The sequence below is a fragment of the Caballeronia sp. NCF2 genome (genome assembly GCF_023631205.1).
GTDB lineage: Bacteria > Pseudomonadota > Gammaproteobacteria > Burkholderiales > Burkholderiaceae > Caballeronia > Caballeronia zhejiangensis.
The window spans coordinates 1-54487 of sequence record NZ_JALQDN010000080.1 but is presented as its reverse complement, the minus strand read 5'-3'; the positions used below and the strand labels follow the sequence as shown (position 1 = coordinate 54487).

Annotated in this window: 57 protein-coding genes and 3 pseudogenes; 32 read left to right on the top strand and 28 right to left on the bottom strand. The window is 60.5% G+C overall.

Annotation, left to right across the window (positions count from 1 at the left end; genetic code table 11):
• Positions 1–79: 79 nt before the first annotated feature.
• The 4 genes from NCS02_RS31255 (at position 80) to NCS02_RS31240 (ending at position 3820) form a co-directional block, all read left to right on the top strand.
• The gene (locus tag NCS02_RS31255) at positions 80–316 is read left to right on the top strand and encodes a hypothetical protein (RefSeq protein WP_250508062.1); all 237 of its coding nucleotides are present in this window, start codon (positions 80–82) and stop codon (positions 314–316) included.
• Positions 317–382: 66 nt separating this feature from the next.
• Complete coding sequence (locus NCS02_RS31250) at positions 383–586, top strand: hypothetical protein (RefSeq protein ID WP_250523519.1); 204 nt, start codon at positions 383–385, stop codon at positions 584–586.
• Positions 583–2532, top strand: coding sequence for a DNA ligase D (gene ligD, locus NCS02_RS31245; protein WP_250508061.1), 1950 nt, complete (start codon positions 583–585; stop codon positions 2530–2532). The genes NCS02_RS31250 and ligD overlap by 4 nt, the downstream gene beginning before the upstream one ends.
• Positions 2533–3571: 1039 nt before the next feature.
• Entirely contained in the window at positions 3572–3820 is a 249-nt protein-coding gene (locus tag NCS02_RS31240; RefSeq protein ID WP_250508060.1) for a DUF378 domain-containing protein, read from the top strand.
• A gap of 316 nt (positions 3821–4136) precedes the next feature.
• Here NCS02_RS31240 and NCS02_RS31235 read toward each other — a convergent pair whose 3' ends face one another.
• From NCS02_RS31235 to ku, 5 genes are all read right to left on the bottom strand, one after another.
• Positions 4137–4655, bottom strand: coding sequence for a hypothetical protein (locus NCS02_RS31235; RefSeq protein ID WP_250508059.1), 519 nt, complete (start codon positions 4653–4655; stop codon positions 4137–4139).
• A 4-nt stretch (positions 4656–4659) separates the two neighbouring features.
• Positions 4660–4971, bottom strand: a complete 312-nt coding sequence (locus NCS02_RS31230) for a DUF4148 domain-containing protein (RefSeq protein WP_250508058.1) — start codon at positions 4969–4971, stop codon at positions 4660–4662.
• Positions 4972–5252: 281 nt separating this feature from the next.
• Positions 5253–6557, bottom strand: coding sequence for a cation:proton antiporter (locus NCS02_RS31225; RefSeq protein WP_250508057.1), 1305 nt, complete (start codon positions 6555–6557; stop codon positions 5253–5255).
• Positions 6558–6566: 9 nt separating this feature from the next.
• Positions 6567–7391: a tetratricopeptide repeat protein gene (locus NCS02_RS31220; protein WP_250508056.1), complete on the bottom strand. Its 825-nt coding sequence runs from the start codon at positions 7389–7391 to the stop codon at positions 6567–6569.
• A 1-nt stretch (position 7392) separates the two neighbouring features.
• Positions 7393–8349, bottom strand: a complete 957-nt coding sequence (gene ku / locus NCS02_RS31215) for a non-homologous end joining protein Ku (protein ID WP_250508055.1) — start codon at positions 8347–8349, stop codon at positions 7393–7395.
• 197 nt (positions 8350–8546) lie between these two features.
• On the opposite strand from ku, the gene NCS02_RS31210 reads away from it, so the two are divergent.
• Both NCS02_RS31210 and NCS02_RS31205 read left to right on the top strand, forming a co-directional pair.
• Positions 8547–9257: an SOS response-associated peptidase gene (locus NCS02_RS31210; protein ID WP_250508069.1), complete on the top strand. Its 711-nt coding sequence runs from the start codon at positions 8547–8549 to the stop codon at positions 9255–9257.
• A 96-nt stretch (positions 9258–9353) separates the two neighbouring features.
• Positions 9354–9512, top strand: a complete 159-nt coding sequence (locus NCS02_RS31205) for a hypothetical protein (protein ID WP_159462575.1) — start codon at positions 9354–9356, stop codon at positions 9510–9512.
• Positions 9513–9517: 5 nt separating this feature from the next.
• Here the strand turns inward: NCS02_RS31205 and NCS02_RS31200 are convergent, their stop codons facing one another.
• The 5 genes from NCS02_RS31200 to NCS02_RS31180 all read right to left on the bottom strand — a co-directional run bounded on the left by NCS02_RS31200 (position 9518) and on the right by NCS02_RS31180 (position 14021).
• The gene (locus NCS02_RS31200; RefSeq protein WP_250508054.1) at positions 9518–10000 is read right to left on the bottom strand and encodes a hypothetical protein; all 483 of its coding nucleotides are present in this window, start codon (positions 9998–10000) and stop codon (positions 9518–9520) included.
• A 323-nt stretch (positions 10001–10323) separates the two neighbouring features.
• On the bottom strand, positions 10324–10518 hold the full coding sequence (locus NCS02_RS31195; RefSeq protein ID WP_239295530.1) for a YqaE/Pmp3 family membrane protein: 195 nt from the start codon (positions 10516–10518) through the stop codon (positions 10324–10326).
• Positions 10519–10619: 101 nt separating this feature from the next.
• Complete coding sequence (locus NCS02_RS31190) at positions 10620–11441, bottom strand: CsgG/HfaB family protein (protein ID WP_250520350.1); 822 nt, start codon at positions 11439–11441, stop codon at positions 10620–10622.
• Between the two features lie 335 nt (positions 11442–11776).
• On the bottom strand, positions 11777–12730 hold the full coding sequence (locus NCS02_RS31185; RefSeq protein ID WP_250508053.1) for a hypothetical protein: 954 nt from the start codon (positions 12728–12730) through the stop codon (positions 11777–11779).
• 214 nt (positions 12731–12944) lie between these two features.
• A complete protein-coding gene (locus tag NCS02_RS31180) occupies positions 12945–14021 on the bottom strand; it encodes a CAP domain-containing protein (RefSeq protein ID WP_250508052.1) in 1077 nt (358 codons plus the stop codon).
• 430 nt (positions 14022–14451) lie between these two features.
• On the opposite strand from NCS02_RS31180, the gene NCS02_RS31175 reads away from it, so the two are divergent.
• The 9 genes from NCS02_RS31175 to NCS02_RS31135 all read left to right on the top strand — a co-directional run bounded on the left by NCS02_RS31175 (position 14452) and on the right by NCS02_RS31135 (position 18440).
• On the top strand, positions 14452–14670 hold the full coding sequence (locus NCS02_RS31175) for a hypothetical protein (RefSeq protein ID WP_250508051.1): 219 nt from the start codon (positions 14452–14454) through the stop codon (positions 14668–14670).
• Positions 14671–14720: 50 nt separating this feature from the next.
• Positions 14721–15068, top strand: coding sequence for a hypothetical protein (locus NCS02_RS31170; protein WP_239295526.1), 348 nt, complete (start codon positions 14721–14723; stop codon positions 15066–15068).
• A 140-nt stretch (positions 15069–15208) separates the two neighbouring features.
• On the top strand, positions 15209–15616 hold the full coding sequence (locus NCS02_RS31165) for a hypothetical protein (protein ID WP_250520349.1): 408 nt from the start codon (positions 15209–15211) through the stop codon (positions 15614–15616).
• Positions 15617–15827: 211 nt separating this feature from the next.
• Positions 15828–16064 carry a type II toxin-antitoxin system VapB family antitoxin gene (gene vapB, locus NCS02_RS31160; protein WP_239295524.1) on the top strand — a complete coding sequence of 79 codons (237 nt, stop codon included), beginning with the start codon at positions 15828–15830 and terminating at the stop codon, positions 16062–16064.
• Positions 16064–16465 carry a type II toxin-antitoxin system VapC family toxin gene (locus NCS02_RS31155; protein WP_250508049.1) on the top strand — a complete coding sequence of 134 codons (402 nt, stop codon included), beginning with the start codon at positions 16064–16066 and terminating at the stop codon, positions 16463–16465. Before vapB ends, NCS02_RS31155 begins: the two co-directional genes overlap by 1 nt.
• Positions 16466–16481: 16 nt before the next feature.
• Complete coding sequence (locus tag NCS02_RS31150) at positions 16482–16658, top strand: hypothetical protein (protein WP_250508048.1); 177 nt, start codon at positions 16482–16484, stop codon at positions 16656–16658.
• A 32-nt stretch (positions 16659–16690) separates the two neighbouring features.
• Entirely contained in the window at positions 16691–16909 is a 219-nt protein-coding gene (locus NCS02_RS31145; RefSeq protein WP_053572583.1) for a hypothetical protein, read from the top strand.
• A 14-nt stretch (positions 16910–16923) separates the two neighbouring features.
• The gene (locus NCS02_RS31140) at positions 16924–17214 is read left to right on the top strand and encodes a DUF2471 family protein (RefSeq protein WP_250508047.1); all 291 of its coding nucleotides are present in this window, start codon (positions 16924–16926) and stop codon (positions 17212–17214) included.
• Positions 17215–17351: 137 nt separating this feature from the next.
• A complete protein-coding gene (locus tag NCS02_RS31135; protein WP_250508046.1) occupies positions 17352–18440 on the top strand; it encodes a hypothetical protein in 1089 nt (362 codons plus the stop codon).
• Between the two features lie 178 nt (positions 18441–18618).
• On the opposite strand, the gene NCS02_RS31130 is transcribed toward NCS02_RS31135, so the two are convergent.
• Complete coding sequence (locus NCS02_RS31130) at positions 18619–19779, bottom strand: alpha/beta fold hydrolase (RefSeq protein ID WP_250479234.1); 1161 nt, start codon at positions 19777–19779, stop codon at positions 18619–18621.
• 109 nt (positions 19780–19888) lie between these two features.
• Between NCS02_RS31130 and NCS02_RS31125 the strand changes: the two genes are divergently transcribed.
• From NCS02_RS31125 to NCS02_RS31115, 3 genes and pseudogenes are all read left to right on the top strand, one after another.
• A complete protein-coding gene (locus NCS02_RS31125) occupies positions 19889–20794 on the top strand; it encodes a LysR family transcriptional regulator (protein ID WP_244808581.1) in 906 nt (301 codons plus the stop codon).
• Positions 20795–20962: 168 nt separating this feature from the next.
• Positions 20963–21304, top strand: a pseudogene (locus tag NCS02_RS31120) (GNAT family N-acetyltransferase); the annotation flags it as partial.
• The gene (locus tag NCS02_RS31115) at positions 21301–21921 is read left to right on the top strand and encodes an FMN-dependent NADH-azoreductase (protein ID WP_244808582.1); all 621 of its coding nucleotides are present in this window, start codon (positions 21301–21303) and stop codon (positions 21919–21921) included. The pseudogene NCS02_RS31120 and the gene NCS02_RS31115, both read left to right, overlap by 4 nt.
• Here the strand turns inward: NCS02_RS31115 and pdxR are convergent.
• Positions 21918–23384, bottom strand: coding sequence for a MocR-like pyridoxine biosynthesis transcription factor PdxR (pdxR, locus tag NCS02_RS31110; RefSeq protein WP_250523518.1), 1467 nt, complete (start codon positions 23382–23384; stop codon positions 21918–21920). The genes NCS02_RS31115 and pdxR overlap by 4 nt on opposite strands.
• Positions 23385–23486: 102 nt before the next feature.
• On the opposite strand from pdxR, the gene NCS02_RS31105 reads away from it, so the two are divergent.
• The 3 genes from NCS02_RS31105 (at position 23487) to NCS02_RS31095 (ending at position 25832) form a co-directional block, all read left to right on the top strand.
• Entirely contained in the window at positions 23487–24254 is a 768-nt protein-coding gene (locus tag NCS02_RS31105) for an SDR family oxidoreductase (protein WP_250523517.1), read from the top strand.
• A gap of 194 nt (positions 24255–24448) precedes the next feature.
• Positions 24449–24895, top strand: coding sequence for a carboxymuconolactone decarboxylase family protein (locus tag NCS02_RS31100; RefSeq protein ID WP_244808585.1), 447 nt, complete (start codon positions 24449–24451; stop codon positions 24893–24895).
• A gap of 343 nt (positions 24896–25238) precedes the next feature.
• On the top strand, positions 25239–25832 hold the full coding sequence (locus tag NCS02_RS31095) for a TetR/AcrR family transcriptional regulator (RefSeq protein WP_244808586.1): 594 nt from the start codon (positions 25239–25241) through the stop codon (positions 25830–25832).
• Here NCS02_RS31095 and NCS02_RS31090 read toward each other — a convergent pair.
• Both NCS02_RS31090 and NCS02_RS31085 read right to left on the bottom strand, forming a co-directional pair.
• A complete protein-coding gene (locus NCS02_RS31090; RefSeq protein WP_250479233.1) occupies positions 25829–26719 on the bottom strand; it encodes an NAD(P)H-binding protein in 891 nt (296 codons plus the stop codon). The genes NCS02_RS31095 and NCS02_RS31090 overlap by 4 nt on opposite strands.
• A gap of 775 nt (positions 26720–27494) precedes the next feature.
• A complete protein-coding gene (locus NCS02_RS31085; protein WP_250508043.1) occupies positions 27495–28142 on the bottom strand; it encodes a TetR/AcrR family transcriptional regulator in 648 nt (215 codons plus the stop codon).
• A 163-nt stretch (positions 28143–28305) separates the two neighbouring features.
• Here NCS02_RS31085 and NCS02_RS31080 point away from each other — a divergent pair, with 163 nt between their 5' ends.
• The 5 genes and pseudogenes from NCS02_RS31080 (at position 28306) to NCS02_RS31060 (ending at position 31085) form a co-directional block, all read left to right on the top strand.
• Positions 28306–28764: a hypothetical protein gene (locus NCS02_RS31080; protein WP_250508042.1), complete on the top strand. Its 459-nt coding sequence runs from the start codon at positions 28306–28308 to the stop codon at positions 28762–28764.
• 140 nt (positions 28765–28904) lie between these two features.
• Positions 28905–29231 carry a hypothetical protein gene (locus NCS02_RS31075; protein WP_250520346.1) on the top strand — a complete coding sequence of 109 codons (327 nt, stop codon included), beginning with the start codon at positions 28905–28907 and terminating at the stop codon, positions 29229–29231.
• 20 nt (positions 29232–29251) lie between these two features.
• Positions 29252–29389, top strand: a complete 138-nt coding sequence (locus NCS02_RS31070; protein ID WP_250508040.1) for a hypothetical protein — start codon at positions 29252–29254, stop codon at positions 29387–29389.
• A 30-nt stretch (positions 29390–29419) separates the two neighbouring features.
• A complete protein-coding gene (locus NCS02_RS31065) occupies positions 29420–29653 on the top strand; it encodes a hypothetical protein (RefSeq protein ID WP_250508039.1) in 234 nt (77 codons plus the stop codon).
• A gap of 81 nt (positions 29654–29734) precedes the next feature.
• Positions 29735–31085: pseudogene (locus NCS02_RS31060) on the top strand (UvrD-helicase domain-containing protein).
• A 4-nt stretch (positions 31086–31089) separates the two neighbouring features.
• Here the strand turns inward: NCS02_RS31060 and flhC are convergent.
• Together flhC and NCS02_RS31050 are read right to left on the bottom strand one after the other, a co-directional pair.
• Positions 31090–31674: a flagellar transcriptional regulator FlhC gene (gene flhC, locus NCS02_RS31055; RefSeq protein WP_250508038.1), complete on the bottom strand. Its 585-nt coding sequence runs from the start codon at positions 31672–31674 to the stop codon at positions 31090–31092.
• Between the two features lie 2 nt (positions 31675–31676).
• Positions 31677–31973: a flagellar transcriptional regulator FlhD gene (locus NCS02_RS31050; RefSeq protein WP_250508037.1), complete on the bottom strand. Its 297-nt coding sequence runs from the start codon at positions 31971–31973 to the stop codon at positions 31677–31679.
• 440 nt (positions 31974–32413) lie between these two features.
• Here NCS02_RS31050 and imuA point away from each other — a divergent pair, with 440 nt between their 5' ends.
• The 3 genes from imuA to NCS02_RS31035 are packed head-to-tail and all read left to right on the top strand — an operon-like array spanning position 32414 to position 37665.
• Positions 32414–33121 (top strand): translesion DNA synthesis-associated protein ImuA, encoded by a 708-nt coding sequence (gene imuA, locus NCS02_RS31045; RefSeq protein ID WP_250508036.1) that lies wholly within the window; start codon positions 32414–32416, stop codon positions 33119–33121.
• Positions 33045–34517, top strand: a complete 1473-nt coding sequence (locus NCS02_RS31040; RefSeq protein ID WP_250508035.1) for a Y-family DNA polymerase — start codon at positions 33045–33047, stop codon at positions 34515–34517. The genes imuA and NCS02_RS31040 overlap by 77 nt, the downstream gene beginning before the upstream one ends.
• Positions 34518–34521: 4 nt before the next feature.
• Positions 34522–37665, top strand: coding sequence for an error-prone DNA polymerase (locus NCS02_RS31035; protein ID WP_250508034.1), 3144 nt, complete (start codon positions 34522–34524; stop codon positions 37663–37665).
• A gap of 150 nt (positions 37666–37815) precedes the next feature.
• On the opposite strand, the gene NCS02_RS31030 is transcribed toward NCS02_RS31035, so the two are convergent.
• Entirely contained in the window at positions 37816–40065 is a 2250-nt protein-coding gene (locus tag NCS02_RS31030) for a hybrid sensor histidine kinase/response regulator family protein (RefSeq protein ID WP_239294602.1), read from the bottom strand.
• A 339-nt stretch (positions 40066–40404) separates the two neighbouring features.
• The gene (locus tag NCS02_RS31025; protein ID WP_250508032.1) at positions 40405–40716 is read right to left on the bottom strand and encodes a hypothetical protein; all 312 of its coding nucleotides are present in this window, start codon (positions 40714–40716) and stop codon (positions 40405–40407) included.
• Between the two features lie 296 nt (positions 40717–41012).
• Between NCS02_RS31025 and NCS02_RS31020 the strand changes: the two genes are divergently transcribed.
• A complete protein-coding gene (locus NCS02_RS31020) occupies positions 41013–41474 on the top strand; it encodes a hypothetical protein (RefSeq protein WP_250508031.1) in 462 nt (153 codons plus the stop codon).
• Positions 41475–41583: 109 nt separating this feature from the next.
• Here NCS02_RS31020 and NCS02_RS31015 read toward each other — a convergent pair whose 3' ends face one another.
• From NCS02_RS31015 to NCS02_RS30980, 8 genes and pseudogenes are all read right to left on the bottom strand, one after another.
• Positions 41584–42516 (bottom strand): tyrosine-type recombinase/integrase, encoded by a 933-nt coding sequence (locus tag NCS02_RS31015; protein WP_250508030.1) that lies wholly within the window; start codon positions 42514–42516, stop codon positions 41584–41586.
• A 47-nt stretch (positions 42517–42563) separates the two neighbouring features.
• Positions 42564–43262, bottom strand: coding sequence for a nucleoside 2-deoxyribosyltransferase (locus tag NCS02_RS31010; protein ID WP_250508029.1), 699 nt, complete (start codon positions 43260–43262; stop codon positions 42564–42566).
• 134 nt (positions 43263–43396) lie between these two features.
• Entirely contained in the window at positions 43397–43588 is a 192-nt protein-coding gene (locus NCS02_RS31005; RefSeq protein WP_250520352.1) for a hypothetical protein, read from the bottom strand.
• 34 nt (positions 43589–43622) lie between these two features.
• Entirely contained in the window at positions 43623–43925 is a 303-nt protein-coding gene (locus NCS02_RS31000) for a hypothetical protein (protein WP_250508028.1), read from the bottom strand.
• 102 nt (positions 43926–44027) lie between these two features.
• Entirely contained in the window at positions 44028–44531 is a 504-nt protein-coding gene (locus NCS02_RS30995) for a hypothetical protein (RefSeq protein ID WP_250508027.1), read from the bottom strand.
• A 20-nt stretch (positions 44532–44551) separates the two neighbouring features.
• Entirely contained in the window at positions 44552–44773 is a 222-nt protein-coding gene (locus tag NCS02_RS30990) for a DUF3717 domain-containing protein (protein WP_250508026.1), read from the bottom strand.
• Between the two features lie 135 nt (positions 44774–44908).
• Positions 44909–45436, bottom strand: coding sequence for a hypothetical protein (locus tag NCS02_RS30985; protein WP_250508025.1), 528 nt, complete (start codon positions 45434–45436; stop codon positions 44909–44911).
• Between the two features lie 282 nt (positions 45437–45718).
• A pseudogene (locus NCS02_RS30980) lies at positions 45719–48653 on the bottom strand (Tn3 family transposase).
• Between the two features lie 520 nt (positions 48654–49173).
• On the opposite strand from NCS02_RS30980, the gene NCS02_RS30975 reads away from it, so the two are divergent.
• Complete coding sequence (locus tag NCS02_RS30975) at positions 49174–49455, top strand: hypothetical protein (RefSeq protein WP_250508024.1); 282 nt, start codon at positions 49174–49176, stop codon at positions 49453–49455.
• Between the two features lie 308 nt (positions 49456–49763).
• Here NCS02_RS30975 and NCS02_RS30970 read toward each other — a convergent pair whose 3' ends face one another.
• On the bottom strand, positions 49764–50186 hold the full coding sequence (locus tag NCS02_RS30970) for a PIN domain-containing protein (RefSeq protein WP_250508023.1): 423 nt from the start codon (positions 50184–50186) through the stop codon (positions 49764–49766).
• Positions 50186–50425 carry an AbrB/MazE/SpoVT family DNA-binding domain-containing protein gene (locus NCS02_RS30965; protein ID WP_250508022.1) on the bottom strand — a complete coding sequence of 80 codons (240 nt, stop codon included), beginning with the start codon at positions 50423–50425 and terminating at the stop codon, positions 50186–50188. Before NCS02_RS30965 ends, NCS02_RS30970 begins: the two co-directional genes overlap by 1 nt.
• A gap of 1157 nt (positions 50426–51582) precedes the next feature.
• On the opposite strand from NCS02_RS30965, the gene NCS02_RS36510 reads away from it, so the two are divergent.
• Positions 51583–54465, top strand: a complete 2883-nt coding sequence (locus tag NCS02_RS36510; protein ID WP_250508021.1) for a CheR family methyltransferase — start codon at positions 51583–51585, stop codon at positions 54463–54465.
• Positions 54466–54487: the final 22 nt, after the last annotated feature.

The window sequence follows — 54487 nt, the reverse complement described above, 5'->3', positions numbered from 1 at the left end:
CGCGCTATCGTGAGCACTGCCAGCGGGGACTACGACGGCCTTATTGGAAAAACCTACACAGACAACGGTGACGTCCCCTATGCGCGAAGACGTAGAAACGATGAAGGTCGAGCACGGTGATTGGACCATCGACTCGCGGTCACAACAAATGGGCCACGATTGGCATTCGTGGTGCGAGATTGAACGCCGGCCAACGGACGACGGGGTCGATGGGAAAATTTTCCATTTCTTCGATATCGGCTACTTCGACACGCAGCGGGCGGCTTACGAACGTGCCGTCTCACGGGCGAAGGCGTGGATAGAGGACAACTTCTGATGCGGGCGGGCTGCGGCGCGCAAGGAGTTTGCGGTCCACTTGCCACTTAACCTTCGGGGTGCCGATATGACGGTCAGTGATAAACGGGTGGATGAGGTCGTCGTGCGGCCAGACGAGCACGCGGGATGGCGTGTTGAGGTCCCGGACAAAGACCGACCGCAAGGCGTCTTTGTGACGATCGTGGCCGACAGTGAGGGCGCACTCAAGATCGCCGCGGATATGTATCCGACAGCGAAGATCCAAGTTGTCGACAGTCCTCCAGAGACATGAAAACGCGCTCGAGGGGCGCCACGGGCCGCGGCCGCGCTGAGCCGCTTCCGGAATCGATCTCTCCGCAACTCGCCACGCTCGCTAGCCGACCGCCTGCGAGCGGCGACTGGCTATGGGAGATAAAGTTCGACGGCTACCGGGTGATGTGCCGGATAGAGAGCGGGCAGGCGAAATTGACCACGCGTGGCGGACACGACTGGACCGAGAAGATGGGCACGCTCGCGACTGCCGTCGAGCAAATGCCGGTCGACAATGCGTGGTTGGACGGAGAGGTGGTGGTGCTCACCGAGACCGGTATTCCCGATTTCAACGCGTTGCAGAACGCGTTCGACCGACGCAGCACGGCGCAACTGACCTTCTTCGCGTTCGATATCCCCTTTCTCAACGGACGTGACTTGCGCGAGGCGCCGCTCTCCCAGCGCAGAGAGCTACTCGGCGAGTTGATCGCCACGACGTCGAGCGAGCGCGTGCGCTTCAGTGAGTCATTCACAGAGGATCCGGAATCGCTGCTCGCTTCGGCGTGCCGAATGCGCCTGGAAGGGATCATCGGCAAGCGTGCGGATGCGCCGTACCGCTCCGGCCGCTCAACCGACTGGATCAAACTCAAATGTCTGCAGCGCCAGGAGTTTGTCGTCGGCGGATACACAGTACTCACGGGCGCAAAGAGCGGGATGAGATCGCTAATGCTCGGCGTGCACGAGCGAGACGGCAGCCTACGGTTCGCCGGCACCGTGAAGGCGGAACTTAGACCGCGCCCGCTTGCTGAACTCGAGAAGAAAGCGGTTGCGCTGATTCGCCGTAAGCCGCCTTTTTACAACCCGCCTCCGCGCGAGAAAGATCGCAACTTCGTGTGGCTGGAGCCTCAACTCGTCGTTGAAGCGTCGTTTCTCGAATGGACGCCGTCGGGCGAGGTTCGTCATCCCGTATTTCAAGGCATGCGGGACGACAAGCCCGCTGCGGCCGTGACGGAAGAGGCGGTCGTCGACGTGGATGAACCAGAGAGCTTGCCTCAGGCGACAGGAACGACGCGCGTGTCGCCCGGCCGCGCGGGAGCGCTCGTTATCGCAGGTTTGAAGGTCTCCAACGCCGAGCGCATCATCGATGACGTCACGCGCATGAAGAAAATCGACCTTCTTCGCTACTACGATGAGATCGCCGAGTTCGCGTTGCCTTACCTGAAGGATCGGCCTGTGTCGCTGGTACGCGCACCCGAAGGCATTCACGGGGAGTTGTTCTTCCAGAAGCACGAGGAGCGTTCGAAGATTCCGGGGATCACACGACTGCCATCTGAGATCCACCCCGGCCACCCGCCGCTGCTGGTCGTCGACAATCACGAAGCGCTCATCGGTCTCGCACAGATGAACGTGGTCGAGCTGCATAGCTGGAACGCTGTTCAGCCGGACCTGGATCACCCCGATCGCTTCATCCTCGACCTCGACCCGGATCCCGAGTTGTCATGGCAGATGATGATCGATGCGGCGACGCTCTCGAAGGTGTTGCTTGATGAGATCGGACTGAAGAGCTTCATCAAGACGAGCGGCGGCAAGGGCTTTCATATCGTCGTGCCGCTCACGCGCAGGCAGCAGTGGAACGAAGTGAAAGACTTCTCGCACGCGGTCGCTCGCTACATGGCGCGGCTGATGCCCGAGCGCTTCTCGGCCGTCCTCGGACCCAAGAACCGGGTGAAGAAAATCTTCATCGACTACCTGCGCAACAGCAAAGGGGCGAGCACGGTCGCCGTGTTCTCAGCGCGGGCCCGAACCGGCATGGGGGTGTCGATGCCTATTGCGTGGGACGAGTTGAGCGATATTGGCCGCGCCGATCAGTGGTCGATCAAAACTGCCGCACAGCGCATGCATTCGCTGCGTAGCGATCCCTGGGACGGATTCCACCGGACGCGGCAAGGCATCACCGTGGCGGTGCGAAGGGCGGTCGGCCTGCGCTGACGCTCGCGGACTGAGATCTAGCTTTGCTTCTTGGTCTTGTGGTGACGCTTAATAGGGGGCGTCGAGTGCTTGCCGGTCGGCGCGGGCGTGCCTGTCTCGCCGTTCCCGTTGGGCGTGGCGATGCCGACACTTCCTCGACCTGCCCCATTTCCGCCGGGGACGCCGCCGGCGTTGCCTTGGGCGAGGGCGCCCGTCGAAAGGCCCCACGCAAGGGCCGTCGTCACAATGCATTTCGCTGCTGTATTCATCCTGTTCCTCAGTCTGTGGTTCACGCGTGGGCCGATAAGGTCGTTCGATCCCGCCGGGCGCGCTCATCGCAATCGCTGGTCCCGGTGGGACGCCCGCATCTTCGCGCAGCATTAGAGACGATCAACATGACACGCTTGCGACGACGGCATGACGTATGCGAGACCGTCCGAGTCGCGCGAGCCAGGGGGTTCGCAAGATATCGTTATCGGAGGCAACGATGAAAAGCATGACCGCAAAAGTTTTAGCTTCGGCGCTCGCGATGGCGCTGTCGGTGGGCGCGTACGCGCAGGGTGGCGGGGCCGGTGGTGGCGGCGCAGGAGGTGGCGGCGCTGGTGGCGGCAGCTCAGGCGGCGGGATGGCGGCTGGGGCCGGCGGTGCGACCGGTATGGGCGCTGGCGCGGGCGGTGGTGGTGCTGGCAACCCGGGCGGTGCAGCAGGCGGTAACGCAGCCGCCGCCGGCGGCATGACACAGAGCACCGGCACCGGCGCTATGACAAACGGCTCGTCAAACCGGTCAAACGGTAGTGCAACGCATAAGGGTACTGGCTCGCACGACGCCAAGGGTACTGGCGCGACCGGTTCAACGCAAAACAGCCAATAGTTGAAGTGTCGCATGGGCCCCGTCCGATGACCGGCTGGGGTTCCTTTTTTAGCGGCGAGGATAGCGCGTCGCTAACCGCGCCGTCCAATGCAGGGCGGCCCTGATGCATGAGTTGTCGCAAGGGCACAGTCGTTGCTCCCACAAGGTTATTGCAACGATCGTTGCAACCGACAATCAGGGAGCATAGTCATGCCAACAGTAACTTCGCAGGGCACCGTCGTAAAACGCACTCCGGTGGATTGGGTTGCGGGCGCACTGGTCATTATCGGCGCGTTGAACTGGGGCCTTGTCGGTGCGGCTCAGTTCGATCTGGTCGCCGCAATCTTCGGGGCGGGCACGGTTGCCGCAAGGATCGTATATGTGCTCGTGGGGCTCGCCGGGGTCTACATGCTGGTTCGCGCATTTGTGCCTTCCCGCGGACACCAGCTTGCATCCTGACTAGATGCATTAGTTGGCGCCCCGCCTAGGGCTTGCCTGACCGGGACGTCGACAACAATCTGGGGGCGCGGGCGCGCATTGTCGAGTTCGTCTTTTGGCAGGCAAACGCCTACGACATCACCATCGGCACAACAACGGCCGACGACCGCGTGCCCCGCCGTTGGAAGGGGCGATTGCGACTGGCCTTGCGCCCGAGAAATTCAATCTGGTTTATGGAGGCGAAACGCAAGAGCACATTGGCGTCTGCAAACGCATGCTCACGGAAAAACCCAGCACGAGTCCCCGATACAGTAACGTAGCAGCACGCCGATGCTGGTCACCCCAGACGTCCTGCGGAAAATACAACGACGCCTTCCTGGTTCAGTGCGGCATCGCTCGGCTCAACAATTGAGCACTCGAGTTCGGGATAAGAGAGCCTGCGATAAATGCTGGTTTCCATCAGTTCACCGCGGAACCGCCGGTAGAGCAGGCGGCCAGCGAAGTAGTAGTGGGGGTCGAGCACAGACGGCGGGCTTGCTGGGACGGTTCCGTGAAATGTCGTTCGGGTGTCCGCCGCAAAGGTCGTCCAGAGCTCGCTTCTCGCCGGCAGCATGGTGCCGGGCTTCACCGCGTCGGTGACGGCGTATCCCCAGCCCGCTTTCGGCAGCGCGTGCCGTGCGCCGATGTAGGTCCGCTTGATTTCAAACGCGCTACTGACGACCTCCAAACCCCAGTCGCATCGATTCTCCAAGACGAACGTCACCCTCGCCGGGGAACCTGGGATGATGCGGGCCTTGCTGATCGCAATTGACAGTTGCCGCGCGTGCGTCGGTGGGGTCGACTCGTCGTCGGTCACCGGTTCACTGAATTCTTGTTGGCACGCATTCGTGCTGGTACCAGTAGTCAACGAGTCGCTGCGCCGCCTGCAGGTCCTCGGGATAGTATGGGTCGTACCCAAAGGGCGATGGGTCGTATCCGGCTTTTCGCAACGCCGCTAACTCTGACTGGTGCTCCGCCATCGTGGGGCTTGCGTTCGTCCTCAGCGCCGTCAGGTCATGGCACTCGCGGTCAGTCAGGTACCTGCCTGGCGGCGGCATCTCCCCGACGGCGCAACCGCCGAGCAGAGATGCTGACGCGAAGGCGATCAGCCAGCGTTTGCGGGTTGTGCCCATAATCCGAAATTCAATTAGTCGCCGCTACCAAGCTCGCTGTGCTTGTGTGAATGCGTGGCTGCATGGACGAGTTCGTAGTGAGCGCCCTTGCCGCTTCGGGTCGGCGGGAAATGCTCGCCCTCGACGCACGTCACCTCGAAGCCGGAGCCGCCGTCGCCTTCCTTCACAACCTAGTAGATGCCCGACGTCTGAACTTTCTCGCCCGGCTTGTGCTGCTCTGCCATGGGTTCCTCCGCGCTTTCGTTCATAACGTGGAAAGAGCAAAGATTGTTCCGGCCCGTTTACTTCCGGCTGAGATAGCGATTGAGGAGGGGCGTGGCGCTGGCGCCGTGGATGAACACCGACGAGACGATTGCAGTGAGCAGGATTGGCAGGAGCGGCCCAACGCGGTCGTGCCCGGCCTGTTCGAGGGAGAACAGCAAGTAGTAGAACGCGCCGACGCCACGCAGGCCCAACCATCCAGTTAGAACCCGCTGATGGCGGTCCATCGACGAGCCAATCAGGGAGAGGGTGCTGCCGAGCGGCCGGGCCACAACAAACAGGAAAAGAACCGGCCAGACAACGGACCAATGAATGAGATCCCGCCAATGCGCAGATAGCACGCTGCCGATGATGACCATCAGGCCCAGTTCGACAAAGTGTTCAATCTCGACCGAGAAGCCCATCATGTTTTCCGCGATATACGCATGAGCCAATTCCGGATCTTTGGCGGCTTCCTCCCGCTCGCCCCGCTCGACTGATTCCAACACCTCGCTTGGCGGTTTGTCACCCGTGGCCTTCATTTCCTGCCGCCGCAGCGCGACGCCGGCGGCGAAGACTGCAATGAAAGCGTAGCCGTCGACGATCAGGGTCGCACCGTAGGCTAAGGCAACAAGCCCAAGTGCAAGAAAGCCTTCGAGACCCAGCGCATGGTCGTACTTCGTGCGCAGTTTCGTCACCAGCACGACCACACCGGTGCCCAACGCCCAGCCGAAAAAGAGTGCGCTGGCCAGGCCCCACGCGATCGCAAGGGCGAACGTCCACGGATTGTCGCTGCCAAGACTGCTGACTCCGCAGATTGCGAGAGCAATGTAGACCATTGGAGAGGCCGCACCGTCGTTGAGTCCGCCCTCCGACGACAATGCGAAGCGCAGCGGCTCATCGTCGCCTGCTTCTTCGACCCGCAATTCGTTGGCCAATACTGGGTCCGTGGGCGCGAGCGCGGACGCCAGCAGCAACGCCGGGCCTGCGGCGAGCCCGAGACCCCACCGCGCGGCGGCGAACATGACCGCGATGGTAATGAGCATGGCCGGCCCGGCGAGGCGTAAAGTCAGTCGCCAAAGCGGCCGGGAAAGCTCGACGCGCAGGTACATCCCGATGGCGAATAAAGACACCACAAGTCCTGCTTCGGTAAGCGTACGAAGCAGGCGCACGTCGCGCTCGACGTCGATCGTCAACAGTCCAGCACACGCCGGACCGAGGAGGAAGCCGACGATGAGGTACACCATTGCGCCGGTCATCGGCAGCCGCTCAACCAGTTTGCGGCCGAGCGCCATCAGCACCATCAACGCCCCAACGATCAGGAACCAAACGGCTTCGATCGTCATCAGCGTCTCCTAGAGCTTCTGCAGTCTGCGGAACTGGTTGAAGTGGCGGATCGCGAGAGTAGCTTCGCCCAGTTCTTCATGGATGCGCGCGGCGTTGAAATGGGCATCCGCGAAGTCGGGGTCCTGTTCAATGCAACGCTCATAGAGCTGCAGTGCCTCACGGAACCGGCCGGAATCTTCGAGCGCCACCCCAATGTTGAAAAGCAGCACCGGGTCGTTCGTCCGGTATCGCAGCGCGTCACGGTACACCGCTATCGCCTCGTCGAACCGCTCGCTGTCCATCAGGATGCCGCCGAGGTTTAGCGATGCGTCGGTATAGTCGGGCGCGCGTTCTAGCGCTTTCCGATAGGCCGCTTCTGCGGCGTCGAGGTCGTCGTCCTCTAAAGCGCGCGCCTGCCGAAACAGGTGGACGGCTTCTTCACGCGCCCGCTGCTCGCGCGGCGCTTGAATGGAAGCGACGTTTCCCGACGCCTGTGGCTGCTCGAAATCCAGCAGTAATTGGCCGGTTTCCGCATCCCACTGGCGGCTCGCCTCATCACGCACCGCAACCCGATCGCCGACTGCAGCAATGCGCACGCCAGTGAGCGATCCTTCATGCGCCCAGCTCTTCTGGAGGTGATCGAGTGCGCGGACGATCTTCATGGGCGAGACACCCGCGACTCGGAGTGCGTGCGCGGTCCTGAGCATGACGATGTCCTGGAAGGTGAAGCGCCGCTCGCCTCTTCCGCCGCTCACCGGGGACACGAAACCCGCCGTGATCAGCCGTTCAACCACGCTGCGCGACACACCGAGCATGCGCTGCACATCGCGAAGGCTGTATCCGTCGTCTTGCATATCACCGTTTCGTGCCCGTCTTGCGCGCCGGTGCCGGTTGGTCCTCCGTGGCCGCACGGCGCACGGCACGGCGCTTGGACGCCGAGGTAGCTTCGGCTGCTTCTTCCGCTGGCGCCGCGGTGCGCGCGCTCTTGCGTGACGCTCGCGGTGCGGCTGGCTGTTCGGCTGGCCGTTCGACAGACGGCTTTTTCTTCAAACTCGCCCGGAGTGCTTCGACGAGATCGATCACTTGCGCGCCGGGTTGTTCGATGGCGGGCGCGGCGGTGATCTTGTTGCCCGCGATCTTCTTGTCGATCTCGGCGAGGATGCGCTCCTTTTCTTCGTCCTTGTACGCGGCGGCGTCGTAGCTGTCGACGCGGTACTGCTCGATCAGTTGCTCGGCGAGTTGTAGTTCCGTCGGCTGAATATCTGTCTCTTCAATGCCGATATCGGCCTGCGAGCGAACCTCATCGGCGTAGAGCAGCGTTTGGAGGATCAAGCCGTCGTTGCCGGCGCGCACCTGCACCATGTGCTGCTTGCCCTTCCACGTCCAACGGGCGACGGCGCACGTGCCGCTGTCTTTCATGGCTTCCTGGAGCAGCCGGTACGGTTTGCCGCCGCGCTTGTCGGGGGCCAGGTAGTACGGCTTGTCGAGGTAAATTGGGTCGATCGCATCGGTCGGGACAAACGAGACAATGTCGATTGTGTGGCTCGCGCTCGCTTCCAGCGCTTCCAATTCCGACTTCTCGAAGATCACGTACTTCTCTTTCTCGAACTCGTAGCCCTTGACCATGTCGGCGCGTTCGACGACTTTTCCGTCGTGGGGGCAGACATACTGCTGCTTGAGCCGGGTGCCGCACTCTTTGTGCATCAGGTTGAAGCCAACGCCAGACTTGCTCTCGGTGGCCGTGTAGACCTTCACCGGCACGGAGACGAGACCGAAACTCAGCGTCATTGAAGCGATCGAGCGGGCAGCCATACGAACCTCTCGCAGGTTATCTGGCCGGCCACATCTCGCCGCGAGTGTGCGGCGCAACGGCTAGGCGGCATGGCCAACGGCACGATTCGTGCAAAATAGGTGCCACGGCCCGAGGCAGGCCCGGGACCCGATAGATCGTTGGGCGGCGTCAGATGGCGCTCCGGCAACCCGCCCGTTTCGGCAAAAGAGAGGGAAAAGTGTGCACCAGCTACGAGTCTAATCCGAAAGACCGCTTCGACGTCTTCAGCCTGTTCCCGGTGCCAAACTTCGACTACAAGCCGGAAATCTACAAGGACTATGTCGCGCCGATCTTCCGGCGCATCGACGGTGAGTATTTGACTGACCCGGCCACGTTCGGCATGGTCCCGCGCAAATTCATCCCGCAGGGGGTGAAAGCGTTCGACACGATGAACGCGCGGTCGGAGTCGGTTGGGCAGAAGACGAGTTTTCGCACGGCGTGGAACAAGCTGCAACTCGCCCTGATCCCCTGCCGCCGGTTCTACGAGCCAGACTACGAGACGGGCAAGGCAGTGCGCTGGCGCATCGGCATGGCCGATGGCGCTCCGCTCGCGATCGCTGGGTTGTGGCGGGAATGGAAAGATCCTGCCGACGGTTCAACGAGCCTGTCGATGACCATGTTGACGGTCAACGCCGAAGAGCACCCGTTGATGAAGCGTTTCCACAGGCCCGGATCGGAGAAAAGATCGGTGGTCATCATCCCGCAGACCGGATACGAGGACTGGTTGTCTTGCAAAAGCACGGACGAAGCGCGGTCCTTCCTGCAGCTTTATCCGGCCGACGCGATGCACGCGGAGCCCTTTCCTCTGCCGCCACGAACGGCAAAGCCGAAGGCAACGCCTAACGTTGACTTGGCGCAAGCATCTCTTCTTGCGGACGACGGCGGCTGATCGAGGGCAGAGATACCGGTCTGGACAACAGGAGAAAGGCTATGCCTACTTATCGCGGCATATGTTCGGCCGGAAGCCGGTTCTAACGGCGTCGGCATGCTGCTGACGACGCAAGAGCATTCCACTTTGACCGACGACGAACTGATGGTGGTCGCCCGTCAGGTGGCGGCCGCCAACGACGTGGAAGGGGGAAATTGTCATCGGCGGCTGGAGGGAGTAATGCAACAGAGGCGTCGCATCGTCGATTGCACGTGAAGCAGTTAGGCGGGCGTGCGTTTGACGGTGATGCGGTACTCTGCGCCGCGGCTGTCGGTCGCAATGGCGGTCGCAGCGTTGAGCGGGACCGTTGTGTCAACGTGCTGCTGCCAGCCCGAATCATCTAAATCAATGACGACATGCGCCGTATTGTCGGAATTGAGCGCAACGACATTAGCCACTAGCGTGAATTGGCGGTGTCCGTCGCTGCTCTGCTGGATTCTCCAACGGCCGATCAAATCCTTAGTGGCATATGACGCTTCGAGAGCTTTGGCCTCGTTGTATTTTTCGACATTGACAGTGGCCAGAGGCGCGATCGCATCCTGCCACTTGGCGTTGGCGCAAATGACTGATCGATGCGATGCGGCATCGCCGAGCGCGCCATTGTTCTCGTCGGGGCATTTTGCGCCCATGACCTGCTGAGCATGCGCGGTTCCGAGCGTCGCAAGAATCGCCCATACTGATGCAAGTAGTTTTGCTTTGTTCATTTCGATTTATTTCCCGTAAATGAGATCCCCGGCTCTGCGGCCGCGACCAACGCACTTGCGGATGTCGATGTCGAGGCCACACCAACCGACGCGGGCCGCTCGCAGCATCGTTTGCTAGTCGAATTCCGGGTCAACGATGTAGCCGCCACCGCGGCCAGCAACTGCGATCGGGCGCGCTCGAAGCGAATACTTGAATGTCTGCCACGTAATCCTTCGACGTAGCAGAAGTCGCCCGACGTTGAATGCGTAACGGACGATCACGCTCATCCCAGAATGGCGACCGACGTGAAGCTCCTGCCCCGGCGACGGCCCCATGTCGTTTCTCAGGCCCGGCTGCCGAGCGCGCGCTCGATCTTACGATCGGTCTTGTACTGGCCGAGTGCAAAAACGGACCAGATAGCGGCGGGGATCCAGCCGATCAGCGTGATCTGCAGAAGCAGGCAGATGATTCCGGCGATCGGACGGCCGATCGTGAAAAACTGGAGCCACGGGATGATGATGGCGAGAAAGAGGCGCATGTTGAATTCCTTGATGGTTCGATGAGACCGCCGGTATAACGGCTCAACTAAGCAAATCCTTAACGGGGCGGGAGTGCGTCTTGCCTTCCGCCCCAACTTGATCAGTTGACGACAAGAGCGCCGCCGTTCCCCAGGCCGCCCTTGACGTTCTGCGCGCGGTACTGTCGAACTGCGCCAACGAGGTTGTTGAGCGAGTCGGTGAATGCGGCTACGACGACTTTGCCCTGCGCGGTCCGTGCGTAGGCACCGCCGCCCGCAGCGCCTGCGCCGCCCAAGCCGCCGGCGAACACGCCGGAGAGCATGCCGAAGTCGACGTTGCGCGCCGAACCTTCGGCGGCCGCCAGTTGCACGCTGGAGCGGTTGTCGACGAGCGTCAGCATGGTCGACGCTTCCTGCGCCTTCATCGTGCCAGCGGCACCGGCAAGCACACCGCCTACCACGGGCACGAATGCGAGGAGCCCCGCTGCGCCGCCGCCCGCGTCGCGGTTGCTGAACGTCACGCTCGGGCTGATCGTGTAGTCGGCCGCGACCATCTGGCCTTTGTGCATCTTGGAGGTCTTGCGCAGTTCGCCCGATGCGTTCAGGGCGCGCTCGCCCATAGCCGTGCCGAGCGCGCGGCCGCGATCGACGATCACGAAGCAGTTGCTTTGCTGGACGAGCAGTTTCAGGACAGGCACCGTCGATCCGAGCTGGTATTGACCAGTGAGAAGGCCGTACCACGGGGCTTCCGTATCCTCGACGATGGCCACGGTGCCGAGCGGCGCCGGGCAGTGCTGCAGGCCTGCATTGGCGTTCTGCGACGCTTCGCCGGCAGCGGAACCGGTCGCCGCCGTCTTGGCGGATTGCGCGCCCGGCTGCATCTGTGAGCAAGCGGACAGCGCGAAAACGGACAGGGCGGCGATGCCGATCATTGTGAGCTTCATGGTTCCTCGTTGTAGTCGTGAATTCTTGATTTATGGCGCAACGGCCGATTGAGCCAGCAGCGGTTGCGCGGCCACCGCGCAGACGCTTTCATGAGCGAAAACAAGGCTACCGGCCGTGGGCGCGTCTTGGATTCGGAAAGACGCATGTTTTTGCGCGTCTTTCCGTTTCTGCGGTGTCTAACGCCAGCGGCGCTCGAGCGGGGTCACTCGCCACCACACGCCGTCAAGGCTCGACGCTTGAGCACGAACGCGACGCATCGCCCCGCGCTTCACCATCATCCCGCCGTCGTTGACGAACCCCATGCCTTTCAATGCCTCAGTGATGTATCGCTTTCTCAGCGTCGCGTAGATGCGAGTAATGACGACTTGCCGTCCGGAGAAGCCGCCACCTTCGGCGGGCAGTCGAAGCTGGTTCGGTCCCCTCGGATCACTTCGACATCTGCGCGGTTCGCCCGCACGAGAACGTCGCGCGACCCGTCTGTTTCGTCGAAGAGCCGTATGTACGAGCTTCCGCCGACCCCATGCCACACGGCGCGGGCGTCGCGCGTACCCCACTTATCGGTGGTCGGAAGCTTGCAGAACTGCACCTTCACACCGCTCGCCGTTGCGATCGCAACCAACTGCGTATGCTCAGCATCGGAAAAGATCACAACTTGGCCGGGCGCTGAGCGCACGCCGAGGTTCACCATCGACAAATTCAGGAGAGCGGGGCGGGTGGCGACGAGCGCGCCAAAAATGGCCACCGCCAAGAAGACCACCGTGAGACGAATATCGCGCTGCTGCACTTTGGACGGAACGATCAGCACGATGATTGCGGTGATGGCGCCTACAGCAGCAAAGAACATAAGGGTCGCGTGCATGCGGGCGTCGGGGGACTGGTCTCTGACAAAAACGAGCAGATAGGCAAGGGGGAGCGCCACGAGAAACGACATAAAAACCATCGATCCGCTATCGGCTGCGCGATGCAGCGAAGCCGCCGGCGGCTCCCCGCGCCGCTTGAGGCGGAAGTTGTTGGCGACAACGAGAAGCTTGAGCGCCCACAACGTCGAGAAGGCCCCGAAGCCGACGCCGATCAATGCTATGCAGGTGAATGAGAACGCGGCGGACGCCAAGAAGAACGCATCGCCCAGCGACAAACCCTCGGGCACGATGCTTTCGAAGTAGCAGTAGGCGACCAAGATCAGACCGCCTAAAAGGAGGACCGCTTTCCATGCGGCGGTGAATGCAGCTTGAATGACGTCGATGAGCGACTTGATCGCGTCGACGGGCTCTTTCTTCTTTGGTTCCATGCAAGACCTCGTTTAGGTAACGATAGCGACGCGAAACAGTCGCGTCATGAACAAGGCTAGAGAGCCACGCTCAAAGTCAAGGAAGTGACTTCCCAATTCTCAGGGAAGCCGCTGAGAGCACCCCTCCTGGCCCAGACGAAAAAGCAGAGGTGGTGCCTCCGCTCTTTTTTGGAATCAACTCAGTTTGGTTGCTGTTGCGGCCTGCTTCTTCGCGTCATTCAGGCACAACGTGGAACTGCTTCTCGTTGCCCATGAATTTGGCCGACGCATCGGCTTCCGTTGTGAATGACCAGGTGACGTCGATAGGATGCGTGTCGCCGTGCAGCGCTTTAAGCACGCCGGTCACATGAACCGAGTACGCTGTGCTGCCCTTGAGTGCGGTGTAAGGGATGCACATGGCACCGTTCGTTATCTCTGTGTTGCCCTCCGGCGTAGGTTGGAAACACGGGACGTAGTTACCGCCGCTATCAGTGATTTTGATGCTGACTGAGCTCAGGTGCCCTGTTAGCTTTGCCTGAATCGTCACGGGGTAGCCGACGTAGGTGTTCTGGTACTGCGGCTGACTGGCGAACGGATTCGGGTTTTCGGCCGCGAACCACCTAGCCGGCACACCCGTTTGACCGGAGTACGGATATGCGACGAGCTGTGTATCGCCAACGGCCGAGGCGAATCCGCCGAAGTCAATGTTGACCGCTTCCCACGTTGCACTCGTCGATGCGCCAACACCTAGCGATGCGTAGCCCTCAAGCATCAAAAAGCGGTGGAATGGTGCATCGAATAGCGATGTGACGCCGGTCAACGATGTCGAAAAAGCCCGAATGTCTCCGGCTATCGTAACTTCACCGAACACGGCATCTGAGCGAGTAAACGGCGACTGCCCCGTGTAGCCTGGAAGCCCTTGCGTTTCGTTATGCCCGGTTGCCTGGTTCAGTACCAAGTAGTTGGCGTGGTTCAGCGACGACGTAACCAGCTTCTCATCAACGGTGAGTTGGTTGAGACCGACGTTGTGGCGTACCGCGCTCATAAACGCGACGCTGTCCGCCGTCGGGTCCCCCGTGGGAGAGACACTCTGCGGCGCAGATGCGGGCGGGAGCAGCGTCACCTTCTGCGACGCGGCCGGAGAGCCAGTCTGATCGCTCGCGTTTGTGGAACCACTGCCGGCTTGGTTGCTTGTGCTGTTCGAGTCGGAGGAACCGCCGCCGCCGCACGCAGCGAGTACGGCGATGGTCAGCACGGTCAACGCAGTGACGCGGACGGACGGCAATACAAAATACAATCGTTTCAAAATCAAGCCTCGTTAGTTCGTGGACGCCTCCACGGCGCTCTGATCATTTCTTCTCTTCACCGATCCGGTCGCAAGCGCGCGGATCGTTGACAAACCAGTGTTGTCCGAAAAGCCGCTTGTCAAGGCGGTGGAGTCCCGCCCAACGCATGGTCGCGTTGGGGACTATTGCGAATTCGGCATACCAGCCCGGACCACCATGAGCATGGTGAACAGAACGCCGGTTCCTGAGCGGGCGAAAGCTACGATTTTTCGAGCGCCTTTCGCCCGTAACTGACGATGGCCGGCGATGTATCGTTCGCAAGGTTGAGCGCGGCCGCTGAACGGAGCAGAACCGCTAAACCCCGGCGTCAAGCGACCGATAGAAGGGTTGGCGGGGCGTTGGCACGTCGAAGTCGCGGTTCAGGCCGCGAATGAAAGCAAAAAACTGGTGAGGTAGATGAAAATGGTTGGAAACAAAGTTGTCGCAATCGCTTTGATGGTGGCTGTCGGCGCGACCGGTATTAGCGCAGCGACGGCTTTAACGTCGCTCTCTGCGAATTCGAATGCGACGTTGGCTGCGACGATCATTGCAGGGACGACTAAACAGGTGGTGCATGGTGCTAGCAATGAGGCGAAGGCTTCTGTAGAAAATGTCCGGGAGCGCCGCAGCACTTAGAGCGTCCGCTGCCAGATAGACGCCGCTGATGACCCACAAACAACACGAATATGAGCGCCCTAGCCGAATCCGCGTCAATCAAAGCGATGGCCGAGAAGATCGAGCGTCTTGAGAAAGAGCTTGCGACCTGGCAGTCAGCGTCGCACCTTCCTTCACAGTTGGGAGACTTTGCGCGCATTCTGCGCAGTCATGGCATCGCCACCGTTTTTCACGCCGGAAAGATCGATCCCATAGACGGTGGGACCGCGGCCGAAAGCCTGCGGGCGGCAGTGGAACAGTTTGGCCGCCGCGAGCGCCTTACGCCGCAGTGCCAGGCGAGACTGATCGCGGAGATTTCCGGATCCCTGTTCGACGCTACCGACGGCCTCGACGCAGTTAAGAAAACCAAGTTGGCTTAAAAGTTCTGCGACAGTTCCGAAACCATCGACATAGCTTCGCGTGGGTAAAATTGGACGCGTCTACCTTTCGCGCCGAGGTCCGCGCATCCGACTCTATGGCTTTCTCGCATCGACGGTCGACGTATCTCCGACTTGGCGCAGTGGAAGCCTACGCGCGCCACAAGCGGCGCGTCATGAAAATCGCGGACAGTCCGGTCCTGTTCACCGTGCAGGCGGCTGACCCGATGATCCTCCCCGAGTCGCTGTTCGCGCTGAAAGAGGGCGACTGCCTTTCTCCGAGCGACCTCGAGCCCGTTGTCCCCGGTCTCGCCGACACGCCAAGTTCCTTCGGACCGGCGACGGCGGCGAACCCCCTGCACACGCTCACGGCCCTTACCGACGGCATCCTCGTCGTTCTTGAGCTGGCGCAGGAGGCGGAAAGGGATTCCGCGCGAGCGGAGACGAAACTACGCGGAACCCTAGCGCGGTTCATCGTGACGATGCTTTGGCCGCCGGGATCCGAGGTCGACGAAGCGGAGCATGCCTTGGCAAGCCGACCGTTCGGATAGGAGGCGAGCTTCGACGCCGCGAAGATCTTCTTCTCGTTGAGCCGTTCACGCAGCAACGCAAGAGGATGCCAGTCTGAGGCCAGTCGAGCGAATAGTCGCAAACGCCTGCGCCTCATTGCTCCGGCCCGGCTAGTCGCGTACACACGCGTATTTACATTTGAGTGCCGATCGCTTATAGTACATCCATTGTACACACGCGACGAGGAGCGAAATGCAAACGACGCGAGTTTTCAGGAACGGCAATTCCCAGGCCGTCCGCATTCCTGCTGACCTCGCCTATGAGCGCAGCGACCTTGAGCTTGAGATTGAACGCGTGGGCGATGAAATCCGCATCCGACCGGCGCGCCGACCGCTCGCCGGGGTGTTGAAGAAATTCGCCAAATTCAGCCCCGACTTTATGGCCGAGGGACGAGGCGACCAGGAACAAGCAGAACGCGAGGGCCTGTAATGCCGCGCTTCATGCTCGACACCAATATGTGCATCTACCTGATGAAGAACCAGCCCGAGCGGGTGGCGAAACGCTTCGCGGAGTGCTTTGTCGGTGACGTGGTCATGTCAGCTATCACGTATGCAGAGTTGGAATACGGTGTCGCCGTTTGTGCAAATCCGGCGAAAGAGCGGCGCACCCTCGCCACGTTGATCGAGGACATTCCGGTTGCTCCGTTCGATGCTGCGGCGGCGGTGGCCTACGGCCCGATTCGTGAGGCTACTCGGGAGCGCAAGAAGGACCACCTAGATAAGCTGATCGCCGCACATGCAGTTGCGCTCGACGTTGCCCTGGTCACGAACAACACAAAAGACTTTGCCAGTTACCCGGGCGTCAAGCTTGAGAACTGGCTGAGCGATTGAACACGGAAAACGAACCATGTCCAATTTGACTCCGGCGCTTGCTCTGCGGGCAGCGATTAATGTTTTGCCCGATTCTGCTGAGTCACGCAAGATGCCCAACGGCGAGCCGCTAACGGATACCGTGGTGCGGCTCCATTTGGACGCGGCGGACATGCTCGAAGAATCCTTGTCGGACCTTCGCGACCACGAGTGAAGAAAACGACGCATCGCAAAGGAGATGAGACGATGGCTACCATCGAACTTCGAATCAACGATCGTGAACTTGAAGCCGAGCTTACCGCTGGATTGAGGGTAATCGTTCGCGAGCGCGATGTGGCTGAGGTCGCTTACTCGTTGAGTGAAGCGTTCGCCGCGCTGCTTCCGCAAGGTCCGGAGTATGTGCTTCGGTCAACGGTCGACGAGGCTATCAGGGCACTGCTACGAAAACACGCACTGCCCAATTAGGAAACGGAGAACAAATGGACGCACTCTATGCCGCCGATGCGGCTCTGAAAGCCGCCGTGCCTGAGGCCGTGCAACGCAATCGGCAGGCCGGAGCGCTGACGTGGGCGCTAATACATAAAATTGAGTCGGAGGTTCTCAGTGAGGTTGCATCCACCGGCGAACACAGCGCGCGGATGCTCGGCATGTTGCGGGCCTCTCCCGCGATAGGCTATCCAAATGACGAACGGCCGGTTTCGTTCGAAGGCCACGATGTGGTCCCTACGGTCTTCGGCGCTATCTACGCCGAATGGAATCGCATCAACTGACAAGGGCGTCTCGAAAATCCACCTGAATGTACCTGACCAGTGTGGCCGGCGCACTCGGCGTCGGCGACTCGACCGGGGTCCGGCGGGAAGAATGCGAGCCTGTGACGATAAGCGTCCCTCGGCTATAGGACACCAGCATGAGCAAAGAGTACGAGCTACAAACGGACGTATTGGGCACGATCGTCGCAGCAACGCCGGTCACCAAAAAGCACGCCGATTTGTTGGCGACGTTCGCGACACGCACCGACTACCGGTCTCTGCGTTACGTCATGACGCGCGATACCTACGGTTCATCACCGGCTCGAATCATTGATGCCGAGGGCCGCGAAATTTCACCTGACTATCGAACGTGGATTGAGGCGCAGTTGGCCGCGCACGGCGGTTCTGCGCGCCAGGTCTGGCTAACGCACAAGGATGCGGGATACCTGTTCACTGAAAACCAGCGATTGCTGCATTACTTCGTTCATGACCGTGGTGGCCAACAGGACAATTTCGTTCAGGTCGCGGTTTGGGAGGAGCAAGAGTTCGTTGAGCGCGAGCTTTTTCCTCGTACGGACCGCGAGGGATTACGCGACGCCGCAGATCTGCGGCATGGTTCCAGCAGCATGGGGACAGAGGAGCGCTTCGAACGGTGCGAACTCGGCGTGCCACGCTATCGGCTTCAAGAAGTAATCGACATGCATCGGTTCGCGGCGCTCGCGGAGGATCTTTATCTCGCTCGCCATCGCGCGGACGGCGATCGACGTGTGATCGAGACAGACTGCAATACCGGTGAGCAGCGCAGTCTGACCATCCGAGAGCTCACGCCCGGCTACGACCAGATGCGATGGTCAGGTCGCCGTTTCTTCGATGACTGGGCGGACTCAAGCGCCGGCCGCAGCGGGGAGCGCGCCTGCCAACGCTGGACATTCGCTACCCACGACTACGTTGACCAGCAGGGCGACAGAGAACTGAGCTTCGTCCCTCAGTGGGCGCATACCCGCAAGGTCGCCGAGTTGAAGAGCACGCGGAACCTCGACGTGTACGGCCTGTATGGAAAGCTCACGCAGTTCGACGAACGAATCGGAATGCCCTTCGCGTGGTACTTCTACGGGCTGCACGGCAACCTGGTGAAAAGCGGGCAGATGGAGCGCGTGTTAGAGGCAGCGGAAGCCGGGTTGATCGTCTTGCCCGAACACGACTATCGTGTCCTACGACGTTGGGGCGATGCGTCCTATGCTTTCTGACGTAGAGGGATCCAAGGGTCTTAGCCTCGACCGAGATCGGCCAGTTTCGGCCACTCGCGCAAACTTTCGCATGGACATGCCAACGGCAGCTTGCTGTCAAACTTCGGACCGTCGCACGCCTACTTGGGCGGGTCTTTTCCGCCCCAGCGGAACTGAAAGCAGGGCCGGAAACACGCCATCAAAACACCCCAGATGGATTCGAGATTCTGAGCCGCCAGCCACCATCGGGAGCCTTCTCCATGACCTGGGTCGCAGTCCCCTGTTCTATGTGCTTCTGGCCGTCCGATAGCGTGATGCTGAGGGTCCAGTCCAGTAGAACGAGTGCGATCTCGCCGCTAGACAGTACAAGGCGCACGGTATTCCGAATATGCGGTCGCGTCGCCAGCAACTCGGCAAGCGACCGACGTAGGTCGCCTGGGCTTTTCACGAGGTCACCGTTCGTCATTCGCATAGTCGCGTTATTGCTGAATACGCGGAGCAATGCGTCCAGATCGTTTGCGTTCATCGCTGTATCGAAGGCGGTCGGGACGTCCGCAGGGGCGTTGCACACGACAGACTTGCCTTCAATCGCGGCGACAAAACTTGCGATGCGTTGCGCAACCTCCGCTGGCGCTTCGAGTGGCGACAGGTGCCCGATGCCAGGAAGGATGTGCATCGCCGCATGCGGGATGCGAGGCAACAGTTCAGCCTGCAACGTCGCGACCCGGTCAACCTGATCCCGCTCTCCTGAGATGACGATGGTCGGCACGACGATGGACGCCACCGCTGCGGAGATATCTTCGCGCATCGCGATCTCCGGCCACGCAGCCTTCGCTTGCGGTGCGGCCTTGAGACTGTCCTGGATGACCTGTTCGCGGCACGCGGCATCGAGTGGTCTCGCGGTGAGGACGTTGTCGATCACGAATTCGACCGACTCGCGTGACTGGTAAGCGCCCGACAATGTCGCGCGTTCCTCCTCGGAGAGAAGCAAGGGCGAGGGCGGCGACGGCGCGACCAGCACCAGACCCTCAAGTCCCTCCGGCCGCCGCGAAGCAATGAGTTGCGCGACCTTGCCGCCCATCGAATGACCGACAAGCACGAAGCGCTTCAAACCCAGCGCCTCGATCACGCCCTCGGCGTCGTTCGCCAGATCCTCAATACCGTAGCCATGCGCGGGTGCATCGGAGCTGCCCCAGCCGCGATGGTCCGTGGCCACGATGCGGTATCGCTCCGGCAGCGCCTGCACCACCTTGTTCCATGTGCGCGACGATCCGCCGTAGTAGTGCAGGAAAACGAGCGCAAGCTCCCCGCTGCCTCGCTGCGTGACATGGATCCGTGTACCGTTCGTTTCGATGTCCATTTCGTGCTCCTCGTTGGTTGGAAGGACCATCGTAGAGCCGTTCAAGTGATTTGATAATTGCTCAAATGTTGGCGACAGTCGATAATACTGCTATCGAATCAGGTGCCATATGGATCGACTGACGAGTCTTGCTGTGTTCGTTGCGGCCGTGGAAGAAGGCAGTTTCGCGGCGGCCGCGCGGCGTTTCGGGCTTTCGCCTGCGATGGCGGGCAAGCATGTAAGTGAGATCGAGGCACGGCTGAATGCGCGACTGCTGCAGCGCACGACGCGGCGCCTTAGCCTGACGGACACGGGCCAGGCTTATTTCGAGCGCTGCAAGCAGATTCTCGAGACATACGACGAAGCCAACCGCGAGGCCAGCGATTCACACCGCACGGCCCGGGGCGTCCTGCGTGTCGCAGCGCCCGTTACCTTCGGTGCGATGCATCTTGGACAAGTCGTTGCGCGCTACGTCGAAGACCATCCGCAGGTGAATGTCGAGGTCGTGCTCGGAGATCGTTATGTCGATCTGCTCGACGCGGGCATCGACATCGCTATCCGGATCGGGCGGCTGGAGGACCCGGCGCTGGTAACACGCCGGATTGCTTCTTGCCGGATGGTCATATGCGCATCGCGGGCGTACCTCGAGCGGCATGGAACACCGCGAAAGCCGCGCGATCTGCTTCAGGCGCCGAGACTCGCGTTCAGCGAAGCGGTATCCGGCGGGGACTGGACGTTGGTCGATGCGAAAGGCCGTGCACATGTTATCGAAGGACCCGTGCGGGTGTCGGCCAACAACATGCAGATGCTGCTGTCGGCCGCGCTCGCCGGCGCCGGTATTGCGTACGGCCCGACATTCGTCTTTGGGAAGCATCTGCGAAATGGAGAACTCGTCGCACTGCTGCCGGCATACCGCGCCACCGAGCTGGTAGTGCAGGCGGTCTATCCGAGCGCTCGCCGGATACCGTTCAAAGTGCACCGGTTCGTCGATTACCTTGCCGAAGCGTTCAGCAACGATCCGCCCTGGGATGGTTGAGCGCGAGAAAACCGCCGTAAACGAAATTTGAAGTTAGGCGTTTCTCGAACCAGATCTTCGCGCTTCACACACCATCGTGCAGTTTGGTACGCCGTCGCCATCGGTGCACCCTGGATGCCCCGTCCACCGCTCGGACGAGGGATGCGAACAGGTAATTCTCTCTGACCTCGCAACGGTGAAGAACACTATCGCCTGTTGGCCGCTTGCGACCCATCAGGCGCCATCCTCGGCCTCGCCGGCTATCGTCTGCAGATGAACACGCTGTACGTTCGTTTCCTCTATGTTGACGACCTCATTGTTACCGCGCGGCAGCAACGCAGCGGCATCGGTGCGGGGCTGCTCGACCAGGTCCGCGACATCGCGCATCGTTCTGATTGCGCGCATCTCGTATTCGATACCGGCCTGCACATGCCGTTCGCGCAGCGCTTCTACTTCCGCAACGGCCTGCTTGCAAAAGGCATGCATTTCGTCGAGTCGCTTCAGACAATCCACAAGGAGGCCGCGCAATGAAGGTGCTGTTCATTAATGCCATCCCGCATCGCGAAGCCAGCCACGGCTATCAGCTTGCGCTCGACATGATCAGGAAGCTCGGCGCACGCGCGCAAAGCAACATGGTTAGCCGGGACCTTGCCGCATATCCTTTGCCGCCTCTCACCAGCGACTACGCGCGCGCCATCACGTCACGCGAGCCGGATGAGCGCCATTTCAAACTTTCCGAACAACTGATTCGCGAGATCGAAACGACGGACGTGCTCATCATCAACACGCCGATGCACAACTTCACGGTGCCCGCCGCGCTCAAGCTGTGGATCGACTACGTGTTGCGCATTCATCGCACTTTCGCCAGCACGCCGGAAGGAAAGGTAGGACTGTTGCGCGATCGGCCGGCCTTTGTCATCGTCGGCTCGGGTGGTCATCACAGCGGCGAACACGCGTTACAGCGTGATTTCCTCTCGCCGTATCTGCGTTATGCGCTCGGTTGCATCGGCGTAACGGATGTGCATTTTCTGCTTCTGCAAGGTCTCGTGCGCGGCGAAGCAGCCGTGACCGAAGCACTGAAGGCGGCGCGCGAAACGCTCGCGCAACACGATCTCTTTAACGCTCAGAACGCCACCGTGAAGCTCTAGCCGTCATACGCGCGCCGCAACTGGCCCACGAGCCGCGTCGCTTCGGCTCCGCCCGCTACGTTTGCGAAACCGAGCACCAGGCCGCGCAAAGTGCGCTTCGTGCGCGCGCCGATATGCCACGACGACAGCGCGCTCACCGCCAGCCCAGCTTCCTGCGCACGCGCGGCGATGGCGAGATCGTCGACGGGGACGCCGCTGACGTTGTTGAACAGCATCACGAGATGCATGCCGCCCGACGGCCGCTCGATGCGTACCTTCTCCCCGAACGCTTTTTCCAATGCCCGGGCGCAGATCTCGCGGCGCTCCGCGTAGAGCGAGCGCATGCGCTTCAGATGCCGCGCAAAATGCCCTTGTGCGATGAAGTCCGCGACTGCCGCCTGCAACAGGTAAGGCGGTCCGGCGTTCATGCTCGTCGTGAGTTGCTCGAAGCGTGCAATGGCCCGCTCGGGAACGACCACATATGAGAGCCGCAGCCCGGGAAACAAAACCTTGCTGAAGGTGCCGCAGTAGATTACGCGGTCGTCGACATCGAGGCTCTTCAGCGCGGGCAGCGGCCGCCCGGCGTAACGAAACTCACTGTCATAGTCGTCCTCGACGATCCAGCTTCCCGTGCGTGCCGCCCAGTCGAGCAGCTTCATGCGCCGCGCCAGCGAAAGCGTCGCGCCGAGCGGACTTTGATGCGACGGCGTCACGATGGCGAAGCGCGCGTGCGGCGCGTGCGCCTGCCCGGCATCGACGTCGATTCCGTCGTGATCTACCGGCACCGGCGCGAGCTTCAGCCCCGCCTGATTGAGAAAGTCGCGCGCAAGAAAGTAGCCCGGCTCTTCGAACCAGGCGCTGTCGTTCGGTTTCGCGAGACTGCGCAGAATGAGTTCAAGCGACGCGCGATAGCCGCTCGTCACGAACACCTGTTCTGGCGCGCACTCGACACCACGCGACAGGCCCAGATAAGTCGCAACGCGTTCGCGAAGCGGCCCGAAGCCGGCAGGGTCGGGATAAGTGAGCGAGGCTAAATCTACGCTGCGCGCCCGATGCGCGATGATGCGGCTCCACACTTTGCGCGGAAAAGCATCCAGCGCGGGCAATCCGGGACGCAGCGGACGGGCTTCATGGCCGAGTCCTATTGCCGGTGCCGGTTTTGCGCGCGGCACATCTGCGCATTCTCGTACCCGAGGCGCTGCCAAGTTCAGAACCGATGCCGGCAGCGACGACGACACAAAAGTGCCCGCAGCGCCACGCATCTGGAGATAGCCCTCGTCGACGAGTATGTCGTATGCCGTTTCCACCGTGCCGCGCGCCGTGTTGAGCTGCGTGGCAAGCGCGCGCAGCGCGGGAACGCGGTCGCCGGGCTTGAGGTGTTTCGCCCTGATCGCGGCCTTGAAGCGCTCGCAGATCTGTAGATAGATCGGCAGTGTCTGGCGCCGGTCGATATCGATCTTCAGTGCGTGTTGCGGGTTCCGCATGCGTGATCCTTGGACTAGTCAGATCGACGATTCTTGTCCCTTCTAACCAAGTCATGATTCTCACACAATGACTTCACTTTCACCAATTGAACGAGGTGTGTCATGAAGATCGTCGTCATCGGAGGGACCGGGCTGATCGGTGCGAAGGCTGTGGCCTTGTTGCGCAAGAAGGGGCATGAGGCGGTCGCCGCATCGCCGAGCACGGGCGTAAACGCGATCACCGGCGCGGGCCTGTACGACGCACTGCGCGGCGCGCATGTCGTGATCGACGTGACCAATCCGCCGACGTACGAAGGCGATGCCGTTATGTGTTTCTTCCGCGATGCGACGCGCAATCTCCTTGAAACCGAGCGCGAAGCGGGCGTGCAGCACCATGTGGCGCTGTCGATCGTCGGCGTGAATCGAATGGACGGCAATGCATACTTCGCGGCGAAGTGCGTGCAGGAACGGCTGATTGCGGCATCGCTCGTGCCTTATTCGATCGTGCGTGCCACGCAGTTCATGGAGTTTCTCGGCACCATCGCCGATCTGAGCACCGCCGACGGCACTGTGCGTCTTCCACCGCATCAGTTCCAGCCCATCGCCGCCGATGATGTCGCGGCCATCCTCGTCGAGATCGCCCTGGGCTTGCCGCTCGACGGCATCGTGGATATCGCCGGTCCCGAGCGCGGCGCGATGCATGCGTTCATCGGCACCTATCTGCGCGCCACGCGTGACGCACGCAGGGTGGTCGCCGACGACAAGGCAACCTACTTCGGCGGCTCAATGGCCGAAAATTCGCTCGTGCCGACCGGCCGGATGCGGCAGGGCCGCATGAGTCTCGGCGACTGGCTGGACCGTATGCGCTTGACGGATACGGCAACGGTCTGATGCGTCCCTGACATTCACGGCTTGATGTGGAACGTGCGCGACCATGCGGCGCTTTCGGACGGCTTCGTCGGCAGAAAGACTCCGCTGAGCATCGCCGGTGTAGCGTCACGAGCCGTGCGCAAAGGTGAAGTAACCGACCTGCGCCTGTAAAGGGCAGGAGACATTTTTCAACGGACGAAAGGTAAAGGACGAAGATGACCCGCTTGAACTGGCACGAGATCGCCCCGGACGGCGCAAAGGCGCTTATGGGCGTTCATCACTATGTGACGAAAAGCACCAACCTGCCCGAGGAGCTTATTCATCTTGTGTTCCTCCGTGTTTCCCAGATCAATGGATGCGCTCATTGCATCGACAAGCACAGTCGTGATCTCGGAAAGACGATGTCAGTCGACAAGATCACCTTGGTACCGGTGTGGGACGAGGTTTCGCACCTGTTCTCCGGTCAGGAGCGCGCAGCTCTCGCCTGGGCCGAAGAGGTGACGCGCGTCAGCGAAACGCACGCTTCGGATGAAGCCTATGCAGCGGCCTCAGCGGCATTCGCGCCGAAGGATCTCGTGGATCTCACGATAACGATTGCCGCGATGAACGCTTTTAACCGTCTCGGTGCGCCATTCCGACTTCCGGTCGCTGCCAGGGCTTAAGCTCATTGCGGCGTCTGACGGCGCGCGTCGGACAAGGCCCGCGCAATGTCTTTACGCGAACGGAGATATTTCAATGCTTCGGCTGCTAGTAAAGATGCATCTGTTCGTCTCTAGTTGGTGTGCAAGGGCCTTGCAGATCCGGGATGTAAAAGTTGACAGGTCTGGCCGCGCGGCTGGCGCGGCGTTGTTGGCTTAACCGCTGCACGGGTCTGCCAAAATTCAGCTCGTCGCTCGAAGCCGTTCCCAAAAGCCCGGCGCTTCGTCGTATCATGGAACGGACGTTCCAGTCCTTGCTGGTACGTGTGTCGATCAAACAGACCGGCCGACGAGCGAGATTTCTTCCATGAGTGGCAAACCCCAATACGACGAGACCGCTGCACTCGAAGCTGCAATGAAAGTATTCTGGCGTAACGGCTACGCCGCTGCGTCGATCAACGACCTCACAGCGGCGACCGGGCTGTCGCGGTCCAGCATCTACCAACGTTTCGAAGACAAGGACGGCTTGTTCCGCGAAGCGCTCGACCACTACACGGATCGAGTGATCCGCCGGATGAACGCGGTCGGCGGTGCAACGCCGCGCGAGCGTATGGAGGCGTTGCTGCGCGATTTTTTACACAGGCGAGCCGCGGCTCCCGATGGTTGCATGCTGGCTCGCAGTTGCGTTGAGAAGGCAAACCTGCCGAAGGCGTCGCAATCGGCGGTCACGTCCAGTGTCGGACGCCAGCGGGCAGTGCTGGCAGAGATCATCGACGAAGGAGTGGCGCGTGGGAAGTTGTCGTCCGACGTGGACCGCGAGGCTCTTGCCTGGCATTACCTCGGTGTTCTCCATGCCGTCATGAATCTGCCGCAAGCCGGCGCAACGCCTGCCGCGCTGTCCGCCATGGTCGACCTAGCTATGTCGGCATGGCCGCCCGGCGTCGCGTCGCAGGCCGATTAGTGCGCCGTACCCCTGAACAGAGACAGATTTTCTTCAAGCCATTGCGGCAAGCCCCTTGGCGCATGACCGGTCAGCAACTGGACAGTAGCAGTCTGCTCTTGGAGCGACGATTCGCGCACCGTGCGGTCGAGCCCGGTCAGTACATCCACCACAAATCCGCTCACGCCCGATGCCAGAAGACGCTCGCGCTCCTCGGCCGGAGTGCGCTGCTGGTAGGCAACAGGCCTGCCGAGAAGCCGCGTGAGTTGTGCAGCGACGTCGTCCATGGTCCAGGCGCGCGGCCCCGTCAGATGAAAGGCGCGCTGCCAGGTTTCGCTCGCTGGATCGAGCAACACCGCTTTCGCGGCATCAGCGACATCGCGCGTGTCGATAAGATTGACGATGCCATACCCCGCTGCGCCACCCCAGGTTCCTTCCCGAACAGGCTTTCCGGCTCTTGTCAGCGTGTCGAAAAAGGTTGTTGGCCGCAGCATCGTATGACCAATATCGCGCGAAATCAGATGCGCCTCGATGCGCGCGTGCCAGTCGAACGGGTGCAGCTTCGCGGGCAGACTGGCTGCCGACAGTTTCACGATATGCCTGACGCCCGCGCCGACGGCGGCGTCGATCAACGCAATCTCGTTCTCCACCTGGCGCGGCGACGTGCCCTGCGCAAGGAACAAGCGATCCACACCCTGCATCGCGGCTGCAAGCGTGACGGGCGCGTCAAAATCGACCGGCGCCTGGCCGACGTGAGCCGGGAAACGCGACGGATCCGGCTTGCGGCTAAGCGCAATGAGGTCGACAGGCTCACTGGCGAGACCCGCAATGAGAGCAGCCCCGACTCGGCCGGTAGCGCCGGCGATGGCGATGCGAGGCGACAAATTGCGCCTGGAAGACTGGGACACGACGGACTCCTTCAAGTTGGAACGATCGGTACATGAATACTGGAATGATCGTTCCAACTTGTCAAGGAAAATGTGTTCTTGTCGCGATGCGCTGCCTTATTGGCTGCTTAGTCTTCGCGGAGGCGCCCGTCAGACTCTGTCGACATGCAGTCTCACTGCTCGAAGCCAGGCAGCCTTCATAGCCGATTCCAGGCGGTACGAGTCGTTTCACATCGACATGCCTGCCGCGATCGTTGACGCCATGGGACGGGAACAGCAAATCGTGTCCCGCGCTCGGGAGTCGCTCGACGTGCTCCGCGCTCAGTCTAGGGACACCTTGATCGACGGATTCAGTGAATCGATGACACGACCACGCGGGGGCGTCGTCGCTACTTCATGGCAGTAGCTTCCAGGCGATCGTTCATCCAGGAATCGCGTGCCTGAATTTGTTCCAGTACTCGGCTATCGTGCCGCGATTAAGGAGATGGCTAGGTTCCGGGGAGACATCTTTTCTCGTCTGCGTGATCGAACCGTTATCCGTGAGCAAGCGAATAGTCGCGTGCCGTGGGACGTTCCCGAAGTGCTCCGTAAGGCCTCCCACCGTAAATCACGCGGCACGCATCACTACTGTCGCCGCCGGGCGTCCCAGCTGGGGCAGAACCGTGAAGGGCGAGTCAAGCTTTACCGTGTAAACGGCTGTTCCACTCCTGAAGCAGTCATGTCGACTGCGGGCGCTCTAACGACAGAGAAGGGTCGACAGCAGCCGTGCCGATTCGTACAAATCTGCGTCCTGCGGCTACGTTGTAGAACGCAGATAGGCGTCCAGTATCTCCAAATGCAATTCGCAGATTTTCGCCCGATCAGACTGGCGCGCATACTCGCGGCCCGTGAACGCGCTGATAGTGAAGCGATTGGAAGCGATGTAGTAGCCCATCCCAACTAGCGTGACATAAAAATCCAGCGGATCGATTCCGCTACGAAACTGTCCTGCATCGGCTCCGCGCGCAAGAATCGACCTGACGACTTCAACCACTGGCGAGATCGTCTCGCTGAGTTTTTGTGAAGTCTTCAAGTACCGGCCCTGATGCAGGTTCTCGTTGTTGATCAGCCCGATCCATTCGGGGTTGTCCCATAGATGCGCCCAGATGGAGGTAGCGAGCGCTGCCATCGCCTCGCGAGGCTGCAGGCTGCTCAGGTCCAGCTCGCTCTCCTTCTTCGCGTAGTCGGCGTACATGGCCTCCAGCACAGCGACATACAGCAGTTCCTTACTGCCGAAGTAGTAGTAGAGCATTCGTTCGTTGGAGCGCGCGACTTCGGAGATTGCGTCGGTCCGCGCGCCGGCTAGTCCGAACTTGGCGAACTGGCTTTTTGCCGCTTCGAGAATGCGGCGACGAGTCCCTTCGGGATCACGCTTGACTACTGGCTTAGGCGGTTTGCTGTCCATTTTTTGTCGGTCAAATTAGCGGCGGCATATGGCTGCTCGACAGCATTATGGACGCCCAAGTCGCACGCTCATCGGTTTGCCGGCTTCCCTTGACTTCACTGGCCGTTCCGTAGGCTCGGTAGTGAGTCGTGACGATGGTGTCGCGGCAGCTAACGGAGGGAGCATGGCGTATCTAGGGCAATTCAGGGACATCGTCTACGCGAATGAGAAACGCGAGCCTCGCGTCGCGACTTACCGCTTGGTTCTACTTGAAGAAAAACCCACAGCGGCTGTTGTGATCCACCTGCATCGTAAGCACCACGCAGGAACCGTTCGCCTCGCGCGAGAGCAAGAACTCGACGTCGTCATCGGCCGCATTGTCGGCCAGGATCTTCGGGGCATTCGCGTGGACCGCACGCGTGTCGTGGTCGAAACCGACCGGAGTTTCACGGAATACTCGCTCGACTTTAATGCGGCTGACCTGCCGACCACTCGGCCGTCTGCCGAATCATGGAAGCCCCCCGTTGTCTCCGTAGAGTCACGCGACATCGTCGGCGGCAGTCTGCCCATCTTCGTGGACCTAGCAAGCGCGCGCCCCGTCGACGCGTGGCTGCTGAAGGTTCTGGAACGACGGTCCAGATAAGGGCTTTTCGGCAAACCCTTAAGAATTTCGCGGCGCGGCCGCTATGACGTCATCTACCGTTGACCAACAGTTTTAGGGAGAAGGGATCTGCTGTGCCACCGAAATTTATAGAAGCAGGAAACGAGATAAGCCTCGCGCTTTTGGACATCGAGTTCGACGTATTCGAGCAGTACAAGACGAAAGAAGACCGCATCCAGGCACGTCGCGACGTCCACGAGCGGGTGCGGCAGAAGTACGGATTGGCGAGCACTCGGGAGGCAGTTCGCTGTCGCGAGATCAGCGCATTGGTCGCGAATCGGCCCTTGATGATGCATCTCTTCGACTACGACGAACTGAAAGCGATAGTCATGCTCAGGGCGAAGCCGACGCTCGTTGACCAGTTCATTGCGGCAAAGCGAAAGATGGCGTCATTCGGCTTACCCGATATCCTCGGATTGGCTCTACGTGCGAAAGAGCGCCACGATTGAGGTTGGGACTAGGAGCGTCGATGCAACGCATGCAACGATACGCGGTCGGAGAATGGGAATCGCTGTGGAGTAGCGAGCCCTACATGAAGCACCGGTTCGTGCTCGATCTGGAGTCGCACACCGTAATCGCCGGCGAAGACCGCGTTCGCGGCGCATAGTGGTCGACGCGCCTAGAGCACGTCGCCTACATGCAGCAGATCGTCGACGAGACCTTCGACTCAATATGGGATGAGCCGGAAGAGTTCGGCTTCGTTCGTCGGGCCGAGATTCCGTCATGGGCGGCAAAAGCGTGGCCGTGGCCCCCGTTGCCTGAGGTTCAGGACGTGGAGAAGATGCTGGACAGCCCGGACCTGCCCGTCGAGCGCGACGAGTTCGGTCACATCATCTTTCCACCTCGCTTCACCGCCGACCCGCGCAAGTAACAGCCGCGCGCGCGGCGGCCGCAACGGCACCCGTCGGTCGAACTTGCGGCACACTGCTTCTTTTCGTTGGAAGAGCGATCGGTGGCCAAGGCGTACAAACCAACGGCGGAACAAGAAGCCGTTGTCGAAGCGGCAAAGGGCCGCGGCGATCTGAAGGTCAAAGCGTATGCGGGCGCAGGTAAGACTTCGACCCTTCGGCTCGTCGCGCAACAGTTCACTGGCCAGCGCGGCAGCTATCTTGCGTTCAACACTAGCTGCCCGATATGGCTTCGGGCCAATCGAAGTGCCGACCATCACCGGAAAGAATGCGGAGGTCGCGCCGTTCGAGATTGGCCGGATGTGATCGCCGACGGTCTCGGCCGCTTTTGTCGATCCGCCGACGATACGCCTCAGCCCTTTCACATACCGGTCGATGAAAAGATCCGCGACGACGCGGCTGACTGGCTGCGCGAGCAGCTCGCGCCCAGCATCAGGCGGCTATGGGCGGAAAGCATCAACCAACCCGCGCGGCCCGAAGGCGATACAGCCGGACGTCTACTTAAAGGTGTGGGCGCAATCGAATCCGCGTATCAACGCCGACTTCGTTTTGTTCGACGAGGCGCAGGACAGCGACGGCATCATGCTGTCCGTTCTTGCACGGCAACGGCACGCGCAGACGATCTACGTCGGCGACCCATATCAGCAAATTTATGAGTGGCGCGGCGCTGTCAACGCGATGGCGCAGATCGACGCCCCAGAGCGGCCGCTGACTGAGTCATTCCGCTTCGGGCCGACTTTTGCCGGACTCGCGAGTTGCGTGCTCGCCTTGCTTGGGGAATCCATCCCGATCCGCGGCCAGCCGACCATCGGTTCCATCATGGTCGAAGATCCGTCCGTGCAGCCGCCCGTAGACGCGGTGCTTTGCCGCAAGAACGCGACGGCCATCTGGCAGTTTGCGGCCGGCATTGAGATGGGGCATCGTCCGGCGCTTCGCATGAACCCGAGCGAGATCATTGCGTTTGCGGACGGCGCCGACCAGTTGCTCAACGGAAGGCGGGCATTCCGGCCTACCGCTCTATCGTTGTTCAAAAACTGGCGAGAAGCGCAGGCCTTCGCGCGCAGCGCTGTCGGCCGCGATTTGCTGCCAGTCGTTGAGATCGTCGACGATCGGGGCACCGATTACTTGCGCGCGCTCGCTCAACGTCATACGCCCGAAGGCCAAGCTGACTACGTCATCTCGACCATTTATCGGGCAAAGGGTCTGGAATGGAAGCGCGTGCGGATCGTCAACGACTTCCGCTCCAAGATGGTTGACGGTCGGCTGACGTTAGACGAGGACGAGATGCGGCTGCTGTATGTCGCGCTCACGCGCGCGCAGCATGTGCTCGACATCTCGGATGTGCGGGACGAACTGCTGCGGCTCTTCAACGTGCCGAAGGCCGCGCGAGGATAGGCGGTCAGGCCGCTCTTGCTTGCAACGCGGCGTCGCGCTCGAGCGCGGCTTTCGCGGCCGCCTTCGTCTTGCCCGCGCGCGACGGCGGCTGGCAAATGCCGCAGACGATCGTGTGCGACGGCTCATGCGCGTGCGCGACGAACTTGCCGCGGCAACGCGTGCAGCCCGCGAGACGCAGGATGCCGGCGTCCTTGAAACGGATGAAGGTCCACGCGCGCGTCAGGTCCATCTGCAACGCCTCGCCGATCATGTCGAAGTGCTCTGCATAGAGCGAGTACGCGCGAGTCAGTAGATCCACGCGGTCCAAGCCCTTGCTGTTCGCTTCGAGAAAGGCGTAGACGTTCGCGAACATCGACGTATGGATGTTCGGCGCCCACGTCAGATACCAGTCCTCCGAAAACGGCAGCATGCCCTTGGGCGGCGATGCACCCTTCACTTCGCGATACAGGCGGATGAGGCGTTCACGCGAGATAGTCGGGATTTCCGATTCCAGCACTTGCATGCGCGCGCCGAGCTTTATCAGCGCGATGGCACGCATGACCTGTGCAGCTTCCTCAGCGAGGCTCTTCGAAGGCGTGGTCGTGGTCATCTTCAGGCCGCCAGAAGGATGTCGTTAGCGACGGCCGACGCCGTCGCTTCGTTGCTGCGAGCCGCGAGGCCCGCGAGCATCGCATCCGTGCTCATGCGGAAGAAGCACAGCACTTGCGACGACGATGCAAGCTTCTGCGTCTGTTCCGGCGAGAGCTTCAGCAGCAAGTCCGCCATGTCCATCGAGAGACCCAGATGCGACTGGGCCGCTTCCCGATCGGATGCCAGAACGCGTCGGGCGAGCATGAGGTAAGACATGTTCAGTTCGCGGATAGCGTTGAGATCAGAGGTGGTGTTCATAGCGGCGGACCAGTGAGTAATTTCGACCTTGCTCGTCGCGCTAACAACGAAGGGCGAACGAATTGTCTGATTACAAATGGCACTTTGCAACAATTAGTTACACAGGGTAAACGTTTGCGAGAGACAGGCCGCCTTTTCGCAATCGTTAGCGGAGGGTGAAATTCGTTTTGCCGAATGGGCGCTTTGCTACGATAAGTTCTTGGCCGCGGCCGCCATCTCGAATTTTGTTCCAACATTGGCAATTGGACGAGCGGCTACCACCTTCCTCGCGGCGGGAAAACCGATCGTCGGATAAAGTAAGTCCTACCGATTCGGCAATTTAGACTGACGTTTTCCTGCGACACGGTTACTCGCGTTGAAAAGCGTTACTCCGCTCCCCGGCTACCAAACGCCGCTCCTTCCTGTAGACTACTGTACAAATATACAGTGCGGGGTTCGACATGGGAGCGATAGCCCTCGTAGATATTCATCCAAGTTTGTGGCGAGGCTCGCAGCTGGCCTCTGCTCGCGTGAACGTCGTGCCGTGTGGATCTGAGACGCTCGCGGCAGAACTCCCAGGTGGCGGTTGGCCCAAGGGCGCACTGACCGACCTGCTGGTGCAGCAGCCGGGTGTAGGTGAGATGCGATTGCTGCTGCCGGCGCTGAAGGCTGTCGCCCAACGGCGCATTGCTTTCCTGCAGCCGCCTCATCGCTTTCAACCCGAAGCAGCGGCGTACTGGGACCTGCCTGAGACGTCTATCAACGTCGTGCGCGCCCAGAAGACCGCCGATGCACTTTGGGCGGGCGAGCAGATCCTTCGCGCGGGTACGTTCGGCGCGTTGCTCTTCTGGCAAATGCACGTCCGGCCCGAAGCCCTACGCCGCCTGCACCTTGCCGCCCAAACGAGCGAGTCGCTGTTCTTCATGGTCCGGCCGTTGGCTGCCGCGAGCGACACCTCGCCTGCCCCGCTTCGCATTGCTGTGCGCCCTGCGCGCGACAGCGTTTCATTGGAATTCGTCAAGCGCCGAGGGCCAGCGCGTGACGAGCCGCTTGTCGTTGGACTGACCCATTCGCCTATCCTGTTGAATCGCCATGCAAGTGTGGATCGGCGTGTATCTGCCGCACCTCAGCCGAGAAGTCTTCCAGCCGAGCTGGTCGTCCACGAGTGAGACGACTTCCGGCCTGGTCGTGCTCGATCACGAGCGTGTCGTCGCGCTCGATCAGGCAGCGCACGAGGCAGGCGTTCGCGTAGGCATGCGCAAAGGCGGCGTTCTCACGCTCGCGCCCGATGCGCGCATTCACGACAAAGACGAACTGAAGGAGCAGCAGGCCGTCGCGGACGTGGCCACCGCCCTCATGCAGTTCAGTCCGCAAGTGTCGATCGCTGAGGAGCAGACGGTCATGGTCGACGTGTCGGCGAGCTTGCGGTTATTCGGTGGCGTTCGCGCGCTCAGACGAGCAATCCGCGACTCGCTCGCCGCCTTCGGCTTCACGGTGCGGATGAGCGTCGCGCCCACCGGCCAGAGCGCATGGCTCATGGCCCGCTACCGCGGCGGCCGCCGACTTTCCATTCGCTCGCTGATGCGTCAATTGCCGCGCTTGCCCGCCCTGCTGGTGTTGGAAGCGCGACGCTACGCAGACTGGTTCGACGGCCTCGGATGCACGAGCGTCGCGGACCTGCGGCGCTTGCCGCGCGCCGGTCTGAAAAAGCGCTGCGGCACGGCGCTACTGGATACGCTCGATCGCGCCGTTGGGGATGCACCCGAACTCTACGAATGGGTCCAGACGCCGCCGTCCTTCAACGCACGTATCGAATTGCCCGATCGCGTCGAGCATGCGGAAGCCGTCCTTTTTGTCGCTCGGCGGCTTATCGTGCAATTGACCGGTTGGCTCGCCAGCAAGCAACTGGCGCTGACGCGCTTCTCGATCGAACTAGAACATGAGCGCGGGCGCGCGGCGTTGCCGCCAACGACGATTGAGGTGGCGCTCGCGGAACCAACTTGGCACGAGGAACACCTGACGCGCTTGCTCAAAGAACGACTCGGACGCGTCGAGTTGGCGGCCGCGGTCATCGCCGTGCGTCTCGAAGTCAACGACGTCGAAGCCGCCGAGCCGCCGTCCGACACGCTGTTCCCCGAGCCAGGCGGCAGCGCCGCCGATCATAACCGGTTGATGGAGCTGCTCGTCGCGCGTCTTGGACATGAGAACGTCTTGTGCGCCGCACCAGTGGCCGACCATCGGCCCGAGATCGTCTCGAACTGGGTTCCGGTGACGAGCGACGTCAAAGGCTGTGCCCTGCCCGGCGATCAGCCGCGCCCCTCGTGGTTGCTTGAGACGCCGATTCAGTTAATGACGCGCCAGCACCGCCCGTTCTACGGTAGTCCGTTGCGAACGGTATCGCCCGGTGAGCGCGTCGAAGCGGGATGGTGGGGTGGCGAGCTCGTCACGCGTGATTACTTTGTCGCGGAAGCCGACGATCACACCTGCTACTGGATCTACCGGGAGCGCGTCGGCAGCCGCGCCGAAGAAGATCCTCGATGGTTTCTGCACGGCCTCTTCGGGTGAAGCGATGGACGTGTACACCTCCATGCTGCCCGGCTACGCCGAGTTGCAGTGCTTCTCCAACTTCACGTTTCTGCGCGGCGCCTCGCATTCGGAAGAACTGATTCTGCGCGCCGAGCAGCTCGGCTATCTTGCGATCGCCATCACTGACGAATGCTCGCTCGCGGGCATCGTGCGCGCGCACGTTGCCGCGAAGGAAGCAAATATCCGGCTCATCGTCGGCGCGCATTTCCAGTTGACGAATGCCGACGGCAGGCCTGCCCTCGCCTTCACGGCGCTGGCCTTGAACCGCAATGGCTATGGGAATCTGTCGGAACTGATCACGCTTGCACGCACGCGCACGTCGAAGGGCACCTACCTCCTAACCCCCAACGATCTCGCGCGGCCGGAAGCGCCGTATGAACACCTGAAGGGTCTGCCGGACTGTCTCGTGATCCTCTCGCCCGAGTATCCGGCGAAGGAGGAACGACTCGATGCGCAGATGGAATGGCTAGCGCGGACGTTTGAGGGCCGCTGCTGGGCGGCGCTGACGCTCCACGCCCGCGCGATGGACGATATTCACCGCGGCATCGTCGAGTACGTCGCAGATCAACATAGCGTTCCGGTCGTCGCGACCGGCAAGGTCACCATGCACGTGCGGTCGCGCAAGCCGCTGCACGATACGTTGACAGCCGTGCGCTTGAACCGGTCGATTGCCGAATGCGGGTTTGAGCTCGCGCAGAACGCCGAGCAGCACTTGCGCGCCCGCCTGCGGCTCGCGAATCTCTACCCCGAGCGGGCGCTGGCCGAGACGTTGACGATCGCCAATCGCTGCACGTTTTCGTTGGATGAACTGCGGTACGAGTATCCGGACGAACTGATCCCAGAAGGCACGACGCCGACCGCCTACCTGCGACAGGAAACGTACATCGGCGGGCATCGACGCTTTCCACAGGGTATCCCGCACAAGGTGCAGACGCAGATCGAGCACGAACTCGCGCTCATCGCCGAGCTTCGGTACGAGCCGTACTTTCTGACCGTGTACGACCTTGTGCGCTTCGCACGCAACGAGGGAATTCTGTGTCAGGGACGCGGGTCAGCGGCGAACTCTGCGGTCTGCTACTGCCTGGGCGTCACGGAAGTCGACCCCGCACGCAGCTCCATGCTGTTCGAGCGCTTCATTTCGAAGGAGCGCGGCGAGCCGCCCGACATCGACGTGGACTTCGAGCACCAGAGGCGCGAAGAAGTGATCCAGTACATCTATCGCAAGTACACGCGCACCCGCGCGGCGCTCGCGGCCGCCGTCACGACCTACCGTCCGAAGTCTGCATTGCGGGATTCCGGAAAAGCGCTGGGCGTCGATCCGATCATCGTCGACAAGGTAGCCAAGTCGCACCACTGGTTTGATTCCAGCGCTGACCTGCTCAATCGTTTCGTTGAATCCGGCCTCGACACGTCGACGCCGATCATCCAGCAGTGGGCGAGCCTCGCGTCGCAACTGCTGAACTTTCCGCGTCACCTGTCGCAGCACACGGGCGGCTTCGTCATTGCGCGCGGCAAGCTCTCGCGGCTCGTTCCCATCGAAAACGCCGCGATGGTCGATCGCAGCGTGATTCAGTGGGATAAGGATGACCTCGAGGCGCTTGGGCTTCTGAAGATCGACGTGCTCGCACTCGGCATGCTGTCAGCAATCCGGCGCACGCTGGACCTGATTTCCAAGCAGCGCGGCGAGCCATTTGAATTGCAGGACATTCCGGCAGAAGACGCGAAGACATACGAGATGATCTGCCGCGCTGATACCGTCGGTGTGTTCCAAATCGAATCCCGTGCTCAGATGAGCATGTTGCCGCGCCTGCAGCCGCGCCAGTTCTATGACCTCGTGATCGAGGTCGCGATCGTGCGGCCGGGCCCGGTGCAAGGCGGCATGGTGCATCCGTACTTGCGTCGGCGGCAAGGACTGGAAGCTGTGTCGTTCCCCTCACCCGAGATGGAAACGGCGCTCGCTCGCACGCTGGGCGTGCCGATCTTTCAGGAGCAGGTGATGCAGGTCGCGATGCTCGCGGCAGGCTTCACCGCCGGCGAGGCCGACCAGCTTCGTCGCGCAATGGCCGCGTGGAAACGAAAAGGCGGCCTGCAGCACTATTACGACCGCATCGTGAGCGGCATGCTCGATCGTGGTTACGACCGCGAGTTCGCTGAATCGATCTTCGCGCAGATCCAAGGCTTCGGCGAATACGGCTTTCCGGAAAGCCACGCGGCGAGTTTCGCTCTCCTCGTCTATGCGAGCTGCTGGCTCAAGTGCCATGAACCGGCGGCGTTTCTCTGCGCGATGCTCAACAGCCAACCGATGGGCTTCTACTCGCCCTCACAACTTGTGCAAGACGCAAAGCGCCATAAGGTCCGCGTGCTGCCGATCGACGTCACGATAAGCAACTGGGATTCGTTTCTTGAAGGCGATGGTTCAATGGCGCCAGTGCGGCTTGGCATGTCGCTCATTCGCGGCATGCGGGACGAATCAGCCGCTCGCATCGAGGCCGCGCGAGCAGTACGTCCTTTCGAGTCGGTCAACGACCTTGCCAACCGAGCACGCCTCGATCGTCGTGACCTGCAGTTGCTTGCGGACGCGAACGCTCTTCCCGCGCTTTCTGGCAATCGGCGAGAAGCGCTTTGGCAGGCGGTAGCGGCCGTGCCCGACAAAGACTTGTTGCGCGCAACGGCGCGCGATGAGGAACTGCCGCTGCTCGCCGCGCCAAACGAGGCGCAGGAGATCGTCAGCGACTATCGTTCGACTGGCCTGACATTGAATCGGCACCCGCTTGCCTTGCTGCGTGAACGTCTCAACGAGAAGAAGATCTCCGCAGCCTCGAAGCTCGCCACCTATCCGAACGGGCGACTTGCGAAGGCATGCGGGATCGTCACCGTGCGTCAGCGTCCGGGCACAGCAAACGGAGTGTTATTCATCACGCTAGAAGACGAGACCGGCCAGATCAATGTGATCGTTTGGCCGTCATTGGTCGAAAAGTTCAGGAAGGAAGCGCTCGGCGCATCTTTGCTTGGCGTGTACGGCGTGTGGCAGAAGGAAGGCGAAGTAAAGCACCTTGTCGCAAATCGACTCGTTGACATGACCGCGCTCCTTGGCAACTTGGCCACGTCGAGCCGAAATTTTCACTGAACTTGGCACCGCTGACCAAGATCGACCCTTAAGCGACGCTCACAGCCACCTTTCGCGACTGGCCGCTGTTGAGGCTTAGAAGCCATCAAACTGGGTGTGGGCTCCCTTGCGGGCCGAACTTTCGAACGCAACCACCCAAGAATGGGCTGCCTAGCGCTGGCCGGTCAGTCCGTGTGGTTTGCTGTTGTTTTTCATCGCAGTGTCCGTCCGTCGCAATGCTGTGTCGACTCTTCGTCGAAGCCACTCGTCGAGGGCGCCTATGTCTACTACCGGTTTAAGGAACGCAGTCACGCCCAGTTGGCGCAGACGTTCAGCCTGGTCAACGAAGCCGGTCAGCATCAACAGCGGCAACTCGGGCTGGCTCTGCTGAAGATGTTCGGCGAGATCAATCCCAGTCATATGGCCAGGCATTTGTACATCCGAGATCACCGCGTCGAAGTCATGCGGAGGCTGCAGCAGCCGGTACGCTTCATCCGCAGTCGATGCAAGCGATACTTCGTACCCAAGCGCCGAGAACATCGCTGCTTGCGCGTCGGCGACCATTTCGTCGTCTTCAACGACGAGCAGGTTGATGCTTTCGAACGGCTTGTCGGGCATCGGACTGTCGGCGGAACGACTTTCTTTTTGGGTGCTGCGACATCGAGCCCGAGGCAGAAACAAGCTAACGACTGTGCCGCCTCCAGCAGCGGCAGCGATACTGCAATGTCCCCCCGACAACTCACAGAACGCCTGTACCTGAGACAGCCCCAGCCCGGTACCTTGCCCTGGCGGCTTGGTCGAGAAGAAGGGCTCGAACGCCCGTTCCACCGTTGAAGGATCAATACCCTTGCCGTTGTCGGTCAACGCAATCCTTACGAACTCGGTTCCTAACGGCGAGCCGAGCTCATTTCCCGATGGGCCGACGTTCGTCATTTCGAGCAGCAGCCGGCCCCGTCCTGCCATGGCATCGCGCGCGTTGATTGCGATATTAAGAAGCGCTAGCTCGAACTCCGCCCGGTCGACGTGTATGTTCCAGAGTCCCTGCTCGACTTGGAGTACGACCACGACTCCTTCTCCAACTGCCGAGCGCAGTAGCGCAATAGCGCTAGATGAGTCAGCAAGATCGACCGTCTCCGGCCGTACTGGTTGCTTGCGCGAGACCGACAGTAGCCGTCTGGTGAGACGTTGCCCTCGTTGCACCGTATCGACAATTCCCTTCGTTGCGCTGCTGCCGCCTTTGGGATTGGCCCGGGCCTCAGCATGGGCGTACCCTAGGATCGCCATAAGGAGGTTATTGAAGTCGTGCGCCACCAGGGCAACCATGTTGCCAAGCGTCTCTAGTCGTTGGCTTTCCCTCGCGGCCGATTCGACCGACGAACGCATGGCCGATTGCTCTTCCGCCAGCCGCCACAGTCGTTCCTCACGTCCGAGTCGTCTCAGTGAAAAAATCAAGAGGAAGAGCAGCGCCGCTGACGGCACGGCCGTTGCCAAGGCCACTCTCAGAAATTGTACGAACCACGACGACCGGAGCGAACTGATCGCGATCCCCGAGGTGACAAACGCGTCGTAGTTTCCTACGCGCCTGAACGCCAGCACCTTTTCCTCGCCGTCAACGCTCGAGACCATCCTCACCATGCCGGCATCGCGACCACTGGAAAGCATGCGGTAGAAGGGAGTGTCTCTCGAGATCCGTTCCGGTCGAGCGGCCGCACGGGGCGCCCAGGCAAGCACCGCACCGTCGCCACGGATTAAGCCGAAGGTAATTGGGTTGTCATCCGCTAGCTGACTATAGAAATTCTCAAAGTACGCCGCTGACATGGAGATCGACACAACGCCGGCGAACATTCCGTCCGCGCGGACGTCACCCTTCATGACGTTAAACGTTGCATTGCCGGTCACTCGCCCCTTCAACGGGCCAGATACGTACAGCTTGGTCGGGTTTGCGCTTGCGTCACGGAAGTCAGCGCGATCGACAATGCTTAAATCGGGCGTCGGATAGGCAACACTCGTCGCAGCTAGTCGCCCATCGGCCGTCCAAACTGACAACGCGTCGACCTGCGAATAGCCGTTCACTAGGCGCCTGAGGTATTCGTAGAAGCCTCGGTTACGCTCATCACGAACGAAAGCGACGCGGCTGTGCTCCTGCAGCGTGTCGAGGACTCGCGCTGCCAAGGCACTATCTATGTCGAATACCTTTTGCGCGTGCTCCTCGGCAATGTACGTGGAACGCTCAGTTGTATCGCGCGCAGCGAGCAAGCGATCCTGCCAATCCTCCCACCCAACAACAGCGAGAAAAATGCATGGACCGATGACAGTCAATGTAAGTGCGGAGATCAACACCTTGCGCGTCAGGCGAAAATGAGACCTGGCGATTAGGTTGGTCTCTCCTTGGGAGCTCTGTAGTGTCTGTCGTTGTGGCATTCAAGAGCCGACTCGACGAAGGGGCGAGAAGGCCTCACATTCTATACGGTGGCCCTCAGTCCATTGGCCCACTAGCAGCCTCTCCCCGTAGCGCGCGCTACATGGCGGCTCCACCAAGCCGCTCAACGATTTTTGTGTCACCAGCCGCTTCGTCGCTCGTCTGCGTGAAGGGGCAGTTCCGCCCATTCGCTCAGACGGTCGCCCGAGAGCACTTAGTTGCGCTGGTTGAAGGGCGGCTTGCTGACGATACCGGCCATGCGGGCATTATGGCGACGTGCAAGACGAGTGGCGCTTCATGGCCGACAAGCGCCTCGCGGTCCGAACGTCAATGTCCCGGCGTCAGCGATCGGCGTTCCGCCATTCGTGCGATTCATAGACGCGATCGCTCGGACCATTTTCGATGAAATCATCCTTAAAGGTCTGTCCGACCAAATGACCGTAGTCCGCCGGCTCGCTATTCACGATGGCTCGGAACATCTGGATCAATGCATTGCCATCTTGTAGATGTGCGACGACAACACGAGCGGTGCGCAAAGAAACAGACTCGCGGACGGGCGGAGCCGCACTTCCGTCGTGCAGTTCGAAAGCAAAGCGATGAATCTCCTGATGCCCGTCCGGCAGCCGTGTATGTCCCCAAATTGTCGCTTTCATCCTTTTCGCTCTGAAATGCTTTCTTGAAATTGACGCGCGGCGGATGCCACAGCGGACTCCTGGATCTTGGTGACGAGTCTCGCCTCATCCCCATCGCGTTTTTGGTCTGGCGAACGCGAAAGCCGCGCTCAGGGCTCATTTTTGCTCCTATGCTTAAAGCGGAGATCAGCAACACGGCGCGCTGTGTGCTCCCGCCGACCGTGTGGCTGGCGTCCTTGGGTCGGGCCAGCAACCCATTCAACGAACGCAGTGAGCTCACGCGATTCGGAGATGGACGTCCAAGTGCCGGAGGCGACATGTTCCTGTGTTACCTGATTGACCCCGACAGCCGGTCCATAACCAAGGTGAATGATGGGTTCGACCGTGCATCGGAGCTGACGGGCAGTGCGCACCCTGGACTCGTCGAATTGTGGACCGACTTTGCGGACTCGACGCTTGACGTTGCATACTCGCCAGACGCCGATGAGCAGCCGTCGTTTCGCGTACGTCTTTCCTTTCGTGGGAAGACGATAGAGCAGGCAATTAGCGGAAAGGGCGTGTTAATCGCCTGTGGGGAAATCCCTCCCGAAATCGCGCAACAACTACAGACGGCTGAAGCGGTACATAAGATGGTCGAGTTCTCATCCGCCCGCTATATAGCCGTTGACAGATGGCTCAAGGGTGGTTCCAGCGTGACGCGTGCGCCGGCTCGACGCGCCGAGTCGAACGGTCGTTTGGGCTCGCAGGAAGACCGTGACAAAGCATCTGGCAAGCGTTGACGCGATGCCGGTATCCGATCAACGTACTGATCCTGCACGGACCGGGTGACAGGGACATGCGCGTTATAAAGTCCGATCATCGGTTGTGACCGACGCCGGCCGCAAGCCACTAAGCCTGTGCTTCGGACGCCTCGCACGACCCAAGTGTTTGACGAAGGCGAGTCGCCGTTCGATGGCTCGACAAGCCCATGAGATTGCTCACTTGCTCGTTGGTCTTGCCGGCGAGGATGTGCCGACGCCCGAAGGTGTTTCTGAGTAAGCGCGGGCTCTCGTCGGCGGCCGACAAGTCCGCACGGCGTAGCGCTACGCGGACACATTTCAGCATCGTATCCGGCTGCATAGGCTTGCCGCCCGCCGTGGCGATGAACAGCCATTGCGTTGGCGACTGAATGCGGCTGCGCGCTTCGTGATAGCTGCGCAGTACGTCGATAGCGAAGGCATCGATTGGAACCCGTCGTGCAATCCGCGGCCCGTGCTTGTCGACGAGGACAGTAGGGCGCTCGCCATGCATATCAAGGTCGTCGACGCGCAACTGCCTAAGTTCGGCGGCCGTGACCCCTGACGCCAGAAACAGCGCCACGATCGCGGTGTTTCGAAGATCCTTGAACGCCGCGCCTTTGGTTGCAACGCACACCGCTTGTAGCCGTGCATCGTCTTCCAGTGAAAGATAGATCGGCGTCGGCTCGTCTTGTGGCCAGGTCTCGTTGACTAACATCAGCGCGGCCGGATTATCGGTGCGCAGTTCGATGTTCACGAGGTGACGCGTGACCCGGTCAATTAGCTTCAGGTAACGCAGGCAAGTCGTCGTGCCGGGCGCGCAGTCCTGCGCGAGTTCCGCGAAGAATCGATCGATATGGTCCGCCCCGAAGCTCGCCACTGTCGCGCCGTGCGCAATCAGATAGTCGTTGAAGCGCGAGAACATCGAACGGTGCTGCACGATCGACTGGTCAGCAAATGAGCGGCGATCCGCGCCCGTCGCTTCTTCACGCTGCCATTGGGCGTAGGCGTCTTCGGGGGCAAGAAGCCAAGTATCATCAGGCATGGAAATCGATATACTGAAGTTTGCTCAACCCAAACCCTACAGCGAAGCTAACGCTTCGCCAACCCCGAGCCACCAACGCGGGGGGTAACTTGGTCGACCTCGCTACGAATGGCGTCTAGGCAAGCGCCCGGTCCGCCGACAACGAGCTGCGCGGAACACGCCAGCATCAGGTTGACGCTCAGACCGAAGTCCTCAATGAGATAGCCGCCAGCACAGTAAGCGCCGTTGCTTCCTGTCGCCGCTGCCTCAACGCGCTGAGCCAGCGTCCCTTCGTTGGATCGATACGCCCATACCGGCTTCCCGAGCGCGGCCGCGTAGCCAACTTCAAAAGCCGTCCCGCTGTCTGGTTCGCCGGACCCGCGAAAGTCATCGAGGTTCGCCATCACGATATCGGCCGACCGGATCAATTCGATGTTCGCGGCATATATCCATCGAGCAGCGTCTTGCCGTTGGAGCGAGGAGGGCAGTTGTCCGTCGAGTGGATAAAGCCCAACGAAGCCACGATCGCGGCAGAGCTGCTTCAGGCGTTCGCCGTGTTCCTTCGCGTCGCGACGGAAGACATCGAAGCCCGCGAGGTAGATGCGCGGCTCGCTCGCGGCGCGCTCTATCGGCAGAGGCGAAGGGTCGATCCTTCCTTCACGGACCCGGCGTTTGATTCGGTTTAGCTGCTTCTTCACGGCCAAGGCACTCTTGCCGAGACTGTTTGCGATCTGCTCAACCGGTAACCCCTGATCGAGCAGATCCATCACGGCGCGTTGCGACTTCGTCGGATTTCTTCTGGGCATCGGTTTGTGGCTTCGACTGCAGGGCTATTGGAACGTCTATGAGCTTACCAATAACCCCGCGAAGTCAAGTCACTGCGAGTGCGCGTGACGGCCGCTCAGGCGGCGGTCTTGAAGACGGCCATCGTCGCGCGCAGCGTTTCAGCCTGATCTTGAAGCGAACCGGCAGCGGCGGCCGCCTGCTCAACGAGCGAATTCGGGCAGCATCGCCGACGGAATGCTCGGCTTGGCGCGCGATCTACTGCAAACGACGGCAGGCTGAGCATCGGCGAAAGCACGCCCACATGCATTGGACTGTGTCGACGTAGTGGCTGCTTTGACCGGTCAGATGCGAGTCAACAGGACTTGTTCCGCTGTCGCAAGAAGCGCTCGTGCGTACTCCGAGGCATAGATATCGTCGTTGTGGTCGGTTCGACCGAAGACCACGGGATTTACACGCCGCGCCTCTCCAACGAACGCCGAACGGGCGGCCGCCGATACGAACGTGACATCTGCGACGATTCTCTCCGCTATATCGTCGACTTCGCCGATTTTGACGCCTTCGTCAGACAGGATCGTCGCGGTCGCGTTGATGCCACGGCGGGTTTCTAGGAACGCTATGGACGAGGGGTCGATACGAAAAGCCATCCAATTTCTTCATCGGTAGCGGCCGAGCAGGATACTCGGCTCACTACCTAGGGTACGGACGCGACAGTATTGTCAAGGCAGCGCCTGACGCGTCTTGGATGCTCAGTGGGACGTAATTTTGCCGGCAGCGATCGCCTTCGCAAGCTCTTCGGCAAGAGCCGCTTGCACCGACGCATGCTTTTCTCGCACGGCCTCGGCGTCCTTCGTAAGTTCTGGAAGATCATGGACCAGAGATGCGATCTCTGCATCCCGTGCCGCGGCCAACTCTGCCAGATTCTCTGGCCGCAAGGCGCTTTCAAGGACTCCCGCGTCAATGTTGAAATGCTTGCTGATAGCGTCGCAAGCATGTACGCGCGCGAACGAGACTTGCTTTTCCTCGTCCAAGCCTTTGCTCTTAGGGCAGAAATAGCCAGCGTACAGAACGTCGCCGATTATCTCCGTTGCCACCCAGTCGGTGAGGTCTTCTTCGAACGCTCGCGTGTCGCTGCTGGCTGAAGCAAACATGCGCAGCGCGTCCGCCTTTGATACCTCTCGCGAATAGATCTCGACGCGACCGCCTCCGGCCTCCGCGTCGACCCATACCAAAGCTTTATCATCGTTCGACATTTTCGCCCCTCCCGTTGGGATTAGAAGAGTTCCTTCTGGGCGAGCGCAAGACCTATCGCTTCGTTTTGTTCCGCCGTCAGATTTCTCGCGTCGACGCGCTCTCGTTGATGATAGATCATCGCTCCATACACGTCGGCCAGTACCCTTGCTCTTGGGCAGACGGGGAAGTCATCCGTCGCCGCTTGGCGGGATCGCCAAGAGTTAATTGCGTTCTCAATATCAGTGATCGTGTACTCGTTCATCCTGCTGGCTGCCGTTGCTCGGTCAAACGCGGATGATACTCTTCGTCGCCCCTCGCTTTTTCAGCGATCGGCGGCGGTGATGGTTTGTCGGGCGAGTGGCCAATGGCCGGACGCGCGGGCGTCACCCAACGCTCATTAGGCCTTGAGCGTTGGGCGGCACGGTGCTAGTGCCTTACTTCGCCCTGCAACTCGAGAGCCAGTTCCGCAGCCAACGCAGCCTGTGCGTTTCCGTGCTTTTCGCGCAATGCCTTCGGCGCCGGCTAAGATTTCCGGATGGTCTTTAATGAACGACGCCAGTTCCGCGTCCCTCGCGGAACTGAGCGCGGCCACGTTCGCGGGTTCTAGCGCGCGGTCCAACGTCTCGGCGTCGACGCCGAAATGCTCGCTGATAGCAGCGACCGCGTGCACAATCGGGAACGCCACATCCTCGTGCGCGTCTTTGCCGCCCTCGACGAAGAAGTAGCCTGCGCAGAGCAGGTCGCCCTTGACCTCCGCTGCGACGCGCGAGGCAAGATCGTCCTCGATTGCTCGCCTGTCGTTGCTCGCGGATTCAAGCATCCGCAGCGCCTCTTCCTTCGTCGCTTCGCGCGAGTAAATTTCGACGCGGCCAGTTTCGGCGCGTTCTAGTTCGACGTAAATAATTGCGCCATCGAGTTTGGACATATATCCCTCTTATAGGTGTGGTTTTGATTTTTGTGCAAAATTCCGGTTAGCCTTGTCTCGATGCGACAAGGGTTTGCCGCCCGGCCCTTATTAAAATTCCTTCAAAATCAAGGACGTGCTGTCTACCCTCTGGACACGGCAGTGGCAGTTCGCCTGCGAACGATGCGGGGCGACTCGAAAAGGTCGTGCGGGTTCGCATAGGCACGAGGAAGCTGCGAAACCGGGAACCTCCAATGCGCGAGCTGGATCGGTCGTCTGAAAGCCCGTTGGACCAATTTCGCTTCAAGCTTGTCGACTTGTCGGGAGGTCCGTAAGGTCACTTCTCAGACTAGGAAGTATCCGCTTTGCATAACGTGCGACCGGAAAGTTAAAGGTCCCGCGCAAGTTGATGCCATCAAGATGAGTCGGGGCGATCCGTCTCAACTGTTCAGTCTCCAGCGGCTGCCCTCTAGCCGCCTCCATGTTCTCGAGGGCGCTTTGCATGTGCGTGGTGTTCCAAGCCATCAGGATGTTCGACAGCAGTGTCAACGCCGACGATACTGCTTCGAGCGATTCCTGGCGTCGCGCCAACTCGATAGGAATTCTGCCGATATGAATCGCGCGCTGAACGTTGTGCACGGCTTCTCCCCGGTTTAACACATGTTGCAGCTCTGATCTGAAGGCCGTGTTGGTGAAGTAGTCGATCAAAAAGATGCTTCTGAAAAGTCGCCCGATTTGAACACCACCGTCGTACACGGCTTGACCTCTGGCTGCTGAGCCGAAGCGGGTGAGGGCGTCGACTGCTGTGCACTTTCCGGAACGGATGGATGCGACGATCCTGACGAACTCATCCCAGACGTCTACGATACGATCGAGTTTGACATCGCGGTCCGTGATCGCGGAGAGTTGTGCGGGCACCTCATAGTTGCGCGGTACGTGAATGCGACGGTCACGGAGATGTGAAAGGCGAGGGCATAGATCGAAACCCAACGCCCGTGCGACCCCCATCGCAAAATCCGTGTACCCGTGCGTATCGACTGCGATTAGAGCGATGTCCTTGGTGGCACTCTGTCGAACGACACCTTCGATCGCGGCACCCGCTTGACGCTCATTCAACACGATAGGTTGGTCATAAAAGACGCCCCAACGATCGAGCACGCGCGTGTAGATGCCAATGGATGCTGTGCGCCGCCGCGGGTCGGCCCGGGCCTGCCAGACTGCCCTTGTCGTCTCCAGCGACATCATGTCCGATGACGCGAGGTCTGCACGCCCCCAGTGAGCCGCAATAGGATGCTCCTGCATGAACTCGAGTACAGCATCGGCGGCCCGCCGTAGCATTCTTTCGTCCCCAAGTCGCTTCATCATCTGGCGAATGGCGGCAGGCGACACTTCCGGGACCATTCTCGAAATCTCCGCTGCCGATAGGGATGTTCCGTGCGCCAGTACGGCCGAGTAGGTCATCAGCAACTCAGTGCGTGATCGTGGTTCCCGTCCCAGTAGGGTCCAGCTGAAGCGTGTCGCGCTGTCGACCTCGAGGATTATTTCGGGTAGTTGACCCGGTGGATGAGCTTCGAAGATCGTCCGTCGCAGTCGATCTGCCTCGAGATCTGCTGGCTGCGCCGTCAGCGGATCGAGATGTATCGCCGTATCGGCCCTGACCTCACCGTGCGTAACGGCTTCGTCCAGCAATTTGAGACGTTGATCGAGGTGCGCCAGGACCGGAGCAAGGAACTCGTTCGCGTCTTGAGGCAGTCCGAGATGGCCATATAGATGATTGCGCTTCAGCTTCCAGTCTTCGGTCGGGATCAGCATATCGGTCTGACTGGGGAACGAGAAGCTGTGCCGGATGAAGATCGTGCCATTGCGCAACGCGACGCGTAACGCAAAGAGCGTCGCCCATTCGAACGCCACCATTGCCTTAAGACGGTCATATCCGTCAATCGCCTCGCGCCCGGCACGGCCAAGTCGGATGCTCACGCCGTCGGGCAGGAGATAAGCGTGACGCCGGTAGAGGCCTCGCAGCAGGGCGATCGCATCTAGCACCGGATGGGTGCCTTCGGTCTCGAATGGCAATTGGACTACGCGCATCAGCAGATTGCGGGCGTGAGGGTTTTCGGAGCAAGCACTGGCGGATCTGGCTACGCCGGTTGGGCGCCTGCGGATGTAGAACCTGATCTGCCAGCACGCAAAGCTCCTTGCCAAGACCTTCGCGCGACAATGATTCATCGTTCGCGAGTGCTTTGACGGCGAGTGCAAACTGGTAAAGCTGATCGGCCGCTGCGACGCGCGCGGCGTCGACTTCACGCGATGCGTCGTGAACTACCTTCAGCACCCAACGGCGAAGCATCGTGAGCACGTGGTCGGTCGCCGTACAAAGGGCATAACGCATGAAGCACGCTGCTTCCAGCCTTCGCCCTTGCGGTTCGATCCTTTTGCTGATCGAGGATGGCCGGCTGGCGCAGCGACGCGCATAGTGGCGGACGATGGCGTCGTTGCATTCAGCCGGCCAACTGTCGGCAACGCCATGCATCGTGAGAAGATTGATTTTGTCGAGGACTTCACTCATCTGGTGAGTCGAGTTGCGAAGCGGGACAGCCCAAAGCCAACGCTGCAAGCTTGTATGTTCTTTATGCGGCTGCCCAAGAAGTCGCGCCCAGCTCGCCAACCTGTCCGCCCCGAACGCTCGTTCAAGCATCTCGCGTAACGAGTCCTCGATGTCATGCACTGCCTGGACGACGAACTGTCTCAACGTCCGATCGGGTGGTATCACGATCCGGTGTTCGTAAAACCACCGCTTCAAGTCGTTCATCAATTGGCCGCGCTCAGGTCGGCCTGTGAGCTGTTCCTTGAGCCAACGAATGACATATCGACGCTGATGCTCGGCGAGGACTCGAAAATTTATGACTGTCCGAGCGAAGCTCTGATGGTCGGACAATGTTTTGAAGTTACCGTCATAGAGTGATCGGAGCGTACCGACCTCGGGCGGCAGCACACCGAGTTGTTGGCCAAGATGTCGCCAGAGAACGGTTGGTATGTGCTTGTACGAGTCGAGCGGTCGCCCAGTCATCCGTAGAAAGCCGACGTGCAGGGCGATGGAGAGCCGATACAGATCAGTGCGCCGCGAATCGATGCGAGCCAGTTCACTTCTGGAAAACGTGAAAAACGTGTTCAGTTCGAATTCGCTCAGCTCGCGCGGAACGTGTCGAACGCCGAGGTATGCCAGTCGCCAGTGCTCCATCGGAAGCTCCGCACTTTATGCTGAGAGCAGCCAAGGGTAGCGACGCAATATCAGCCGCGCCACAGTAGAAACCGGGATAGTGGTACTGCGGAACCAGCGACTAAGGAAGGTGCCAGAACGCGGTGTCGGGAGCTGCCGAAATCGGCGTTCGGCCGCGGGTGGCAGTCGTATTGTCTGACCTTGCCGGGTGGGCGATCAACGGCGCGCGCCGCAGAAACTCCACGGTGAATCAACCTCAGTCCACGCCTATGAAACTGTGCGCGAGGGTTCTGCTACACTGATTGCAGTACCTGTCATATCCCTCCGACCGCTTTTTCCGATGTCTACGCGTCACGCGAACCGAAAATCCATCCGCTCGTCCGCCCGGAAAGCCAGCGGCCCGCTCAGCAAAGCGATGCTCCTTCCGATGCCGGCGGATGCGGCGCGCGAACTCTCGTTGGCTCAACATCTGACGTAGGTGGCCTGCAAGGGAAAAGCCGGGAGCGCTTATCTGATCAATGAGCTCGTGCGGCTCGTGTACTTGACGTACTACGTTCAGGACGCGGGCTACGGTGACACTGATGTCGTCGTGTATGCGCGCGCCGAAGCAGCGCTCGAGCGCTGCTTGCAGCGGGCGGAACGCGAACAGGTTTGGCGGCTCGAACCTGACGATGCGCCACCGTTCGAGGCCATCCTGCGCCAAGCAGACAGCCACCTTGAACGTGCGCCGCGCTACGTGCATGTCGACGCGCGCGAGCGCCTGGAGCGGTTCGCGACTAGCGGCCGGCAGTCGCCGCTGGCAAGCGTGGCGCGCCTGCAGTAACAAGCGCGTTCTAGGAAACAGATCATCACGCATGGGACTGGCATCTTAGCGAAGACGCTTCCGATGTTTGTGCGGCACCAGCCCGACGTACGATGATTGACGCTGCGTTCGTCGCGCTCGTTTCCCGTTTCCCGTTGCGCGTTGCCGTCATCAATTTAGGACTGCAAATGAAAATGCGTTAAATTGCGTTATGTTAAATTGCATTATCGAGACGGAGCCGCCGTGCTCAGCACGCTCGCTTCCGAGGCAGCGCTTTTTTGCGCGATGCCCGCCTTGTCCGAGCAATGGTACGGTCGCTTTGAGAACGTTCAAGAAAAGGGGTTAATCACAGTCAGCTGGTCGAAGATAACTTGACCATGATGCATGTCTTCGCTGTAGAGCACCTCGCAATCTGCGAGCAATGCAAAAGCAATGATGCAGGAATCGTAGAACCTAAATCCGTAATACGCTGCAATCCGGCGCGCTTCTTTATGAACGTCGAGCGTCAGGGGCACGACTTCGCAAAGCACTTCGACGTCGTCTAAGATGCGCTCGATTTCAGGCCACGATAGGCCCATCTTCCGGCTCATCACAAGCGTGACCTCGTTCAGGACCTGGGTACTGATGACTGGCTTGGAATTTCCGCCAGCCACCACTGCTTCAGCCCTGTCAGCCTTCGCGACGTCGCCAGAAAACAGATAGACGATGACGTTGCTGTCGACGGCGAAACGAGTCGGTGCTGGCTGCGTCATTAAGCGCTATCCCGGTCGCTGAGTGATTCCCGATCGAACTTGAAATCCGCGGGCAGACGTCCCCGATACTTGCGCAGGCGCTCGATACGCTCGGGGACTGTGGGCTTTTTGCTGACCGAGAACGCGCCGGAACGGTCAGCGTAGATCTCAATGTCGTCGCCCTCCTTCAACTCAAGCGCGTCGACGACGCTTGCGGGCAGCCGCACGGCAAGGCTGTTACCCCATTTCGCGACCTGCATGGTAGCCTCCTTGGATACACGTCATTTGAATTGTATATCCGCACCGGCTTTCTCTCAAGTCCATTGCGTGCGCGCCCGCGCCGTCGGATGTCGCACGGTCGCCGTAGCAGCGGCGAAAGAGGAACCTGCGCGAGTCCGCTTGCGCTTGGCGGCATTGTGGCAAACGGGCAGTTTCGTAGGTCGGCTTACTGGGGTCTCTGAAACCACTTTTTTCCAGACAGAAACTGCCCGATGACAGGCATGGGCCGCTTACAAGTGCCCAACTGACGTCCAAACGTCCGTCGGCCAGCGTACGCCGTAGCGCCGAGCGATCGTCGAGAGGCGCCTCCTGGTCGCGACGGGAGCGGTCTTCTCTTTCGGGGGAAACGGCGCGACCATGAAGGCGGCGCAGCTTCAACGAGCCAAGGAATCGAATGCCCTCTTGCGAAAATGAGAACCGTTGCTGCTCCCGGGCAGGCGCAGCACTGCGTCCAATCGCCTCAGCGCGTGCAAAGGGCGCCCGAGCACGGCATAGGATCGGGCGACGCAGAGGCCGCTGCGCGCGATCGGGTCCGAACCGTATGTCGCTTCGGCCTCACGAATTAATTGCAAAACATCGTCCCGAAAGTCGTAAACCATCGATCCGCGCTCCCCCAAGATAACCAGTCGCAAGACCCCCATTCGTATCGTTGTGTTATCGGGTCGCATCTGGTGCTCCGAAGAGAATCGAACGCTCATTATCGCGTGTCAGCCAGCATCGACTAATGTCCGCAATGGACGCCAAGACGACGACAGCGACGCGTGCTGCAGGAATCGAGCTCGAGGCGGAACAAGCGGCAGAAGGAGTGGCAATGCTCGCATCTTCAGAACAAGGTCGGTGACGACCCGACAACTGTCGGCGGACGACATCCGCAGCGTTTCTCTTCGCGATTGTTCAGAACGGAAAGACTGCCGCTAATGCGCGTATACCCTGCCCGCTACCAAAACAAATGACGGTGCGCGGTTGGCGCAGCGGGCTGTTGTCACGGCCGCCAGCTATGATGTGGTAACGCGCCGCTTCAGTTGTGGTGCAAATCCGCATCTCACACTGGTTCTCACTCCCGACCTGCTCGGCTGCTCGGTGCGCAGGAATTGGTGCAATTCTAAGAGGGTCGCAAGCGACGCTTCGGAGGAAGATCGTGAAAGCAGAAGCGAAGCATCATGGCAAGGCCACTGGACCGAATTTCCCTGTGGTTGGCGTCGGTGCTTCCGCCGGCGGCGTTCAGGCGCTTCTGCAACTGTTCGAAGCCGCGCCCCCGGCGCCTGGCGTGGCGTTCGTGGTTGTACTGCACATGTCGCCCGATTACACGAGCCACGCGCATGAAGTCATCCAACGGGTCACTGGCCTTCGCGTCGTCCAAGTCAGCAATCCCGTCCCGCTGGAGAAAGACACGGTCCATGTCATTGCACCGGGTAAATTGCTATCGATGGTCGATGGCTACTTGCGTCTGAGCGAACCCGAACCGCCGCGCCTGCCACCGACTTCCATCGACGTGTTCTTCCGCAGCTTAGCCGATGCGCACGGGGCACGCTCCTTCGCCGTCGTTCTGTCCGGATCGGGAACAGACGGATCCGTCGGCATATCGCGCGTGCGTGAACGGGGCGGCGTGACTATCGCGCAACGTCCCGATAACGCCCAGTATGACGACATGCCGCGCAACGCGATCGCGACTGGCCATATTGACCTGGTGCTCCCGGTCAACGAAATCATCCCCCGGGTGCTCGCGTTGGCTCAAAATGCCGCCGAGATTGAACTTCCGGCACCATCGGACGACGACGCGGAAAGCCAAATTCCGCCTTTAGTGTCGCAAGCCGATGCAATCGATAAGGTGCTGGAAATCCTCCGCTCACGGACGCATCACGACTTCTCCAATTACAAACGCGGCACCATCGTGCGTCGCATCGAGCGCAGGATGCAGGTCAATGGTCTATCTACGGCAGCGGCCTATCGAGCGTTTCTCGATGACACGCCTGCCGAGACACCTAAGCTGCTGGCCGACCTGCTCATCGGTGTCACGAATTTCTTTCGCGACCCGGACGCCTTTGCCACGCTCGAACACACAGTCATCCCCGCACTGTTGAAGAATTTGGGAGAACGCGACGAGGTACGAGCCTGGGTTCCAGGATGCGCGACGGGCGAGGAGGCATTCTCGGTGGCGATATTGCTCGATGAAGCCGTGCGTCGGCTTCCGCGACCGGTCCATGTCACGGTCTACGCAAGTGACATCGACGAACGCGCCATTGCGATCGCACGTTCGGCGTGCTATCCCAAAGCAATCGCGAACGATATCTCGGCGGCGCGCCTGGACCGGTATTTCAATGAGGACGGTAATCGTTATCGGCTGGTCAAATCGCTCCGAGATACAGTCATTTTTGCCGCGCACAATCTGCTTCGTGATCCCCCGTTTTCCAGGATCGACCTGATTTCTTGCCGGAACGTGTTGATCTATATGGATCGCCGTGCGCAACGGCAAGTCCTCGACACCTTCTACTTTTCGCTGCGTCCTCACGAAGGCTCCCTTTTCCTCGGTACCGCAGAGTCAGCCGACTTCGCTCCTGAACTGTTTGCTCCAGTCGATAAGCAGCGGAAGATGTACCGGGCGCTGCCCAATGCGCCAGTGTCGACGGTCAGCCATTTGCTCTCCTACGTTGATCCGAAGAAATCGCTTGTCTTTGGCGGCCAGTCGTTCTTTACGGTGCCGCTTGCGACGAATCTACCTCTACCCACCCATGCCCGCTCGCTCGATCTGTTCGGCCCGCCGGTCATCGTCATGCGATCAGACGGGACAATCGTGCACCGCTCCAAAAGCGCCCATAAGCTGACGGAGGACGTTCATCATGCGAGCGTCGCGAATCTGTTCGATATCGTCAGGGACGATGCCCAGGCTGGCGTTCGGCATGCCATTCAGCGTTGCCTGACGCGAGCCCGTCCTGAGCACGAAGCGTCGGTTCCGTTGATGACGGCTTCGGGCGAGGTCGCCGTCGACTTCTCGTTCAGACCTTTTCGGGACCTCGCCCGCGAAGAGTTTCTCGTGTCCGTGACGTGCGACCTATTGACGCCACTGCCCAATTCGGTTCCCGAGCAGGTTCCACCACTTGACTCGGATACGCTGGCTTCCTTGCGAGAGGCACTAGAGGGAAGCGAAGAACGGTTGCGCAGTTCGATGGAGAATCAGCATACGTCCAGCGAGCAACTGCGCGCGTCCAACGAAGAATTGCAGGCGATGAATGAGGAGCTGCGCTCGGCGACGGAAGAACTGGAAGCGAGCCGGGAGGAACTGCAATCGCTTAACGAAGAACTGGTCACGGTGAACTCTGAATTGCTGACCAAGGTCCAGGAGTCCGCCCGCGTCAGCGACGACCTGCAGAACTTGATAGCGCTGGTGGGCGTCGCCACTGTTTTTGTCGATCGCGCCCTGCACATCAAGCGATATACCGCGCCGGCTGACACCCTGTTTAATATTCGTACTGTCGACACCGGACGGCCGCTCGAGCATCTCACGCATCAACTCGATTATCCGGAGATGCTCGCCGACCTGCGCGCCGCTTTCGAATCGCTCAAGCGCACGGAGCGGGAAGTGGCAAGCAAGGACGGTCGCGTCTTCCTCGCGCGCGTGCTGCCCTATCGGACCGACGACGACCGCATCGATGGCGCGGTCCTCGCCTTGATCGACATAACGGAACAGAAATCTGCCCAAGATCAAGCACGGCTCAGCGAAGAAAAGCTCAAACTGGCGGCGCACGCCACGCATGATTTCGCGATCATTGTGCTCGATGATGACGGAACCATCGTCAGCTGGAACGTCGGCGCCAAACGCATCTTCGGCTTCGGTGCTGAGGAGATGCTGGGGCAGCCACTCGACGCCATCTTTACGCCCGAAGACCTTGCCGATGGCATTCCCGCTCGTGAGCGCTCAAAGGCGAGAGAGTCCGGACGGGCAGAGGATGAACGCTGGCACGCAGCGAAAAGAGGTGGCTGCGGGAATTCGGACAGCGGGATAAGTGGACCAGCCGAGGCCTGAGCCGGCGATAATGCAGGCAAAG

Excerpts from the sequence above, each read along its gene's own strand:
- NCS02_RS31255 (WP_250508062.1), top strand. The coding sequence starts at position 80 with ATGCGCGAAGACGTAGAAACGATGAAGGTCGAGCACGGTGATTGGACC.
- NCS02_RS31250 (WP_250523519.1), top strand. The coding sequence starts at position 383 with ATGACGGTCAGTGATAAACGGGTGGATGAGGTCGTCGTGCGGCCAGAC.
- ligD (WP_250508061.1), top strand. The coding sequence starts at position 583 with ATGAAAACGCGCTCGAGGGGCGCCACGGGCCGCGGCCGCGCTGAGCCG.
- NCS02_RS31240 (WP_250508060.1), top strand. The coding sequence starts at position 3,572 with ATGCCAACAGTAACTTCGCAGGGCACCGTCGTAAAACGCACTCCGGTG.
- NCS02_RS31230 (WP_250508058.1), bottom strand. The coding sequence starts at position 4,971 with ATGGGCACAACCCGCAAACGCTGGCTGATCGCCTTCGCGTCAGCATCT.
- NCS02_RS31225 (WP_250508057.1), bottom strand. The coding sequence starts at position 6,557 with ATGACGATCGAAGCCGTTTGGTTCCTGATCGTTGGGGCGTTGATGGTG.
- NCS02_RS31220 (WP_250508056.1), bottom strand. The coding sequence starts at position 7,391 with ATGCAAGACGACGGATACAGCCTTCGCGATGTGCAGCGCATGCTCGGT.
- ku (WP_250508055.1), bottom strand. The coding sequence starts at position 8,349 with ATGGCTGCCCGCTCGATCGCTTCAATGACGCTGAGTTTCGGTCTCGTC.
- NCS02_RS31205 (WP_159462575.1), top strand. The coding sequence starts at position 9,354 with ATGCTGCTGACGACGCAAGAGCATTCCACTTTGACCGACGACGAACTG.
- NCS02_RS31200 (WP_250508054.1), bottom strand. The coding sequence starts at position 10,000 with ATGAACAAAGCAAAACTACTTGCATCAGTATGGGCGATTCTTGCGACG.
- NCS02_RS31195 (WP_239295530.1), bottom strand. The coding sequence starts at position 10,518 with ATGCGCCTCTTTCTCGCCATCATCATCCCGTGGCTCCAGTTTTTCACG.
- NCS02_RS31190 (WP_250520350.1), bottom strand. The coding sequence starts at position 11,441 with ATGAAGCTCACAATGATCGGCATCGCCGCCCTGTCCGTTTTCGCGCTG.
- NCS02_RS31185 (WP_250508053.1), bottom strand. The coding sequence starts at position 12,730 with ATGGAACCAAAGAAGAAAGAGCCCGTCGACGCGATCAAGTCGCTCATC.
- NCS02_RS31175 (WP_250508051.1), top strand. The coding sequence starts at position 14,452 with ATGAAAATGGTTGGAAACAAAGTTGTCGCAATCGCTTTGATGGTGGCT.
- NCS02_RS31170 (WP_239295526.1), top strand. The coding sequence starts at position 14,721 with ATGAGCGCCCTAGCCGAATCCGCGTCAATCAAAGCGATGGCCGAGAAG.
- vapB (WP_239295524.1), top strand. The coding sequence starts at position 15,828 with ATGCAAACGACGCGAGTTTTCAGGAACGGCAATTCCCAGGCCGTCCGC.
- NCS02_RS31155 (WP_250508049.1), top strand. The coding sequence starts at position 16,064 with ATGCCGCGCTTCATGCTCGACACCAATATGTGCATCTACCTGATGAAG.
- NCS02_RS31150 (WP_250508048.1), top strand. The coding sequence starts at position 16,482 with ATGTCCAATTTGACTCCGGCGCTTGCTCTGCGGGCAGCGATTAATGTT.
- NCS02_RS31145 (WP_053572583.1), top strand. The coding sequence starts at position 16,691 with ATGGCTACCATCGAACTTCGAATCAACGATCGTGAACTTGAAGCCGAG.
- NCS02_RS31140 (WP_250508047.1), top strand. The coding sequence starts at position 16,924 with ATGGACGCACTCTATGCCGCCGATGCGGCTCTGAAAGCCGCCGTGCCT.
- NCS02_RS31135 (WP_250508046.1), top strand. The coding sequence starts at position 17,352 with ATGAGCAAAGAGTACGAGCTACAAACGGACGTATTGGGCACGATCGTC.
- NCS02_RS31130 (WP_250479234.1), bottom strand. The coding sequence starts at position 19,779 with ATGGACATCGAAACGAACGGTACACGGATCCATGTCACGCAGCGAGGC.
- NCS02_RS31125 (WP_244808581.1), top strand. The coding sequence starts at position 19,889 with ATGGATCGACTGACGAGTCTTGCTGTGTTCGTTGCGGCCGTGGAAGAA.
- NCS02_RS31115 (WP_244808582.1), top strand. The coding sequence starts at position 21,301 with ATGAAGGTGCTGTTCATTAATGCCATCCCGCATCGCGAAGCCAGCCAC.
- pdxR (WP_250523518.1), bottom strand. The coding sequence starts at position 23,384 with ATGCGGAACCCGCAACACGCACTGAAGATCGATATCGACCGGCGCCAG.
- NCS02_RS31105 (WP_250523517.1), top strand. The coding sequence starts at position 23,487 with ATGAAGATCGTCGTCATCGGAGGGACCGGGCTGATCGGTGCGAAGGCT.
- NCS02_RS31100 (WP_244808585.1), top strand. The coding sequence starts at position 24,449 with ATGACCCGCTTGAACTGGCACGAGATCGCCCCGGACGGCGCAAAGGCG.
- NCS02_RS31095 (WP_244808586.1), top strand. The coding sequence starts at position 25,239 with ATGAGTGGCAAACCCCAATACGACGAGACCGCTGCACTCGAAGCTGCA.
- NCS02_RS31085 (WP_250508043.1), bottom strand. The coding sequence starts at position 28,142 with ATGGACAGCAAACCGCCTAAGCCAGTAGTCAAGCGTGATCCCGAAGGG.
- NCS02_RS31080 (WP_250508042.1), top strand. The coding sequence starts at position 28,306 with ATGGCGTATCTAGGGCAATTCAGGGACATCGTCTACGCGAATGAGAAA.
- NCS02_RS31070 (WP_250508040.1), top strand. The coding sequence starts at position 29,252 with ATGCAACGCATGCAACGATACGCGGTCGGAGAATGGGAATCGCTGTGG.
- NCS02_RS31065 (WP_250508039.1), top strand. The coding sequence starts at position 29,420 with ATGCAGCAGATCGTCGACGAGACCTTCGACTCAATATGGGATGAGCCG.
- flhC (WP_250508038.1), bottom strand. The coding sequence starts at position 31,674 with ATGACCACGACCACGCCTTCGAAGAGCCTCGCTGAGGAAGCTGCACAG.
- NCS02_RS31050 (WP_250508037.1), bottom strand. The coding sequence starts at position 31,973 with ATGAACACCACCTCTGATCTCAACGCTATCCGCGAACTGAACATGTCT.
- imuA (WP_250508036.1), top strand. The coding sequence starts at position 32,414 with ATGGGAGCGATAGCCCTCGTAGATATTCATCCAAGTTTGTGGCGAGGC.
- NCS02_RS31040 (WP_250508035.1), top strand. The coding sequence starts at position 33,045 with ATGCAAGTGTGGATCGGCGTGTATCTGCCGCACCTCAGCCGAGAAGTC.
- NCS02_RS31035 (WP_250508034.1), top strand. The coding sequence starts at position 34,522 with ATGGACGTGTACACCTCCATGCTGCCCGGCTACGCCGAGTTGCAGTGC.
- NCS02_RS31030 (WP_239294602.1), bottom strand. The coding sequence starts at position 40,065 with ATGCCACAACGACAGACACTACAGAGCTCCCAAGGAGAGACCAACCTA.
- NCS02_RS31025 (WP_250508032.1), bottom strand. The coding sequence starts at position 40,716 with ATGAAAGCGACAATTTGGGGACATACACGGCTGCCGGACGGGCATCAG.
- NCS02_RS31020 (WP_250508031.1), top strand. The coding sequence starts at position 41,013 with ATGTTCCTGTGTTACCTGATTGACCCCGACAGCCGGTCCATAACCAAG.
- NCS02_RS31015 (WP_250508030.1), bottom strand. The coding sequence starts at position 42,516 with ATGCCTGATGATACTTGGCTTCTTGCCCCCGAAGACGCCTACGCCCAA.
- NCS02_RS31010 (WP_250508029.1), bottom strand. The coding sequence starts at position 43,262 with ATGGATCTGCTCGATCAGGGGTTACCGGTTGAGCAGATCGCAAACAGT.
- NCS02_RS31005 (WP_250520352.1), bottom strand. The coding sequence starts at position 43,588 with ATGCATGTGGGCGTGCTTTCGCCGATGCTCAGCCTGCCGTCGTTTGCA.
- NCS02_RS31000 (WP_250508028.1), bottom strand. The coding sequence starts at position 43,925 with ATGGCTTTTCGTATCGACCCCTCGTCCATAGCGTTCCTAGAAACCCGC.
- NCS02_RS30995 (WP_250508027.1), bottom strand. The coding sequence starts at position 44,531 with ATGTCGAACGATGATAAAGCTTTGGTATGGGTCGACGCGGAGGCCGGA.
- NCS02_RS30990 (WP_250508026.1), bottom strand. The coding sequence starts at position 44,773 with ATGAACGAGTACACGATCACTGATATTGAGAACGCAATTAACTCTTGG.
- NCS02_RS30985 (WP_250508025.1), bottom strand. The coding sequence starts at position 45,436 with ATGTCCAAACTCGATGGCGCAATTATTTACGTCGAACTAGAACGCGCC.
- NCS02_RS30970 (WP_250508023.1), bottom strand. The coding sequence starts at position 50,186 with ATGACGCAGCCAGCACCGACTCGTTTCGCCGTCGACAGCAACGTCATC.
- NCS02_RS30965 (WP_250508022.1), bottom strand. The coding sequence starts at position 50,425 with ATGCAGGTCGCGAAATGGGGTAACAGCCTTGCCGTGCGGCTGCCCGCA.